We start from the raw sequence: 57,671 nt of genomic DNA, 5'->3' as shown, positions 1-57,671 counted from the left end.
ATTTAAAATTGCGGTATAGCCCATGGCCTCGATTCCAGTGCGGACTTGTTTTCTTTGATATACCTTACCCGCTTCGTTGGTTTCTTGTAATACGAATAGAAAGGTGTCGCTGCCTTCATGGACTATGGATCCGGAGGGCACCGACCACACAGAATCCTGATTCACCACAATATAGCTGTTAATATACATCCCCGGAAGAAAGGAATCGTCTTCGGCATCAATATGCCCGTGTACCTGGACAAAACGTGCTTTAGGATCAATGGTGCTTCCTATTCGGTAAACATATCCCCGAAATAGTTGCTCCTTATAATCCGGAAGGGTAAAAATCATCGGCTGACCTTCTTTTACCTTTGGAATATCCTGTTCCAAAACCCTCATCTCCACATGCAGGTGATCACTGTTTATCACTTCCATCATCACCTCATGCGGTGCACTATGCTGTCCCACATTGGTTTGCAACGCAGAAATTTTACCTGAAATAGGGCTTTTGACAAGAACTTTCGACTGAATGGAGCCTTGTTCGAGGGAAGCTATATTGGTACCCATCAATTCCAAATTGTTCTGCAGGGCGGATAACTTTGCGCGGGAGACCTGATATTTCGCCTGTGCTTCTTCAAATTCTTTTTGGGAAGAAATATTATCCTGGCGTAGCGTTTTTTTTCGTTCAAAGTCACTTTCAAGAGAGGCAAGATTGCTTCGTGTTTCCAGATATTCCTGCTGCATGGACACAAATTCGGGGCTGGAAGCCGTGATCACTACCTGCCCCTTCGCTACCGGATCCCCTACGATAACGTGTATTTTTTCCACGAACACGGTGGTAAAGGAATTAATGCTGGCCTTGTGCTGGGGCGGTGAATCGATAAATCCGGGTGCTTTAACCAAATCGGTAAGAGGTTGTTTAATAAATATTCCCCTGCGAATACCGGTAATGACTTCCTGTTCTTTGCTTAGCTGAACGGTGGTGCGGGGCTCTGATGATCCACTATGATCTTCATGTTCCACGGCTAAGGGTGCGTCTCTATTGCAGGCCAGTTGCCCGCTAACAATTAAAAATGAGAGGAATAGGTTACGGATTTTCATGGCGGGGTAAAGAGTTTATTACAGACATTCTTGCCGCGGCAAGGTCAAAATTGTTTTGCAATGCCAAGGACCCAACCACTTCCGGATTTGTCGGATTTTCTTGGGCCTGACTTGTAAAAGATATTACTGTCACCAAAACCAGAAAAATGGCAGCTTTGCGAAAGCGAAAGCCATGAAATTTCCGTGATTTGACTACAAAATATACCACCGGTAAAACGATCAAGGTAAGAAAAAACGCAGTGATCAACCCCCCGATTACTACCGTGGCTATTGGCCGCTGTACTTCGGCGCCCGCTGATGTGGACAAGGCCATGGGGATAAAACCCAGGATATCCGTGGAGGCGGTCAAAAGAACCGGCCTCAGGCGGTTTTTACACCCCATCAGGATTCGTTTGCGGATATCGCTTTCCCCACTATTTTCCAAGTCATTGAGGTAGCTGATCAGCACAATGCCGTTGAGAACGGCAATTCCAAACAATGCGATAAACCCAATCCCTGCAGAAATACTAAATGGCATGCCTCTAATCCAGAGGGCCACAATTCCTCCGATAACTGCCAAAGGAATGGTTAGAAAAACCATCATCGTTTCTGAAATAGAATGGAATGTAAAGTAGAGCATAATGGCAATTAACAACAAGGCCAGAGGGACTACCTTGATGAGACGGTCCCGGGCCTGATTTAGATTTTCAAACTGGCCCCCATAAGCAATAGAATAGCCCGTTGGTAAATCCAACCGTGATTCCAGCAATGCCCTTACATCTTTAACAATGGATTCCACATCCCTTTCGCCTGCATTTAGGCTTAAAACGATTCGTCTTTTGGTATCGTCTCTTGAAATCTGTGCCGGACCTGACTGAAAGCTGATATCTGCCACTTGTTTTAACATGATTTTTTCTCCGTTTTCCAGAGGAAGGCTCAGTTCGTTTACTACCTCAGTACTGACTGTTACCCTGTCCAACCGTAGTGCCAAGTCAAACCTGCGCTCGTTTTCAAAAATTGTACCCACGCTACTGCCTGCAAAGGCCGTACGGATCACCTGATTAACATCCGCAATGCTTAGTCCAAAAAGGGCCATTTTTTCCCGGTTGTATTGAATGGAAATCTGGGGCAGGCCTACCAATTGTTCCACTTTGATATTATCGATTCCTTCCACGTTCCTGATAATGGATGCTGCTTCCAAGCCATACCGATACAGAGTTTCCAGATCTTCCCCAAAGATCTTGATGGCCAAGTCGGATTGCACACCGGTAAGCAGTTCATTAAACCGCATTTCTATGGGTTGGGTAAATTGATAGGTAATCCCCGGTAATACCGATAGTTCCTGAGTCATCAATGTGGCCAGTTCTACTTTGGAGTTCGCCCTTGACCAATCCCCGGGTTCTTTTAGCTTGATAATGATATCCGACATCTCCATGGACATCGGGTCTGTAGGTATCTCTGCAGCGCCTATTCTACTGACCACCTGCTCCACCTCATCGGGGAATTTCTTGAGCAGGATCGATTCGATTTTTGTGGTAATTTCAATGGTTTGTGTCAAGGAGGTGCCAGGTTTTAATACCGGCTGTATTACGTAGTCGCCCTCATCCAGTGTAGGCAAAAATTCGCCCCCCAGGCGGGAAAAAATAAAAAGACTGAGACCAAAACCGATCAATGCGGTGATCAAAACCAGTTTGTAATGATTCAACGCTAGTACTAACACCGGTTCATACCAACCGTGTACCTTGCGGATAATTTTGGCGGATAGTGTTGCTTGCTCATTTTCCGAAGGGCGAATAAATAACGCCGCCATCACTGGCACGTAAGTCAGACAGAGAATCATAGCACCGCCCAATATGAACATAAAGGTCAGGGCCATTGGCCGAAACATCTTTCCTTCCACGCCGGTAAAGCTTAGAATGGGGATAAAAACAATTAGAATAATGATCTGACCGAATATGGCTGCGTTCATCATCCTATTGGAACTATCGATAACCAGCTTGTCTACCGCTTCTTTTTGTAAATTTCCTTTCAGTCCGGGAAACTTTTTACCCATTTGATATAGAACATACTCCACTATCACTACTGCGCCGTCAATCAGAATCCCGAAATCGATGGCGCCCATACTCAGCAGATTGGCATCCACTCGAAATAGACTCATCAAAGAAATGCCAAAAAGCAGGGAAAGCGGAATGACGGAAGCAACTAACAATCCGCTGCGAAAATTCCCCATCAGGATAACCAGAATGAATATAACCAGCAAGGCCCCTAAGATGAGATTTTCCTGAACGGTGGAGGTGGTTTTGTCAATGAGAACCGCCCGATCCAAAAAGCCATTGATGTACACACCTTCCGGAAGGGTTTTTTCTATTTCAGAAATTCGTTCTTGGACGTTTTTTATGACGGCGTAGGAGTTTTCGCCTTTCAGCATCATGACTTGCCCCAGTACTTTCTCTCCTTGTCCATTTCCAGTAATGGCACCAAACCGGGTGGCAAAGCCAAACCGTACTTCTGCCAGGTCTGCAATAGTGAGGGGCACACCGCCACGGTTGGTTACCACAATTTTTCGGATATCCTCCAACGACTGGATCATTCCCTCTCCCCGGATAAAGTAGTTGGTTTGGTTTTTTTCCAGGTAAGCACCGCCGGCATTTTCATTATTGTCCTCCAAGGCCTTTAAGACTTCCAAAAGGGATATATCCATGCTCCGAAGCCTTTCTGGTTGCAAGGCTACTTCGTATTGCTTTAGATAGCCTCCCCAGGTATTGATTTCCACCACACCTTTGATACCTGTCAACTGCCTTTTTATCAACCAGTCCTGTATCTCTCTCAGGTCCATTACCGAATAGCGGTCTTCGTAGCCCGGTCGGGTCTCCAGGGTGTATTGGTAGATTTCACCCAGGCCTGTGGAAATGGGTGCCATTTCGGGACTGCCAAAATGTGCCGGAATATCTTTGCTGGCCTGTGCAAGCTTTTCACCGATCAATTGTCGGGGCAGATAGGTACCCATCCGTTCCTCAAACACCACCGTGATTGTGGACAATCCGTATTTGGAGACCGAACGGATTTCTTCTACCCCGGGCAGATTGGCCACGGACAGTTCTATGGGAAAGGTGATAAATTGTTCAACTTCTTCCGTGGCCAAGTTTCGGGCAACGGTAATGATCTGCACCTGATTGCTGGTGATGTCGGGAACGGATCCGATGGATAGGCGCTGGAAAGAAAAAAGCCCCCAAATGACCAAACCCAATACAGCTAAAAGAACAATAAATTTATTTTTTACACTGAAAGTGATTATCCGGTGAATCATCTACTGCATTGTTTCGTACAATTTAGAAAAAGTTTGGCGGAAATGATGGACTCAGGGCATGATAGATGTCATAGTTTATAGACTATTTCTCCATCTAAATATCATCACGTTTACCTACGTGCGAGGGAAGAGAGTAATTCCACGGTATTCCGGAAAAACATATAAAATCTCAACTTTAGACCCGTGAAAGCTGCCTTTTAAGAGACCTTCAAAGTCAACACAGCCAGAGTAAAACTTTCCAAAGCCTACTGTATGGAATCTTTTGTCCCGCTTCAACGTGTTCTTCGGAGCTGCACTCTGAGGTTTAATGTTGCCAAAGAATCAATTTTTCCTCAAGAGGGACTGATACACCTTCAAATGCTGGTATGATCCGAATGGTATAATCTGTGTGGTTTCTCGATGAATCAACCTCGCCATAATAGCTATATTCTTGATTTTCCGAGTTGTTGACTGATGTGCAGTCCATCATAACCTGAATTGCTTTAGAACCTTCTAAACCATTCGCATATAATTCTACGGAAACATGTTCCGGCCTAATGGCGCTTAAATAAATCTTTATATTGAAAGTATAGTGATCCGCTACCGGTTCAACTAAGAGGTCCCCAAATTTTATGTTTTGCCAATTTTCACGGAGCACCTGTTTCCAGTGAACTATTCTTGATCCTATCTCACCATTTGCAGCAAAGCGTTTTTTGAAAGCTACTGCTGCGGGAAGATAGTATTGTGTAACATATTCAATTAACGTTCTGTTAGTGGAAAACCTGGGAGTAAGCAAGGACATGCTTTTCCTGATTTTGGCTGTCCATTTACGCGGGATTCCCGATTCATCCCTGTTGTAAAATTCCGGAATAATTTCCTTTTCCAGTAAATCGTATAATTGTTCCGCTTCCATATTGTCCCAGCTGGGGTCGTTGCCATGAGATTTACCGTCACCCAAAGCCCATCCCACTTCTGGTTGGTATGCCTCATCCCACCAGCCATCCAGTTCAGAGAGATTTAGACCTCCATTGACCAATACCTTCATCCCACTCGTTCCGGATGCTTCCCACGGCCGTCGGGGAGTGTTTAACCAGACATCCACTCCCTGCACCATCTGACCTGCCAAGTACATGTCATAATCAGGTATAAAAATCACCTGAGACCTAATATCATGCCTTCTGCTAAACAATACCCATTCCTTAATCATTGCATGGCCTTCGGAATCCCCGGGGTGGGCTTTTCCCGCTATCACAATTTGTACGGGTTTTAAGGGATTCTTTAATATCCGAAGTAGCCGTTCCTGGTTGTAGAGTAACAAAGTTGGCCTTTTATAGGAAGCAAAACGTCGGGCAAATCCCAAGGTCAGGGTATGTGGATCAAAAAGGTGGTTTGCATAAGCTACTTCCTCAGCTGAAGTGCCTGTAGCAGCTAATGTTACGGGTAATCGCTTTCTGATAAATTCAACAAAAACCTTTCGGGATGCGGTCCGCATCTCCCATAGCTGCTCATCGGAAACACACTGTATATGCTCATCCAACATTTCTGTCGTACCCATCCAGCGGGATTTTCCACAAGCTTGAGTCCACAATTCATCTGCGGCTTCAGAATCCCAACTTCGCATGTGCACTCCGTTAGTCACATGTCTCACGGGTACTGCTTCATTTGGCCAGCGGGGGAAAAGCGGCTGAAACAACTCACGGCTCACTTGGCCATGCAATTTACTGACTCCGTTTACCGCCCCAGAGCCGTTAATTGCCAGGTAAGCCATGTTAAAAGGTTCCGATGAGTCCTGCGGATTTAATCTTCCGAGAGCGAGAAGTTCGTATAAGGAAATGCCCAGCTCCCGTTCGGCATAAGCACCTAAATAATGTTCGATCAGGTGGGGAGAAAAACGGTCGAATCCCGCCGGTACTCCAGTATGCGTGGTAAAAAGGTTGCCGGCTCTGCTAACAGCCAAGGCCGCTTCAAACGCCAAGCCGGTTTGCCGCATTACATGGCGGGCACGTGCCAACAGCACGAAAGCGGAATGGCCTTCGTTCAGATGACAAACTTCAGGTTCAATATTCAATTCTTTTAATAACCGCCATCCTCCTATTCCCAGAACTATTTCCTGCTGAAGGCGCAGTTCATTGCCCCCCCCGTACAACTCACTGGTTATCCCCCTGTGCGCTGGATAATTAGCCACATCATTGCTGTCCAAAAGAAAAAGTCTGACCTGACCAACCTGAACCTCCCAGGTTCGTAACCAAACCGTGTGGCCTGGAAATTCCACCTTTAGGCGCAACCATTCTCCGTTTGGTTTTCGAAGGGGAAGAATGGGAAGTTGTCCCGGGTCATTATGAATGTAAACTTCCCGCTGTGCCCCTTCCCGGTCAATGATTTGACGAAAATATCCCCGTTGATACAACAACCCTATAGCAACTACCGGAATACCAAGATCATTGGCCGCTTTGAGCTGATCCCCTGCAACATTACCCAAGCCGCCGGAATAAATCGGAAGTGCTTCACTTAACATAAATTCCATGCTGAAATACGCCACGTTTTGCAATGGGCTATCTGCATGGTTTTGCTGAAACCAATAATTTCCTGAAGTCTGTTGCTTGGATTTTAAATCATCAATCTTATCCAGGATTGCCTGGTCCGCCAGAAACAGCTTAAGAGTATTAAAAGACACGGTTTTCAAAACGACCCATGGATTATGGGTTTCCTCCCAAAGACGCCGGTCCAGTTTTTCCCAAATTTCATCGGCTGAATGATCCCAGTACCAGCTTAAATCCAGAGCCAGTTCTATCAAAAAATTCAAACCGGCCAGATTCGTTCCTGAAAACCGGGTTAATAGGGTTTCGATTTCAATTTTTTTATTCATAATTGCAGCTTTTAAAGTATCAAAAACCGATGATCAATTACCTGCCTTTGTGCTGATTAATTTTAATCCAGTTTAATGAATTTGCCACAAAAATTAATCAAATATTTAAGGTAAACCAAATCTAATAAGAAAAAAAAAACAAACTCTATAGCTTTGGTAAGATGGAATGAACGGATTTTAAAAAAAAAAGGAAAAAACCATCCTACCACTGAGATAGCTCCTTATACACCCTGTGAATAGGCAACCCCATAACCGTATAAAAAGAACCTTCGATTTTTTCTATGGCCACATATCCGATCCATTCCTGAATACCGTAACCGCCCGCCTTGTCAAAAGGGTGGTAGGTTTCTATATAATATGCTATCTCGGAAGGAGATAAGGCGTTGAAATACACCCATGCGGCATCTTCAATAAGCACTTGTTTGTGCTGATCCATCATATATACCGCAGTAATTACCTTATGTTTTTTTCCCGATAAAAGAGATAGCATGGAGTAAGCTTCTTCTGCTGTAGCTGGCTTGTTCAAAAGATGGTTATCGGCCACGACTACCGTATCCGCAGTTATCACTAGTTCGTCCGGTGCCAAGGTTGGGAGGAAGGCCAGCCCCTTCTTCTTTGCCAGGTATCCAGCCACGGAACTATGAGGCAGATCTGAAGGGAAATCTTCCGCTACCTCTTGGGTGCGTATCGAAAAGGGAATGTCAAGTACTTTAAGCAGTTCGCTCCTCCGTGGGGATTGAGAGCCCAAGATTATTTTTTTATGGGGTTTATCTGCTTGGTAAATGGGGTTTTCAGCCATGAGTTATCCTGTTTTTCCAAGGGGAGCGGTTTCTTTCTTCTGTATTGGATCCGGGAGCGGGACCGTTTTGCTGATTATCCGCTATCCAGGTCCCAACGAAGGCTGCCATTGCCTTTTTCTCAACAGGAGTGAAGTCTGGTTCCAAATTTTCATGTAAAAAATAGTTGTCCACAAATTTGGTAGTAAAGGCGGCGGATCTAAATTCTGGGTGCCCCATCACAAATTTACAGAAAGACAGGGTATTTTTGACTCCCGTGATTTGGTACTCTCCTATGGCCCGGATCATTCGACGAATGGCTTTCTCCCTAGATTCATCATGGACTATGAGCTTGGAAATCATCGGGTCATAAAATACCGGAATTTCCATTCCTTCCTCAAAACCGTCATCCACCCGTATGCCAGGTCCCATGGGCGGGCGATATCTTTTCAAGATACCGGTATCAGGAAGAAAATTGTTTTCCGGATCCTCTGCGTATACCCGTATTTCGATGGCATGCCCCTGAATCCGAAGGTCAGCCTGGGTGAAAGATAAGGGTTTGCCTTCCGCAATAAGCAGTTGCTCTCTCACAAGATCTTTTCCGGTGATCAGTTCGGTGACTGGATGCTCTACCTGCAGACGGGTATTCATTTCAAGAAAATAAAAATTCATGGCTTCATCTACAATGAATTCTACCGTTCCAGCCCCGTAGTAATCGCAGGCTTTAGCCACCTTTATCGCGGCTTCCCCCATTTTTTGGCGGACTTCCTGAGTCAGGGTACCAGAGGGAGCTTCCTCCACCACCTTCTGATGTCGACGCTGGATCGAGCATTCCCTTTCAAATAAATGAACGATATGGCCGTGTTGATCACCCAGAATTTGGATTTCGATGTGTTTGGGAGAGGAAATATACTTTTCAATAAATACGGAGGGGTCTCCAAAAGCCGATTGGGCTTCACTTACCGCCCGCTTCATCTGCTCCTCAAAGTCATCCCCATTTTCTACTATACGCATTCCTTTTCCACCACCACCTGCACTGGCTTTGATAAGTATGGGATAGCCAATCTCCAATGCAATCTCCTTTGCTTTGTTAATATCGGAGATGGATTCCTCGGTGCCTGGTACCAGCGGTATGTCATAGCGGGATACGGCTTGTTTGGCTTTAAGCTTGTCTCCCATGGTGGCGATTGCTTTTGGCGATGGGCCAACGAAAATGATTCCCGCATCTGCTACTTTTTGTGCAAAAGACGCATTTTCCGACAGAAAGCCGTATCCCGGATGAATGGCGTCTACCTGAAGATCCAAGGCTACTTGAATGATCCGGTCCATTTGAAGGTAGGATTGGTTTGATGGCGGAGGTCCTATGCAGATGGCTTCATCGGCCAAGCGGACAAAGGGTGCTTTTCTATCCGCCTCACTGTAGATGGCCACTGTACGGATACCCATTTCACGCGCTGATCGGATAATTCGCTGGCTAATTTCTCCTCTATTGGCTATTAAAAGTTTTTGAATTTGCATGAATGCGATTTTCGTTGAATACTGTTCCCGAATTAAAATACAGAATAGAAATACCTCCTTACGAAGTAAGGGAAATTTGCTGAACAAATGAAAGAATACGTGAAATGTAGCCGATTTTTTGCGTGCAAAGGTTATTTGTATTAGTTTTGAGGGTTAAATTTCCATCAGAATTGAATGGATGTTTTGTTATACAAAAACGTTTAGTAGCATTGGACATATTTGAAAAATTACAAGCTAACTTAGGTCCTCTAGGTAAGCATTCTGGAATATCTGAAGGTTATTTCGCATTCCCCAAGTTGGAGGGAGATATTGCTCCCAGAATGAAATTTATGGGAAAGGAAGTTCTAACCTGGAGTTTAAACAATTACCTTGGCCTGGCCAATCATCCGGAGGTCCGAAAAGCGGATGCCGAAGCCGCAGCCAGATGGGGGGCGGCGTATCCCATGGGTGCCCGTATTATGTCCGGTCAGACAGATTTACATGAGCAGCTTGAGAGTGAATTGGCGGAGTTCGTCGGCAAGGAAAAATCATATCTGCTGAATTACGGCTATCAGGGTATCATGAGCGTGATCGATTCTCTGGTGGACCGCAAGGATGTGGTCGTCTATGACGCGGAATGTCATGCATGTATCATTGATGCGTTGAGGATGCACTTGGGCAAACGGTTTGTCTACCATCATAACGATATGGAGAGCCTCGAAAAGCAGCTTCAACGTGCGGAAAGGCTAACCGGGGAAAGCGGCGGCGGAATATTGGTCATTACTGAAGGTGTGTTTGGAATGACCGGCAATATGGGCAACCTCAAAGGCATAGTAAAGTTGAAGGAAAAATATTCCTTTCGGATTCTGGTAGATGATGCCCATGGTTTTGGAACAATGGGTAGGACAGGAGCTGGGAGTGCGGAGGAACAGGATGTCCAGCAAGAAGTGGATCTGTATTTCTCCACATTTGCCAAGTCAATGGCGGGTATAGGCGCATTCATTGCTGGTGATGAAAATGTAATTCTGTATTTGAAGTATAATATGCGTTCACAGATTTTTGCCAAATCACTACCCATGATCTATGTGGAAGGTGGACTAAAACGTCTGGATATGCTCCGAACAATGCCGGAACTAAAGCAAAATCTTTGGCATATAGTGAATGCGCTTCAGAATGGACTGCGGGAAAAAGGCTTTAATATAGGTACTACCACCTCCCCGGTAACTCCGGTGGTACTTAATGGCACCGTCGGGGAAGCAGCTACGATGAGCAAAGACTTGAGAGAAACATATGGTATTTTCTGTTCTGTCGTTATTTATCCAGTGGTCCCTAAGGGAATGATCATATTAAGGTTGATTCCTACCGTATCACATACCTTGGAAGATGTGAAAGAAACAATATCGGCCTTTGAGGCTATCAAGGATAAACTGGTGAGCGGATTCTACAAAAACACCGATTTAGCCACCGCTTTTGGGGAATAGCGGGACTTTGGCCTTAAATTTGATAAATTCAATTCAATAATCTATATCTATCAAAATCAATCTTATCATCAACTTTAATTATTTTTATTATGAACAGATTTAGTGAAATCAATGATTTAGTAACTTCCTTAGAGGGGGATTTTGAAAAATTCTACGAAAAAGGAAATCAAGCTGCCGGAACACGTATAAGAAAAGGTATGCAGGATTTGAAAAATCTAGCCCAAGATATCAGAAAGGAAGTTCAGGATATCAAAAATGCTGAAGGAAATTAATACACAAAAGGGGTAGCAGATTGACTACCCCTTTTTTTTGTGTTGGAATGTATTTTTTGACCCTGATTTGCAATTCCAACATTGGCTTTTTACTATAGATGTATGTATTGGGCCTTTATTTTTTTACCGTAAAATATCTCGGTTTTATTTTCAAAATCAAATACCTCGTCCGTGGTAAAAAATGAGAGCTTTGCGTTTTTCCCACAGACATCATCTATTTCGGGATGCCGATGCAGGTAATCAACGAGTTTTTCGGATACCAACTCCCCCTGAGACAAGACCGTCACGTTATTCGGAACATATGCTTGAATGACAGAAAGCAAAATGGGAAAATGTGTACAGGCAAGTACAATTGTATCTATTTCGGGGGATAAAGCCAGTAATTCCCGAATATCCCGTTCTACAATAAAGTGGGTGCCTTTGCTGTCAATTTCATTATTTTCTACCAAAGGAACCCACAGCGGACAAGCGTGCTGAAAAACTTCAATGTTAGGGAAAAATTTTCCGATTTCAATTTTATACGATTCCGACAGAACTGTGCCTTCGGTTGCAAGAATGCCTACCTTTTTCGTGCGGGTGTACCGGTCTATGGATTCCGTGGTGGGACGTATCACACCAAGAACTCTTTTCCCTTCAGGCAAGTCGAATTCCTGAATATTTTTCAAAGCTTTTGCAGATGCGGTGTTACAGGCGATAATTACCAGGTTGCATCCCAATTCAAAAAGCTTTAAAACACATTCCCTAGTAAACTCATATACGGCCTGAAAGGACCGGATGCCATAGGGAACCCGCGCATTGTCTCCCAAATAGATAAAGTCGTAGTTGGGGAGTTTTTTTTGTATTTCCTTAAAAACGGTAAGTCCCCCATACCCTGAATCAAATATACCTATCGGTCCCGTCATATTGTTGTACAAGAATTTGGTTGATTTAAACGTTTTGTCTAAGTTGACAATTACTGTTTTCAGCAAATGATGCTCATCAGCAGCATTTGCTTGTTTTTTTCGAGGACGATGAGTTAATAATCGGTCAAATTAGAGAGCAATTTGATTTCCTTTTGATCCAGACTCCGTTGATAAAGTCTTAAATCTGACATCTTTCCCTTAAAATGAGAATTGGCTCCAAATCCGATTCTTAACGGAACCCGGGCATTCAAATCAAAAGCCCCGCCCTCAAACGAATCAGATTGGGCAACTTTTTCACCATTTATATATAGAGCCAATTGGTTTTCTGATTTTACAGCGGTAATGTGTTGCCAACCGTTTTTTAAAGGTGTTGGGCTTAATACATTACGTCCAAGTTCAAATCCATAAATTTTCCCAGAAGGGAGGGTACTGCAATACAATTTGCCATTATTTTCAGCCATTGTCCACGCCCTTCTATAGGTAACATCAGGCGTATGGTCCAATCGTGTTAATTTTTCCCATATGGTATCTCCTTTATAGGCATAGACTTCGGCAAGTGGTAAAGTCCCTGCTAATAACCTTCCGTTGTGAACCAACATTCCCATGACTTCAAGTTCCGAACCAAGCCTGCCCACATCCTTCCAATTATCGATGCCATCAAATCGATAAACCCGACCGCTGGGCCAAGTCCCAACATACAATTGCCCATAATAAACCGCAAATGAATAAGTTTGGGTATTTTCACCAAGGTGCCCGCAATCTGTCCAGGATTGACCATCATATCGGTATACGTTTCCGCCATCATAACTTGTAGCATAAATATACCCATCGTAAACTCCCAGTGCAACAACTCTTTTCCCATCTGGGGTGCCACAATCCACCCATTTGTTTTCCTGCCCAAGCCTAAAAAATCCAGCCGGGTGATAAAGAGAGCTGGCATATAGGGTGTTTTTATAAGTAATTAGACCTCCGATTGCTTCTGTATTGGGTAATTCACCATTATCAATCCATTTCTTGTTTTTTCCATACCTCAGAATCCTGCCTCCTTTTGTCAAGTTTTCCGATTCTGGAAGAGCAGAGCCTCCAAACCTGTATTTACCGGTACCAGCATATAATTCATTGTTGAAAACAGCTAATGCCATAACACTGTTTGAGCCATCCGGCGAACCGCAATCAACCCAACGGCCCAAGCTATCCAGTCGAAAAACATTTCCGGATTTATCTTTATCCGGGTGTGATAGACCTGCATAAAGCGACCCCTCAAAGCTAGTCATGGAAAAGGCACCGAGTGTACTGTCGGGACTTCCATAATCCTTCCAATCTGATGTTTTATTAGCATTGACGCCAAAGTGGACCTGATTATAGTTTGCAAGACTTGTGGTGACTGCATTTGTCTTAATACTCAGGTGAAACCCATTCTGGTTTAGTGAATCGTATTGACTCAGTAGGTCTCCTGGAATCCCAGTTCCGTCATCTTGGAGCTTTACCCAAAGTGAAACGGAAAAATCCCCCCTTCCCAATTCGGGAGATTGGTCTATTGGGACCTCCAACCATGCCCCTTTTCCAGAAAATTCAGCTGCATCATTTCTTCCCCTCGGACCAGGAACATTAAAATTGATATCACCCCGAACAATGGCGTGCTGGTCCTTGCCGGAAACATCGTCAGCATTATCTTTCAATTCCCAATGACCCAATAATCCTTCCTGTAAATCAACAGGTTGTTTTTCGTTACAAGCACAGGTCAACAAAGCGATGAACACAATCTTGGAGATTACAGAATAATAATCAAGCATGGTTTTTTTTTCTATATGAAACATCAAATATCGGTTAATTATTAAACAAATTAATATGCTTATGTTGGCAAACAATATTAATCAGGGTGGAATACAAGTTAATATTAATGATTTTTATCAATTATTGATGTAAAACATTTTGATCTTGTGGAATATAATTTTATTTTTATGGTAACGTACACGTAAATTACAACGTCAAGCCCGAAATGACTTTTAATCAATTAATCTTCTAACTTTCTTCATCATGAAACAAAATTACAAATTACAGAACAACCTTATGGAAAGGTTGGTAGGATTCTGGAATTGGAGACAACAGGTAAGCCCTCCAAACGCTGTGATTCTTACCTTTTTGGCAATGGTCCTCTCTTGGCTTCCGGGTAATTTTGCCGCTGCCCAGCAAGGGACGCAAATAAGCGGACAGGTATTTGATATTTCTTCCAGAGAGAGCATGCCAGGGGTAAATATTTTAATAAAGGGTACTTCTATCGGAACGGTTACAGACATCGACGGTTCCTACTCGATCAGGGTCCCAAGCGCAGATTCCGAATTGGTGTTTTCCTTTGTTGGTTATTTGACGCAATCCGTAACGGTAGGAAACCAAACGACTCTCAATGTGGAGCTTGTTGCAGATCAGGCGCAGTTGGAAGAAGTAGTGGTAGTCGGATATGGAACAGTGAAGAAAAGCGACCTTACCGGATCAGTGGTTAGAGTGGACCCTCAATCATTTAAAAACCAAAGCAATGTACAGCTTACCGACATGCTTGCGGGAACTGTTGCGGGATTCAATGCCAATCAAGGGACCTCAGCCGCAGGTGGAAGTTCTCTGGAGGTAAGGGGACCCACTTCATTAAGCGCAGGTACCGAACCACTGGTGGTCCTTGATGGCGTGATTTTCAACGGAAGCCTTCGGGATATCAATCCCAATGATATTGAATCCGTGGATATACTCAAAGATGCCAGTTCTGCTGCCGTATTCGGAGCGCGGGCTGCATCTGGTGTTATACTGGTGACCACTACAAGGGGTAAGACAGGGAAACCTTCCATTAATTTCACCACCAAATTAGGCGTAGCAGGTCCCACAAATGATAACTATGCTGTACGTGGTCCACAAGGCTACCTAGACTTTAGAAGGGATTTTTTTAGAACTTTGGGTCAGTCCCAGCCGGATTATCACTGGTTTAATCCCGAGGAATTGCCTGAAGGAATTACCCTGGAACAGTGGAGGGCCTCTACTAACAATCCCAATCCTGATGATAGCCAAGAATGGCTATCTAGGTTAAACTTTTTTCCTGATGAAGTTAACGCCTATCTGGCCGGTGAGACCGTCAATTGGAGGGATGAGGTCATGAAACCAGGGATTAGACAGGAATATGACCTGAGCATTGGCGGAGGTACAGAAAAGATGAAATATTATTGGTCAGTGGGTTACCTTGACAACGAGGGGATCATTGTCGGAGACAAATTCTCTACCATCCGTTCCAGAGTCAATTTGGATTTCGAGGTGACTGATTATTTGAAAGTGGGTATTAATTCACAGTTCTCTTCCAGGGATGAAAGTGTGGTTCAGGCCAATTTGGGAGGGATGTATTCGACAAGTCCTTATGCCCAAAAGTACGAAGAGGATGGTTCCATAAAATGGTTCCCTCATGGGTATATCGGGGGACAAAATCCATTGATCAATTACTTGGGACAGGACCGGTTTCATAAAAGAAACAACTTTTTCAATACGTTATTTGCGGAGTTCAAACTGCCATTTGACATCACTTTCCGGTCATCTTACCAACCGCGTATTGAAAGTGTTCGGGATTATAACTATTGGTCACCGGAGACCATTACCGGTGGGCAAACGTATGCAGGAGGGAGGGCCACCAGGTTTGAATCCAACACGTATGAATGGATGGTGGATAACCTGTTAAAATGGAACAAAGAATTCGGAATCCATAGGTTTGATGTCACCTTTTTGTACAACCTGGAAAAAAACAGGATCTATAGTTCCAGCATGGCAAACCAAACTTTTCTTCCCAGCTCGGTTTTGGGCTACCACGGGATGCAATTTGGAGGGGATCCGACGATTAGCACAGACGATATTACCTACTCCGGAGATGGTTTAATGGGAAGATTAAACTACACCCTGATGGACAAATATCTGTTTACAGGATCTGTTCGAAGGGATGGTTTCAGTGCATTTGGAAGAGAAAATCCCAGAGCCATATTTCCTGCCCTGGCTTTTGCCTGGCAGATTTCCGATGAAGGGTTTTACAATTCAAGTGTGATTGATCAGCTTAAAATGAGAATGTCGTGGGGAGTTAACGGAAACAGGGATATCGGTCCTTACTCCTCATACGCTCAAATGGGAAGCAACCAATATTTCAACGGTTCTCAGGTTCAAATGGGGATATTCACATCCACACTTTCCAATCCAGGACTTTCCTGGGAGGAAACAGAATCCTATAACCTCGGTTTTGATATCGGGATATTGGCCAACCGTATCAACCTGACTTTGGATTATTATGACATGAGTACGGTGAACCTTTTGGTGGACCGATCCCTGCCCAGGGTCACGGGATTTGAGAATGTGACTTCCAATATCGGAGAATTGGCCAACAGAGGTTTTGAGGCTACATTAGGAGCGGTTGCTGTTAACAATACTAATTTTAGTTGGAGAACCAATATCAATTATTCCATGAACCGGAATGAAATCATATCCTTATTTGGTGATACCGGTGAATATACCCTTCAGGGCCAGACTCTCTCCGGAGAAATCCCTGATTTTGAAAATGAATGGTTTATCGGTCAGCCCATAGATGTGGTGTGGGATTATGATATTCTGGGTACCTGGCAAGTGGAAGAGGCCCAGGAAGCGGCTGAATATAATCTTGACCCTGGCGACATCAAAGCGGCCGATGTGGATGGCAACGGAGTATATGAAGCCTTACAAGATAAAAAATTCATTGGATTTAGCCAGCCGAGGCACCGGATAGGATTCCGAAATGACATCACTTTTTTAAGGAACTTTACGGCTTCTATCTTTATCCGGGCTGACCTTGGCCACTTGAGGTCCTTTCCTCCATCTGTAGCCGGCTGGTCTACCTTTGATAGAATAAATACAGCCAATTATCCCTACTGGACACCTGACAACAGGACCAATGATTACCCTAGATTAAGTGTAAATGATTCTCCTTTTGGTGGTGGCGTCATGCCTTATAAATCTTCTTCTTTTGTAAGGATCCAGGATCTTTCCCTGTCTTATAATGTGCCAAGCGCCATCGCCCAAAGATACAATATGCAAAATGTAAGGATCTTCGGATCAGTCAGAAACTTGTACACCTTTTCCAGTTGGCCAGGTTGGGATCCTGAATCCGGACTTACGCCTATGCCAAGAATTGTAACTGTAGGTTTCAGTTTATCACTATAAAATTTGCCTAAAAGATGAAACGATATATAAAATTAGCATTTGTTTTACCCCTGCTGTTTTTGGTGATGGCAGCCTGTAATGAGGATTTCTTGGAGCCAAAACCATTGTCCTTCTTTACCACCGAAAATGTATTTGTGGACCGGGCAGGTTATGAGGCGGTTTTGGTGACCATGAGGAAAGATCTTACCCGCGAACAAACGGCACAGAAGAACTTCATGGCCCATCAGTGGGCAGCCTCAGAAGCAGGTGTACCGTGGCTTCAAATGGATTTTACAACCCTGACCCCCAACTCGGATCGATACCAACAATTTGTCGTCCAAATCAATGACATCTTTGAAATGGTGAAAAATGCCAATGTGGTCATCACCAGAATAGATGACCTGGAGTGGAACAGTCAGGATGACCGCAATGTAATATTGGCTGAGGCGTATTGGCACCGGTCATATTGGTACTATAGACTGATCGGGAATTATGGGGATTTGCCATTTTTAAAGGAAGAGGTGCGTGGCGTACGACTGGATTTTCAAAGTCATAGCAGGTGGGCCATTTTGGACCAAATTCAGTCGGATATGGAGTTTGCGGTACAACATATGCCCGTATCTGCGTCACCTGGAATTCCCACTAAAGGTGCGGGAGATCACCTATTGTCCAAAATCTACCTGGCCAATATGGAATTTGACAAAGCCATTGAAGCGGCTACGAGGGTGATTGACGGTCCTTATGCCCTGATGACTGACAGGTTTGGGGTAGAAGCAGGTGACCCGGCCAAAAATGTGATCTGGGATCTTCACCGCCATGCCAACAAAAACAGCGGTCAGAACAGGGAGACCATCTTGGCCTTTGTAGACAGATGGGAAGCCCCACCAACGGCAAGGACCCCAGGTTTATTTACTATGAGAGTTTATCATAGTGCCTTTTACCAAGCCATGTTTAAAGACAAAGACGGTATCCGCGGTACAATAGACAGAGGTCCCATGTACGATTCCTTGGGACGTGGAAACCCTGATGTGGCTTTAAGCGATTGGCACAGTTATACCATTTGGGAAACGGGAAATTTTGATTATACGAATACACCTGATTTGAGAAGGGCCGACATCAACTGGATTGACAGAGAGGAAGTGTATTATAACAACCCAGCCTCCTCCCAATATAGGGAACCTATTGATCCGGCGAACACAGACATTCCTTCCGAATTCTGGGCCAGGTTATTTCCTATGCCGTTTTATAAAACCTATTCTCCAAATGCTCCGGATCAAACCAGCATTCCAATGGGTAGCAATGGTGACTGGTATATTTACAGACTTGCCGAAACGTATCTTATCCGGGCAGAAGCCCATTTTTGGAAAAATGACCTGGCCAGTGCTGCTATGGATCTTAATACCGTAAGGGAAAGGGCCAATGCGCCTACCATAAGCCCAGGGGATGTCACCATTGACTTTATTTTCGACGAAAGGGCAAGGGAGTTGTTTGCAGAGGAGCCTCGCCAGAATGAACTGAACAGGGTATCCTACATTATGGCCGCAAGGAACGAAGGAGGATATAGTCTGGAAACCCTTCATGAAAAAAACTTTTTTTATGACAGGGTTAGAAACCTGAACAATTTCTATGACAGATCGGATGAAATCATCCTTCTAGGCCAAAGACCAAGGATCATGCCTCACCATTATCAATGGCCCATAGATGATGATATGGTCAATTCCAACACTCTGGGAAGGATCAATCAGAACAAAGGATACACCGGCTCTGCTAATAATATTCCTCCTTTGGAAGTGGTGGAATAAATGCCAACAGTGTCTGATTAATATCCCCTCGACTGCCTCTGATCCAAAATGATTAATGGCAGTTGAGGGGTTTTGATATCCGTATCAAATAACCTCAAACATCCTTACTTCCTTATTTTGTAACCAAAATCCATCTTGAGATTGAAAAAGACAAAACCAGGAGCCATCAAAAGACGAAAATTTATCAGTTCAGTTACGACAGGAACTCTAGGACTGGTTTCAGTCCCTGTATTTTCATTTGATAAATTGCGGGGAAAATCGGAAAACAAAGCGGTAGAAGTGCCTCCTCCCAAGCAAGCTGGTTCAGGATGGCAAATAGGAATTGGCAAAGCTAGTATCTCGCCACAAAATGGAGTCTGGCTGGCCGGATATGGCAAGAAGCGGGTGGCTTATGGGAAAATCCATGATCTATGGGCTAAGGTAATCGCCTTAAAAGACACGAACGGGCAACGGGTGGTCATGGTCACCACCGACCATATGGGCATGTCCAAAACCATTTATGAAAGACTTTTTAGTACCCTACAGCAGCGGTTCAAATTAGACCGGTCCCAATTCATGCTAACTTTTTCCCACAATCACTGTGGGCCATGTCTGGAAGATGATTTGGTGGACTACTATCCCAGCGATCAACAGCAAAAGCATTTGGTGACCGAATATACGGCTTGGATGGAAGCACAAATTATTGCGGCGGTTGATGAGGCATTGGGGAGTTGGCAAAGCTGTGAATTGCTTCAGGGGGAAGGCAAATGTACATTTGCTGTAAACCGCAGGGACAATAAGGAGGCAGAAGTCCCGGAGATGTTGGCGAATGGCGTTTCCTTAAAAGGTGCGGTAGACCACTATGTCCCTGTTTTGGCGGCAAAAGCTCCTGGAGGCCATTATCTTGCCCTTTTATTTGGCTATGCCTGTCATCCAACCACCCTTGATTTTAATACCTGGTGTGGGGATTATCCGGGATTTGCCCAGATCAATTTGGAAAGTAACCATCCGGGTACTGCGGCCATGTTTTTTAATGCCTGTGGGGGCGACCAGAATCCGCTGCCCAGGAGGAAATTGGAACTGTGCGAAAAGTACGGTAAAATGCTTTCCGATGCGGTGGAAGAGGTTCTGGAAAGTAAAATGGAACCCATTTCGCCCCAGTTGACTCCAGCATTCAGCTTTGTCGATTTGGAATATGAGGAAATGATTTCAATGGAAAAATTGACCCCTATCGCCAATGGTAACCGGCCCTTGCAGGCAAGGTGGGCGAACCGCATGATCGGTAAAATCAAGGCCGGAGAAACCTTTTCCAACACGTATCCATTCCCTGTACAGGCCTGGAAAATGGGCAATGAGCTGTTGTTTATCGGTATGGGAGGGGAAGCGGTGGTAGACTATTCCCTGCGCTTTAAAAAGGAATTTTCTCCCACAACCTGGGTTTGCGGTTATGCCAATTATATGGCGGCCTATATCCCTTCCAGACGGGTATGGGAAGAAGGCGGCTATGAAGGTGGACCCCATTTGGATGAATATGGTCACCCAGCTTGGAAATGGAAGGGAGATATCGAAGACCGCATTGCAGGAGCCGTCCAAAAAGTAGTCGGTGAAACCGAAAAAAAATACGGCTAATTAATAAACCCTATCTGACAATTTATTCCTTTTCAGCCCAAAAAACTCTGATCATGAAAACAATCCCATCTTTAATTTCTATTTGGCTTATGCTGGCCATCGGTCTGTTTGGATCCAACCACACGGCCTTTTCGAGACAGGTTCATTCAAGCTGGAGGGCGGGTGTCGCAAAAGTGGACATTACTCCTCAGGAATCCATATGGATGGCGGGATATGCTTCCAGGGACCATCCCTCTGAAGGAGTGAGACACGCCATATGGGCCAAAGCCCTTGTTTTGGAAGATGCTGTAGGTAATTTGGCTGTATTGGTGACTACAGATCTTGTAGGGATTCGGCAAGAACTTTCCCTTCGGATCCGTGATCGGCTGAAGCACCAGTTTGGTTTATCCAGGGACCAGGTGATTCTAAACAGTTCACATACCCATACCGGTCCTGAAACCGATTATGCAAGGTATCAATTCCAGTTGGATGAAGTCCAATTGGGGAAAATTAAAAAATATGCTGAAAACCTGGAAAATAAAATTGTGGAATTGGTTGGTAATGCCATGGAATCGCTGAAACCGGTTTATCTGTATTCTGAAAATGGTGTGACTCGTTTTCAAGTGAATCGAAGAAATAATAAAGAAGCGACATTAGTTCATCACAATGAGTTGAACGGACCAAATGACTATGCTGTGCCGGTGATAAAGGTAGCGGATCAAAAGGGAGAAATGATGGCGTTGGTATTTGGGTATGCTTGTCACCCTACGGTGTTGGCGGACTATCAAATTTCTGGTGACTATGCGGGATTCGCCCAGCTGGAACTTGAAAAGCTTTATCCGGGCACCACCGCCCTGTTTTTTCAGGGAGCAGGTGCTGACCAGAATCCATTACCCAGGCGATCTGTCCCCTTGGCCATTCAGTATGGTAAAGCATTGGCCGCTTCGGTCGAAAGGGTGCTCACGGAGGACATGAAGCCGTTGACAGGTAATTTGTCCACCGCATATGCTGAAATTGACCTTACTTTTGCCAATCCTACTCCTAACAGGGAAGAATTATTGGAAATTACGGGTTCGTCCTCAGGGTATCCGGAATACCTGAAACAAAATGCCAACGTATTGATGTCCAAACTGGACAAAGGCGAATCCCTGATTACTTCCTACCCTTATCCAGTGCAGGCTTGGAAATTGGGGGATCAGGCGATTTTTGCTTTTGGAGGCGAATTATTGATTGGTTATTCCATTGCACTTAAAAATATTTTTGGTCCGGATATATTTGTCATGGGATATTCCAATGATGTAATGGCTTATATTCCAACTAGTACCGTATTGGAGGAAGGGGGGTATGAAGGGACCCGCTCTCCAATTTTTACCACCCCTTGGGCATCCAACATTGAAGAAAGGATTATTGCTGAAGCGGTGAAATTGGCAGAAAAGGTGGGGATCCGATCGCAGGAAGCCCCAGTAACGGATCAATAAACCTGTTCAAAAAAGACGGGCTATAATTAAGAAGATACCAAGAAATGATTGATATGCCCAATTGCCGAAGGTTAGGACCAAGGCGTATGGTTTGGTAAAACCGTGTGACTTGGGGAAAAAAGGAATAGGGGCCAAAATACGGAAGCCCTGTTAAAAATTGGGATTCATGCCGGTGATCTGGTGGAATCTTAATCGACTTAAATTGATGGAATTTAAATCCAATTATTTAGAGAATTTAGTATATTGGTTATTAAAACTATATTTATAAATAAGGATTATGACACAAGCAATGACCAGAAGAAAATTTTTTTCAAATGCGGCAGTGTCCGCATCCGGACTCGTCGTAGGTGCTAATTTAGTTGGTTTTTCCAGTAAGGAAGAACACGTGAAGGCGGAAAATGATTTAATGGCTGAGGTATTGAAATACCGGAAAATTGATTCCCATGCCCATGTGTATTTTACAGAAGACAGCCCTGAAATACAAATTGATTTTGCTGATCGGCTGGGCATCAATAAACTTGTTATCTCCCGCCCCATGGCACCGGGAAGCAGGGGCTTACCGGAAGAATTCAAACAATGTAACGACCTGATCATTGATATCGTTTCGAGATTTCCCGACCGGTTTATTGGACAGCCGACCATAAATCCCACCTATCCAAAAGCATCCATGGATGAGATTGATCGTTGTTTGGATCATGGAATGGTAGGTTTAAAACTATATAACCACGTCAAATTAAGTGACCCTCTATTTTATCCTGTTATCGAAAAATTCATAGACCTTAAAATGATCATTTTGATGCATATGGGAATAGGTAAATCCAGGGTGGTGTTCGATGCAAGGGAACCGGAAAATGTATCTACTCCCGAGGATTTTGTAATTACGGCAGAACGCTATCCTGAAGCCATGTTTCAATTGGCTCATTTAGGTGGGGGCGGGGATTGGTTAGATGCCTGCAAAGCAGTTAAACCTTATCCCAATGTATATGTGGACGTATCCGGAAGCAATAATGAAGCAGACATGATATCTTTCGCCATGGAGCAGTTGGGGGAAGACCGGTTATTTTTCGGATGCGACAATAGTTTTTTTCAGGGGGTAGGCCATGTGTTGGCAGCAAATCTGAACGAGACTCAGCGAAAGAAGCTATTTTTTGAAAATTACAATACTATTTTAAGAAAATCAGGTAATAATGTGGATTGACAGCAATACTTACGTAGGACATTGGCCTTTTCGCCAGGTAAAGAATAATTCTTGTAAAGCTTTATTGGCTAGAATGGATGAATTTGGAGTCGAGGCCTCCTTGGTTACCAATTTCAATGGGATTTTTTATAAAGACACCCAGGCTGCCAATCGGGAACTTTACGATGAAATCAATTCAAACAGCAAGTTTAAGAATAGATTATTGCCTTTTGGCGTGATTAATCCGGTTTATTCAGGTTGGAAAGAAGATCTGAAAATTTGCAGTTCAAATTTAGGAATGAAAGGGATCCGCATATTTCCTAAATACCATCGGTATGAATTGGATAATCCAAACTGTATAGAATTGGTAAAAAGGGCGAGGGATATGGGTCTGCCTATTGGGCTTACGTTGAGAATGGTGGATAGCCGGCCCAGTTCCTGGCTGGATATTAGTCATGAATGGACCCTTAGTGACACCCTGCCGATTATCAAGGCGGTACCTGACGCCCAATTTATGATCCTAAATATTGCCAATAGTACCCAATTGGCAGAGGATGACCTTTCTATGTTTAAAAAATCTAATATCTTTATGGATACTTCCGGGAGGAATATTATTGACTTGGGAGCATTGTTGACGTCCTTCGGAAAAGATAAATTCGGGTTTGGGACACATTCACCCCTTTTGGATTACCGTACCGGTGCCTTAAGGATTGCTTCCCTCCGGGATGATGAAGCTGACCCTACAACTCGGGAAGATTTACAGGCCGGTAATATCAAAAGGTTTCTAAACCTTTAAAAAAGGATAAACACTTTAATTACCTTCTATTTTGATGGTAAGCTATTAGATTCAACATAAATCGATATCAATGACCGAAAAGCCTGAAAACAGAAGAGAATTTTTAAAGCAGACTGGGCTTTGTGGTATCGGTATGTATTTGGGAACACCCCTGGTTTTCAAGGCATCTGCTCATGTCCAGCATTCAACTCATCCTGATCCCTTATTGGATTGGACCGATTGGGAAAAATACCGGACTACGGTAAGTCATCCCTGTTTGACCATTAAACAGGAGCATTTGGATTTTGCCAAAGAAAACATCGAAAAGTACGACTGGGCAAAAGCTCATTTTAACCGAATCCATGACATCATCCAAAATCATGTAGGGCGGATTACCCCTGAATTTTTGGAAATGATGATAGAAGAAACCACCCCGGGAGATCCACTTTGGACGCCTTGTCCTTCCTGCAGGGATAAGGGTAAACCGGTTCATCCCCATGGCTTATGGCATTGGGATGTTGCCTCACCCCAACAACTGGAATGCACTGAATGTGGTGTGATTTTCCCAAACAATCAATACCCGGAAGACATTGTCTTAACAACCAAATGGGGGAAATCCCAACGCATAGCATTCTATGGTGGTGAACCTTTTGTGATTTTTGGGTATAAAGAAGGGAGACCCAGTTTCAGTGCAAATATCCGGTCGAGGAAGGTACAATGGATAACAGGTCTTAGCAGGACATTGGCTGAGGGATTCCAGCTAACCGGAAATCTTGAATATGCGGAAGCCAGCCGCATGATTTTGCTTCGCCTGGCCAATTGCTATCCCAATTGGCTGGTGCATGTGGGTTATGGTGAATACGCAGATATGGATCCAAAAATTGCGGCCATGAACATCAATAACCTTCCCAGCCCAGAATTATGTCCTCCTCCCAATGAACCCGATTACCGTCTTTGGACTGGATATTGGAGTGCGGGAAGGGCAAGTGGCGTTGGTTTGGAATCTGATTTTGTCAGGAAAGTTGCCGCTGCCTACGACCTGACCTGTACAGCCAAGTATGCAGATGGTACCCCCCTGTATGCTGAAAAGGAAAAATTAATTATTGAAAGGGATTTGTTATTGGAAAGCACTGTTTTGTTGGTAGGTGACAAAGCTTTAAACAATAAATCTGTAAGTAACCGGACTGCAGCGGCTTTGGTGGGGATGTGTGTCGGACATCCGGGTTTGGTCAGGTTCGGGCTGGAAGGTTTCCAACTGACAGTAGATGGCTGGTATTTGCCAGATGGCACCACCAGTGAATCACCTTTTTATGGTCTGATGACATTGGGAGGAATTTGGGACATGGCCCAGGCAGCACAAGGCTATTCTGACCCCCTCCCTTACAGGGATGAAGGGGGAAGCCGGATGGAGAACCTTAACCTTTACCATGGAACCAATTATCAACTGGTTTGGGAGGCATTTTTTAATGGTTTGCAGGGTGATTTGGCTTATCCCCCGTATGCAGATTCATTTCGGAATACCCGACTTGATGTGGCCTATGTGGAGTTGATGGTAGCCAATTATCCAGTCAAAAGTTCATACCTGGCCCTTTTAAAAGAAATATGTGGCCAACAACTTTCCCTACATAGCGGTTCTTCCGCATTCAATAGTGAATTCAATGATTCATCCGTTGATCCGGTACTCACCCTGCCCTATGATCTCACCAAGCCCAATGGAGCTTCCTCATTTTCCCTTTATTACAGAAAACCGGGTCTTGAAAACATGGCTGCTGAGGAACTGAATTTACCTGACTGGTGTCCCGCCCATCTTAGGATCGGCCATTTGCGTACCGGTACTCATGGTAGAGAGAGTTTATTGTTGTTGAGTGCCAGCCATTGGGGAATTCACCATGAAAATGACAGTCTCAATCTTTATTACTGGAAAAAGGGTGAAGAGGTGCTTTCTGATCTAGGTTATTTGTGGGATCACCCATTAAAATCCAACAATATCAGGGCCTTGGCTCATAACACTGTCCTAGTGAATGAGCAAAATCAGATCAGCAAGGGAAGAGGCGGTGAAGTGATCCATTTTAAAACGTTTGAAAATTCAAAGGTAATGGAGATGATTTCTTCTGCCTATGCAGAAACAAGCGTTTATAAACGTACATCCGTTTTGATTGACCATGGTAATGGTAAGAATTATGTTGTAGATTTCTTTCGGGTCGAAGGTGGAGAAATTCAGGATTATGTCTTTCATACCTCCGGAGAAATTCAGGAAATGAAAGGGATCATGCCAACACCTGAGGAGGGAAAATCCCTTTATGATTTTTCTGATGTCAGAACAGCAAATGGAAATGGGGTATGGCATCTCAAATGGAAAACCGGCGAACAAATTACCGCAGCGGCCTGGTCGGTAGGCCATCAGGAAGAAACGGTGTTTTTAGCAACAGGTTGGGGTCAAAGGGACTGGAAAAACGAGGATATTGGTGCCACTATTCCCTACATTGTGAGAAGGAGAAAGGGAAATGGCTTGAAGACTTTTATTTCGGTTTTTGAGGGATATGAAGGAACTGAACCATTTGTCCGGAATGTGAGGGTAATAAATGACTCGGGGATCATTGTTATTGATACCCTACTTGGAAGGGATTATGTAATGTCAATGAATGATTCCGGAATATTAAAAATTGAAACCCCTGATGGGATCAAAAGTATAAAGGGCCATTTTGCAGCTGCATCGGTTCAAAAAGATAAACTGGTCTGGTCGGAATCCTTTTCTTCCGGATAGGATGAATCTGAAAAAAATAGTAGTGGCATAGGTGCTTAAAATCTTTACATATATAAAAAATACAGATATGATTCATCAACCCGACCGACGGAAATTCCTGAGTACGTTGTCTCTTGCTGGAGCAAGTGTTACCCTGGCAGGGTCAACTTTTGCCTATATCCAGAACAAGGTAAATAAGCCAGCCATTCTTGGAGGGCCCAAAGCACATCCGGACCAGTTTCCCGCCTGGCCTGTTAGCGGAAAAAGAGAAGAAAATGGGTTGGCGGAAATTTTGCAAAGCAAAAAATGGGGCCGTTTAAACGGGAATACGGTAGCCGAATTCGAAAATAAATACAAAGAAATGACAGGTGCCAAACACTGTTTGGGGGTATCCAGCGGCACAAGTGCGCTATATACTTCTTTGGGCGTGTTGGACATCGGACCAGGGGATGAAGTCATTATTCCTGTGTACACCTTCATTGCCACTTACAACGTTGTCGTTTTAAATTATGCTCTACCAAGATTTGTGGATATCGATTTGGAGAGTTTTCAAATCGATGCCAGTAAAATTGAGGGCTCCATTAACCGAAATACAAAATTAATCCTTCCGGTGCATATTGGAGGGTCGCCAGCCGATATGGATGCGATAATGGAAGTGTCCGGAAAACACCATATCCCAGTCTTAGAGGATGCCTGCCAGGCCCATTTGGCCGAATGGAAAGGAAAAAAAGTAGGGACGATTGGATTTGCTGGTGCGTTCAGTTTTCAATCGAGCAAAAACCTCAATTCAGGTGAAGGGGGGGCAATCATCACCAATGATGAAATGTTTGCCAAGGATGCCTTCAATTTCCACAATCAGAGCAGGGGAAATGATGATGAAAACAGCACTTATAGTTCCACAAGGGGTACGAACCTCAGGATGACAGAATTTCAGGGGAGTTTATTGGTTTCCCAAATGAGCAGGTTGGAGGATCAGGCGGACCTTCGGTCGAAGAATGCGCAGTACCTTTCAGGTCTTTTAAGCGAGATACCTGGTATATACCCTGCCAAATTATACCCGGGTGTCACAAAAAGTTCTTATCATCTCTACATGTTCCGGTATGATAAAAACGAATTTGCTGAAATGCCACGATCCAGATTTTTAGAAGCGTTATCCGCGGAAGGGGTCCCCTGTTCGGGAGGTTACGGGATGATGAACAAGGAGAATTATGTTCAGAATTTGGCAAAAAACAGGCATTATTTGAATTTATACGGAAAAGAAACCATGCAGGAATGGTTAGAAAGCAGCAGCTGTCCCCAAAACGACCAACTTTGTGAGCAAGCCGTTTGGTTTGGTCAATCCATGTTGCTGGGAACAAAGAAAGACATGGACCAGATTGCGGAAGCCATATTCAAAATCAGGACCCATGCAGGAGACCTGGTAAAATCTTAATCGACTTAATCGGATGAAATTGAGCATGACGAGAACGTCACACAGTGGGATGATTATCGTAGCGAGATTCCATCCCGATACTCGGGACAAGTTATGACCTATGAAAATCAAATTATAAACAGATGAAATCGAGCATGACGCAGGCGACGCACGGAGGGATGATTATAATTGCGAGATTCCATGTGGCCATTAAAAAAAAATTATAAACACATGAAATTTAAATATCAAGGTTTATTGAGCGGGTTATTGGGGTGGATGATTTTATTGGGAAATTTCTCAGGTCCGGTTTGGGGCCAGGATACCAATCAAACGGAACCTCAAATGGATGTCGGGGTGAGCACCATAGACATTACCCCAGAAAGCCCCATCCGCTTGGCGGGATATGGTGCCAGGAATAAAAATCCTTCGGAGGGGATACTCCATCGGTTGAATGCCAAGTCCCTTGCATTTGGCCGGGATGACCAGGGACCGTCCATTCTGATTACGGTAGATTTGGTGGGGATCCCTGCCATAATTACTAAAAATGTAACCGAAAGAATTGAAGAAAAAACCGGGATTGCAGCTTCCAACCTGGTGATTTGTGCTTCCCATACGCATGGTGGTCCCGAAGTGGGCAATCTGCTCAACATTCTTCAATACAGGGGGGCTTCTTTTAGTGATTCCTTGCTCCGGTTAGATGAATTGTTGGAAATTTCCAGGTATACTGATCGATTAACTGATCAACTGGTGGAAGTGGCTCTTGCCTCCCTAGAAGAAAGGGCTCCGGCTTTAGTGTCCTGGGGACAGGGAAACATGGGATTTGCAAAGAACAGACGAACGGCCGGAGGCCCGGTTGACCAATCCTTTCCCTTAATGAAAATAACGGACCCAACCGGTAAATTAAAAGCCGTTTTGGTGAATTATGCCTGCCATGGCACCACCTTGGAAGGGTCGGTAAATCAAATTCATGGTGATTGGATGGGAGAGGCTCAACTTATGATTGAGTCGAATCATCCCGGAACGGTTGCCATGGTGGCGATTGGCTGTGGAGCGGATGCCAACCCGCATCCACGGGGCAAAATAAAGCATATGCGTATGCATGCCCAGGAGGTGATGGAAAACGTTGACCAACTGCTTTCGTCGAAACTACAACCGATCACCCAACCACCGGTCGGAAAGATTAAATGGATCAAGCTGCCATTTAACCATATTCCTTCAGTATCTGAGCTAATTGTCCAAACAGAGGATAATACAGTTAAGGGTTATTATGCCCGTTTGGCTTTGGATCGAATTGCCAGGGGGCAGGAAATTCCCCGGGAACTTTCTTATCCTGTCCAAACCTGGACTTTTGGGAATGAAATGGCCATGGTTAACCTCGCGGGGGAAGTGGTGGTGGATTATTCCCTGCGCTTAAAAAAAGAAATTGGTGCTGAAAAACTCTGGATAAATGCTTATGCCAATGACGTGCCCTGTTATATCGCTTCCTGCAGGGTCATCAGAGAAGGAGGGTATGAAGCAGAATCGAGTATGTACTATTATGACAAACCATCTCCTTTTGTCGAGGAAGTCGAAGATTTAATCATAGGTACGGTACATGAACTTCTTCCGGCCTCTTTTTAGGTAACAAGGTTGCTTGGGCAGGTAAGCGAAGTAACTGCCATTGCTAACCTTTCCGGATGGGATGAATGCCTATTTTGAAGAAGATGTAATTTTAGAATAACCGGTAGGGTAGGATTCCATTGCCTTTACCCAACCACTAAATTTAATCTATGAAACCGAATCAATCTCCCCTTTGTGCTTGGAAGTCTTCAGCCACCTGCACTTTCTTTTTATTATTTTCCGCACTATTCAGCCCAAATCATGGCCAAACGCAGGGGCAATTTCCATTTTCCGCTAATTCTTTGGAAAAACAGTTTGATTTGCCCAATGAGATGATGAAAGGGATATCGGATTTTCTCGACCTTGAGCTCCAGAAGGCTGAGCAACAAAGGGAGGATTTTCAGCAAATAGATTTCAGCAACCCTTCTGCATTTAATATTTCTATAGCCCCTAAAAGGGAGGCTTTGTCCAAAATTCTGGGCTTGGAGGGACCGCGTTCCGACCCGGAAATGGAAATTATTGGGGATGGTCATCTGGGGCAGTTTTCTGTGGAGCAAGCAAACCTTGTGATAAGTGCCGTCAGATGGAAGGTATTGGATGGGGATTTTAAAGACTTTTATGCGGAGGGCCTGTTGCTTCAGCCACGAAAAGAGGTAAGGGCAAGGATGGTATTTATTCCGGATGCTGATGACCTACCTGAAATTTCAGCGGGCTTATTGGAAAGGGAAAATGCCTCCTTTGGATCGGCCAGGCAGTTGGCGGAGTCAGGAATACAGGTGCTTATACCGGTATTGGTAAGCCGGGAGGATACCTTTTCAGGCAGCCAGATTTTGAATAAATTCACCAACCAACCCCATAGGGAATGGATTTATCGCCAGGGGTTCATTCTTGGCAGGCATGTAATCGGTTATGAACTTCAGAAGATATTTGCAGCTATTGACTGGTTTGAAGCGATGAATCGGCAGGAAGGTAAAGCATTAAAAATTGGAGTCGCCGGCCATGGAGAAGGCGGTTTGTTATCTCTTTATGCATCTGCCCTTGATACCAGAATTTCATCCACCCTAGTCAGTGGCTATTTTAATGAAAGATCCAATATTTGGAAGGAACCGATCTACAGAAATGTATTTGGCCTGTTAAAAGAATTCGGGGATGCGGAACTGGCCGCCATGTCATGGCCCCGAAGACTGATCATCGACTATTCCCTATATCCAGATGTATCTGGTCCTCCAGAACCTTCTGATGGACGGAATGGTGCTGCTCCTGGAAAATTAACCGTCCCGGAGGTTTCCGGGGTGAAGTCGGAATGGGACCGTGCCGAAAAACTTTTACCACAAGGGAAAAGTCACCTTAGCTGGTATGAAGGAAGGAATTCCTTATCAAAAAATGCCTTGAAGGAGTTGGTCAAAGAATTGGGAATAACATTTTCAGAAGATCTGGGTGATAAATCAATTGGGGAGGTCCCTGTGTCGTGGCCTGAAGCAGACAAAAGACAACAGCGTACGGTGAAAGACATGGAATTTCATTTGCAGCAATTGATTTCAAAAAGTGAACAGATCAGGGACAAGTATTTTTGGGAAACCGTAAATGGGGATGCCAAAGGAGTGGTTTCAGCAAAGGATGAACATAGGGAAAGGCTTTGGCAGTTGCTCGGCCGATTGCCGGATCCGGATCTCCCCGTAAACACGATGGCCAGGAAATATGCCGAATCGGAGAAGTGGACCGGATATGAGGTAAAACTGGATGTTTGGCCTGGAATCTATGCATGGGGGATTTTATTGATTCCAAAAAACCGGAGGAGTGGAGAACAATATCCGGCAGTGGTTTGCCAACATGGCCTGGAGGGACTTCCCGAAGATGTGGTGACCAGGGATGAAGATTCCAGGGCCTTTGCCCCCTACCAGGGATTTGCAGCAGAATTAGCGGATCGGGGATATGTGGTATTTGCCCCGCACAACCTATACTGGGGAGGAGATGATTTCAGGGTATTGCAAAGAAAAGCCAATCCCCTGGGACTTTCCCTTTTTTCTATCATCACCGGCCAACATCAGCGAATTGTGGAATGGTTGGGGCAGCAATCTTTTGTGGACGCCCAACGGATCGGGTTTTATGGCTTATCCTATGGAGGTAAAGCGGCCATGAGAATCCCTGCCCTGGTGGAGGGATATGCCCTTTCTATTTGTTCCGGCGATTTTAACGAATGGGTACGCAAAGTGAGCAGTACGGATCATGCGGCTTACAACAGTTATCCATTTACCGGAGAATATGAAATTCCGGAATGGGACCTGGCCAATACCTATAACTATGCAGAAATGGCGGCCCTTATAGCCCCCCGTCCCTTCATGGTGGAACGTGGTCATCGAGACGGAGTGGGTACGGATAAGTGGGTGGCTTATGAATATGCCAAAGTACGACTTCATTATACAATTATTGGCAAGATCGAAGCTACTGAGATAGAATATTTTGATAAGGGACATACCATCAACGGGGAGGGTAGTTTTAAATTTTTGGACAGGCACCTAAAAAATCCATAAAATATGAACGCTACGGTAAGGATTTAGGTATCAATCCGGCACTTTATATGGCTAGGGTAATACACAATGATTTGGTAATAGCTCAAGCATCAGCTTGGCATTGGTGGCTGGCAATTTCTCCCTATAACTATAAGGATGGGCTGGTATATATTTCCAAATCAGAAACCGACGGCGTTATAGAAGAAACCAAGATGCTTTGGATCTTGGAAATTATAGCCGTTTTATTCCCCTCGGATACCAGCGGAATTTCGCAACGCTGAATAATCAGACCACCCAAGATCAACATTTGCTCGTTTCGGCATTTCAGGATCCTAATTCCTCAAATATACCTGATGCATGTTTGTAATAGAAAAGAGATAAATGGAACCACGAGGAGGACACAAAGGCATAAAGTTTTTTTTAAAAAATCTCCGTGTCCCCTATGTGGTTCTCATTTTTACCGCAAAAGGCGCAAAGGAGGCGCAGAGGCCGCTAAGGATACCAAAAAATCTATGTGAACTATGTGGTTAAAAAATGACCACATATGAGGACACAAAGTGCACAGATTTTTTTTAAAAAATTCTCTGTGTCCTCTATGTTACCTCTGTGTTCTCAGTGGTTCAATTTAAAAATTGTTTTTAAAGGAACTTATTTGGAGTTTATTTAAGTGAAATGTAGTAATCGTTGAGTTGGGATCATTTGGTTGTATTTGGTATTGAGCAAAAGCCTAATTCGGAGTCATTATTTCCCGATGTCAACACTAACCATCCAATTGATACCAAACTGATCCGTCAACATACCAAAATAGGAATTCCAGAAAGTATTTTCCATTGGCATGGACTGCTTGCCATTTTTGGAAAGTCCCGCATAGAGTCTATCAGCTTCTTCTTTTGTATCCGTATGGATTGAAATGGAAAAGTTGTCTCCAACGGTTGCTTTTTCATAATGCTCACTGGTATCACTTCCCATTAGCGCAGTTTCCTTGCTAATGGGAAGCGTCACGTGCATGATTTTGTCATTATCTGTCTCTGACATCTTATAGCCCTCTTGGGAAGGCATATCTCCAAACGTACTTATAAACGAAAATTCGCCTCCAAAGACAGAGCGGTAAAATTCAAAAGCTTCCCGGCAATTGCCATTGAAAGTAAGGTAGGTGTTGATTGTAGTCATGTGATTAGGTTTATGTTGGAAATAACCGTATTAAAAATAAATTTAATCTTTTCTCGGGAAAAGTGGAATTGTCAAAAGGCAAAAAAATGAAATGCCTGTACTAAATGTCTATTTGAATGTATCCGATGGCATGTCAAAATCTATTATGAATGCTAAAAAAATAGTAGTATTTTGGATGTTTAAATTGTCTAATATAACTCAACAGAATTAATGCATAAATCTTCACCTTTTATACTGCTGATAATTGCTTTCTACTTCATACAATGTGCCGGACCCGCTGAAAAGGAAGACTTGAGCAATGAATTGAATGATTGGCTTGATGTCCAATATGAAGAATTGCTCCTCCAAAGCCCGCTGCAATTAACCGTACAGGGACGCAAGGAGTTATACGATCAATTGGATGACCTAAGTGAGGAAGCTGAGAACAAAAGGTTGGCCTGGCTGGAAAATAGTGTGAATGAAATGCAGGACAAGTTTACCAAAGATCAGCTTAATCCGGAAGCTCAGAATTCATTCGCACTTTGGAAATACCAATATGAAATGGCTAAAGAGGAGGAATCGTTCAGGCAATACCCCTATGTTTTTCACCAGATGGGAGGGACACATACTGGGCTTCCAAATATGTTGATCAATTACCACAAAGTAGAAGACCCTTCAGTTATGGAAGCTCTGATTGCCCGGATAGGTGAAACGGGAAGGGCTATCCGTCAGATGCTTGAGCGGGCAAAAAAACAGGCAAATGCGGGCATAAGACCACCACGGTTTGCCTATGAGATAGTCATTCCCCAGGCAAAATCCCTGATTCAGGGAAAGCCATTTGATACGGGAGAAAAAGGGTCGCCTCTATGGAATGATGGAATGGCTAAGATTGACAGCCTAAAAGCTGCTGGAAAAATTGACGATTCCAAAGCGGCTGACTTCAGAGATGCTGTTGAACAAGCCTTAACTGAAAAATTCAAACCTGCCTACGATGAATTAGTTGCCTGGCTAGAATCCGAATTGCCGCAGTTGGAGGTAAGTCCGACTGGAGTTAGCCGGCATCCGGATGGATTGGCCTTTTATCAGCACAAGTTAAAGGCTTCTACCACCACCAACCTGACCTCAGAGGAAATCCATCAGATTGGTCTCGCCGAAGTAGACCGGATTAAAAATGAAATGCTGGCCATCAAAGAACAGGTTGGGTTTGAAGGAAGCTTGGAAGAGTTCTTCCAGTTTGTCAATACAGATGAGCAGTTTTTTTATCCCAATACGGACGAAGGTAGACAAGCCTATTTGGATGATTCTAAGGCTTTTCTTGATGCTATTACCAAACAGCTTCCCAATTATTTCGGCATACTGCCAAAGGCGGATTTACAGGTAAAGCGGGTGGAAGCATTCCGGGAGCAGGATGGAGCACCGCAGCATTATTCCAAGGGAACTCCGGACGGCTCCAGGAAGGGAACTTATTATGCCCACCTCTCTGATATGCGGGCGATGCCAAAGTCGACCATGGAGGGAGTTGCCTATCATGAAGGTAACCCCGGTCACCACATGCAGATTTCAATTGCCCAGGAATTGACTGATATCCCCAAGTTCCGCACGCAGATGGGGTTTAATGCCTATGTGGAGGGCTGGGCTCTTTATTCAGAGATACTTGCGAAGGAAATGGGAGGATATCAAAACCCATATTATGATTTTGGCAGGTTGGTCAATGAAATCTGGAGGGCAATCCGCCTTGTGGTGGATTCAGGATTACATGCCAAAGGCTGGACCGAAGCTGACGCTATTGAATATTTTACCGCCAACTCTTCCATATCCCAAGGGGCCATTAAGGCCGAGGTGCGCCGCTATATGGTTATTCCGGGACAGGCAACCGGTTATAAAATCGGCATGCTTAAGATTCAAGAACTCCGTACTATGGCCGAAAATGAATTGGGAGATCAGTTTGACATTCGTTCGTTCCACGACACGTTGCTTAACGGCGGGGCTATGCCCTTGGAAATTCTGGAAGCAAAAGTAAAACGTTGGATAGCTGAGGTGAAAGGATAAAAGTGTGATGATTTACTTGTTAGATTGCCATTTCATTTTTTAAATATCAAATTGGATTGCTCACGCCTTCAACGAAATACATGTCTACTTCGCCTTTGTTTTTGGCTTGGATTTTCCCCCTATAAGTGGCATTAAATTTGTCTTTGACAAGCTCATAGGTAACTCCCGAAATATTGATTTTTCCGGGTTCGCTACTGCTCTCCATGCGGGCGGCAAGGTTTACAGTATCTCCCCAAATGTCATAGGCAAACTTCCTTAAACCTACGATTCCCGCTACCACATTACCAGTATGTACACCAATTCGGACCTCAAAAATCGGTTTGTTAAGTGAGGCATTTTTCTTTTTGTGTTCTTCTATGAAGTCTCTAATTTCCAAAGCCGCATAGATGACATCAGTGGGATGGGTATTATTTGTGACAGGAAGACCGCCGACAGCCATGTAAGCATCGCCGATAGTCTTTATCTTTTCGATGCCATGTCGTTGGATAATCCGGTCAAATTGCTTGAAGCAATAGTCAATTTCGGCAACAAGTTCATCTGCATCCAGCCTTTCAGCGATCATCGAAAAACCTTTGAAATCAGTGAATAAAACACTGACGCTTTCATATTTTTTGGCCTGGGCTGTTCCTTTTTCCTTGAGCTCCTTGGCTATATCATAGGGTAAAATATTCAACAGCAGTTCGTCTGATTTTTCCTTTTCAATCTGAAGATCTAAGGTCCTTTCATTTACTTTGAATTCAAGATTAGCATTGTATTCCTCTAACCTTTTTTCATTGAGCCTTAGGTTTTCTTCCACAGATTTTCGGACTTCTACTTCTTGGATCAGCTCGGCATTAAGTTGGATGGTTTTGTCTAGAAGCATGGCATTTTGGAGTGCGATCGCAGTCTGCGTAGCCATTACCTGTAGTATTTCGATTCTTTCCTGCGTAAAAGCACCCGTCAACAATTTGTTTTCCAGATAGAGATAGGCAAAATCGACCCCGGCATGTTTCAAAGGTAGGCAAACGACGGATTTGATTTCATTCCTCATTATGTAATCGTCGTTGGAGAAAGGCGTTTTATGGCTCGCATCTTCCAAAACGAGTGTCTCCCCTGTTCTCATCACATAATTGACAACCGAATGGCTAATATCAATAAACTCATTATAAGGAATATACTGCATCACGTTGATCTCATTTCTGGAAACATCGACAGATGCCTTGATGACTTTAATGCCATTTTCAAAAGTTACCAAAAATGCTCTTTCCGCCCCTGCATTTTCCACAACTAGATTCATAAGGCCAGTAAGAATCTTTTCCAGAACAATCTCTCCTGAAATTAAGTTGATGGTTTTTAATATAGTTTCCAGATCAAGGCTATTCATGTTTTCCCGAATTTCCTCAGCGGATATTAAGCCAGCATATCGTTCTTTCATCTGGAGCAATTTCGCCTTTGCACCCCATTTAGCGTAAGTTTTGTATGCGTTTGTCATATAGAACTGCGCCGCCTCGGGCTGGCTTTGGGACGTGAAAAATACTGCTGCACGTTCCCAGATGATTGCTTCATCCTGAACGTATTTATGTATCCTTGCAAATCGGATTGCGTATGTATATGCTTTTGTTGCCTCATCGAATTGATTCAACAGTGAATGGTATTCTGCATTCATCAGCTCATATCGGTGACGGTAATTAACATCGGAATACTTCAACAAGCTTTTTATCAAGCGAATATTCTTCCTACAGATTTTAAGCAATTGTTTTTGTTCCCAGGATGATTTACTTGCAAAAATGGGTGTAATACATAGATTTTCATAAAAGTAAAAGAGCATCTCAGTAACTGAACCTTTGACAGGAATCAGGTATTCCTTTTCTTTTAGGCTAAATTCCCAAGCCTTTTCATGCTCATTGAATATAATTGCAAGCAATTTTTTCTGCGCATAAAGGTTGTGATAATACAGGCCAAATGCAGGTTCATTTGGGAAATCAATCTTTGTTTCATCAAATATTTCACCTTGTAATAGATCAAAGTTATTTACACCTTCTACAAGTCCCACGACTGATTGCCTAAAAAGCTCAATCCTTTTGATTTGCATAATCTGATTCAACGGTGCCACCTGCATACTCAGCAACTCACCCCTCTTTAAAACCTTATCAATAGGCTCGCCGCCATAAAGGTTCCAATAGATAATTAGCTGACCAATAATGGATGTAAACTCGAAGTCACCTGTTTCAAGTCCTTTCTTCAATGATTCTTCCAGATCAGGAATGGTATCAGCAAGACGCAGTAGCCAATGGGAAATAAACATGACATATACTTGCTTTAGCGAAACGAACTGGTCGTCATAGTTGAGTATCTCACCAAGTTTGTTTCCCAGTTGGCCCATTTTGAGCCCTTTTTCCATCTTGCCCATAAAGGCGATGTTGATATAACCAAAGACGACAAATGCAAACGGTGATTTTGGCCCCAAGCCATATTTCAATGTTAATCGTATTAGTTTAAACATGATCAGAGGAACCATGTTTGGCTCTATGAAATAAGCGGCCAAAGACATATGGTGCATGATGGACATACTTAAAATCAACTCTTCGTTGACAATTCTCGGAAGATTTTCTATTTTTTCATTTGTATAAAATGCCAATCGTCCACTGATTTTAAGGTACCCCACCAGCACATCAATCTGTGAAGGGTGGCGTTTCATATTGATATTGTAAGTTTGTAGGGCTTCGAGGCCGATATCAATTACTTTTTTTTGGTCATTACGGACATTGGCATTTTGAATCTTTAATTCGGCTAGTTTAAGTTTGTCAAGGGTAGCCGTTACAAGGGTATCCAAAAGGTTGGTGAGTTCATCAAAGCGAGCCTGCAGATTACACTGGTTTGCGGCGATGGCTGTTAGAAAATATAGGTTACAGATGAAATTCAAGTCCTTTGGCGCCGACCCATTTGGTAAAAATTGAAGCGCGTTTTCAAAATATTGTAAGGCCAGCTTATACGCGGTGGAACTTTGCGACCTTTGCCCAGCGAGTATATTAAGCTCACAGAGTTTGAGGGATTCTTCAGGGTCTGTCACAAGGTTTTTTGAAAAATTAAATTGATTGACTATATCAAAAATGTGTTCCCTAAGATCTTTCTCAGGGGTGTTTTCCAGCAAGAGTCTCCCTATGGTGAGGTGAAACTCGCTTTTTTCATTTTCCCCGTTCAGGGAATAGATCGCCTGCTGTACGCGGTCATGTACAAAATAAATATAGCCGTCACTGCTTTCAATGATTAAGTCCAGATCAAGGGCAGGCTTTAAATCCTGATAAGCTGTAGACTTCCCGACTTTCTTGATGATGGAAAGGGTACCCAAATCAAATTTATTTCCTACACAGGAAGCAAGTTTGAGCAACTCGATAGCCTCAACGGGAAGTTTATATATGATCTGAAGAAAAAGATTTACGATATCTCCCTCTACGTTATAGCCCATGATCTTCTCTGCATCCCATTTCCAACTGGAATCGGCTTTATCAAAAACTAACATTTCATTGGTATATATTGCCTTCAAAAATTGAGTGATGAATAGGGGGTTTCCACCCGATTTTTTAGCGACAATTTCCACTAATTCATCAAAGGGACGCCTTGATTTTCCAAGCGTGTCAGTAACCAACCTAAAAATATCTTCATATTTTAGATTATCCAAAAAAATTTCCTCAGGCTGTACACCCAGTTCTTCGATTTCCATTTTGAATTGAAGAAACATATGGCCGGTAGTAATTTCATTATCCCTGTAGGCACCGATTATCAAAATATTTTTTAAATCCTTATTAGTCAGTATTTCTCTTATCAAGTTGAGAGAAGAATGATCACTCCATTGAAGGTCATCAATAAAAATAACAACCGGTTTTCCGGAATCGGAAAGTACCTGAAAGAAATTACTAATCGCATAGTTGAATCTCAATTGAGCTTCCACGCCATTCAAAAGAGGCAATTTGGGCTCATTCTCAAGTAACTTGTCAAGCCCGGGTATAATGTCATATAGCACCCTTCCGATAGGATGGAGAAAACGGTGAAGTTCAGTCTTCCAATAGGCAAGATCTTGTTCATTCAATAACAATATCTGATCTACCAGCTTGCTCAAAGCCTGCGAAAACGCAAAATAGGGCACGTCAGTTTTTAGCTGATCAAACTTACCTGAAATGAAAAAGCCGCCCTGTTGGATTACTGGTCGGTAAAGCTGCTCCACAAGCACAGATTTCCCCGAACCTGAGTTTCCAAAGACAAGCAGGAGAATCTTTTCCAATTCCAGGGTCCGCTCGAATGTTTCGTGTAATTTCTTAAGGTGTGGGTCTCGTCCATACAATTGATCCGAAAACCTCAATACTCCGGATGAATCATTTGTGCCAAGTTCAAAGTTTTCTACTTCCCCAAGTCGCTTTAGTTCATTTGAGATATAGTCCAAATCAAACAAAACCCCTTCCGCAGAATGATACCTGTTTTGAATATCTTTCTCGAGCATTTTCATAATTAGATTGGAGATCGGCTTTGAACAGTCAGCGATTTCATTTGGGCTCTTTGGCGATAAGGCTATATGGGCATGTATTTTGGCAGAGCCCTCTTTGTATTCGAACGGGAGCTGATCTGTAAACAACCAATAGAATACGACGCCCAAGGAATAAATATCGGTGTAATATCCAATGTCGGCACTAATTCTTCCGGTTTGTTCAGGTGCTATAAAATCATGGTCCGCTTCTGAAAAAATCAATCTGTGCTGAAGCGCTATTCTTTTCTGTATCCGAGTTGCCAATCCAAGGCTGATGAAATAGACGGTGCCCGTTTCTTCTTCGATAAGAATATGATGTGGATTGAGGTTGAGGTGAACAAGTTGTTGCTGATGGACTTCTGACAGCCTTTTTAGGATAGAAATACAAAGTTCAATTTTTTCGTTAGTTGGAAGCAGCGATGCTTTATGTTCCTTCAAGTTGAATCCATTAATAAATTGCAGGGTGAGGTTAATTTCACTGTTGTTGTTTTCACTTGCCACTACTTTGCGAAAGCCATCAATGGACTCTCCTGCTAAGGAGGCCTCATTTAATGTTTTTGACATGGCAATTTGGGAAAGGGAGGAAATTGAAGCTGTTTTTATTATTTGGTTATGTTCAATAACCGATTCTGATTTTACAATCGAGTGAATTTTATTCGCGTACAAAACGTGCCCTTCCATTACAAAACAGTATTTGGGGTTTCTTCAACCTATTTCATTCTTAACCTGTACCGAAGAAAGCTTTAATTTGGGGATCAAGCTGCTTTTTGTTAAATATAATACATTTTTTAATATTCAAACTACATATTAATATTTTGTTTTGTAGAAACTTTACCTTATTTTTATTTTCTTTCAGTTCTTATTCCTGATAATTAATTAGGTCACCCAAAACCCCAACTTTATGTCAATGACATTAACCCAAAAAAAAATAGGACACGAATATGTTGATGCCGATGAAGATAACATCGCTGCCAAAATGGTAGATGAATTTGAGGCACAGGTGACGAGGTTGTACAAGGATAAAAAAATGCTCCGTCAGGTACATACCAAAATGCATGGCTGTGTTAAAGCAACATTTGCCGTGGAAAAGGGTTTGCCGGAGGAATTGAGAGAAGGTGTTTTCAAAAAGTCAAAAAATTATCATGCGTGGGTCCGTTTTTCGAACGGGAATACAAAACCTCAAAAAGATAGAAAAAAGGATATACGCGGAGTCGCTATCAAACTTATGGGAGTCACAGGTGAAAAAATCCTGAATGACAAACATTCATTGGAATCGCAGGATTTTTTGCTGATGAGCAGCGAAACTTTTTTTGCAAAATCAATTGGAGAGTTAAGCAAATTGTTGTCAGCAGTGACGGCTAAAAGTAAATTGAAAAAACTTTTTTATTTTTTGAATCCAATGCACCTGCCCACATTGATGAGGGTCAATAAAAGTATGATAGCTTGTGACAATCCGTTAAACATCCCTTACTGGAGTACCCAACCCTATCAATTTGGAAATATAAAAAATTCCGTAAAATACCATCTCAGACCTTCTCCAGAAAACGCTATTATAGTTGAGAATACAACTGATTATAATTATCTTAAATATAACATGGCGCAAACCCTCAATGACAATGAAGCCAAATTCGACTTTTATGTCCAGTTTCAGACTGACGCCGAGGCAATGCCAATAGAGGATCCCACAGTTGCGTGGACTTCGCAATTCGTTAAGTTGGCCACCCTTACCATCCACGCACAGGTTTTTGATTCTAATGCACAGATGGAATTTGGAGACAACCTTTCTTTCAATCCCTGGCATTCGCTTCCCGAACACCGTCCCTTAGGTAGCTTCAACAGGGTAAGAAAAAGAATCTATGAGACGATGTCTAAATTCAGGCATGACGAAAACAAACTTGCCGTTACTGAACCCATGGACAGCCCAGATTTCTTGCGGGATATTCTTATTCCTAAGCGAAAGACAGCTATTGATCAACAAGTGCCTTCCAAAAAAATCCTTCAGACGTCCGCTGAGGTAATCGTAAACTGCGACAAAGAAAAGGCCTATAAATATGTATCCAGCGTCAAGGAATTGCCCAATTGGCTGATGAAAACCGGGCCTATATATGGTATTATCAATGTCACTACCTTAAGGGGAAATTGGGAGAAAGTTGGTGATAACAGGTTGGTTAAAAGAGGAGATTCTGCCACACTGGTAGAGGAATTGATTACAGTTTCTCACTACGCACATTATGCCTATCAGACAACGGAATTCAGCGACATATTCAAGCATCTCACCAACAAAACCTACGGTCAAATGTGGTTTGATACAGTGAACGACCAAACAAGGCTACGTTGGGTATATACCTTTACTTACAGAAGTATCTTTGCTAAGTTATTCCTGATGATTTTCATCCCGCTTTTTTTGAAAAAATACCTCCAAAATGGGTTAAATAATGCGAAAGCTTATTTGGAGGATTGAAGTTTCTTTTTCTTAAATTGTGGACAGAAACCTTAAAACAGTGATAGAAGGAAAGAAGAAGTAATCGCCTCCTTTAACGGTTATCACCTGCGGTAAATCGCTAATAGTCCGACTTACAGGGAGGTCTTGTACAGTAAAATTTTGCTCCTCCCCGGCTGTCGTTTTTTCCTTTACTCCAATGATGGGGTCGGGATCGTTATAGAGTTCTTTGGTTTTCGGCAAGTTGGCCCAAGTATATTGAAGAAATTCAAATTGACGGCTGATGTCAGCATTGAAACAACAAAAAAGCAATCCAACCTCACCGTTTGGGACGTTGTTGACGGGTGATCCTTCAAAGATTTCCCCATACAGTCGAGCACGGCGGATTATCCTATGCTGATTACTCAGTTTGAGAGATTCCTTACGGCCATGGTCATCAACACTGTCTCTCGGATTCGTCCTTCTAAGGTGAGAACCAAAAGGGCATTTGAGTCCATCCTTGTCAAATTTTGCATAGCCGAAATCATTGATGTCACTAATGACTCCAGGGTCTTTATCAGGGAAAAGGGTTATTGGAGCCCCGCTTTGCCACCTTCCAATGACTTTAGCGGCAAGTTTGAGGCTTTCGGCGACATTTATACTGTGGTCCTCATTTTTTGTTTTCTCATTCATAAATGACCAAAAAGTTTTCACATTCTGCTCCAATTGCCTCATGACCATAAGTGACCCATTTCGACCGATATCTTTTAGCCCACTCCCTTCTGCATCGGGTGGAAGAAGATTCAGATTCCCCTGTTCGGCTCTGATCAGAGGTGTGTCCGGATATACACCGAAATCATTTTTGTACCCGAAAATAAACTCCCCTGCCTTGATGACATCATCCTTAGGGCCTACCCTTCCCGAACCTTCAATAATAGGCTGGGATATGCCATCCCGAAACCCAAAATGCTCTTTGTTTTCAGGTTGGGTTTGACCATCTATGAAAAGTATCTCTTCTAAGCCGTTTCCAGCAAAGTGGGCTTTCAGTAATTCATAATAATTTATGCAGACAATTTTATCTTTTTCAATATCATCATCCCCTTCTTTATCATTCCCAAAAACCATCAAACAAAGATGTATTGGCTTATTGAACGGGCCTCCCCACCTCCAATTTTCAGGCGCACTGTTTCCAAGATCACCAAGTAGCCTAGTTCTGTGTGGAGAAACCATTCCCTGTCTGAATTCACGGGAAAATGAGCCCAAATTGTCTGTTTTCAACCCAAGTTTTTCAAGACCACTATAGGTAAAAGCTATATTCAAATGGGTGCTGGAAATTTGATCTTTCTTGGGGATATGCTCAGCGGTGGTCATTGTCTTCCAAGATTTGGCCAGCCAATTTTTTGTTGCTTCGGCATCAGTTATCTGCAAATACACAAAACGCGAGTACATCATATGCGCATAGCCTCGGATCAGATAACCTTGAATATCATTAAGTTCTAGTGTTGTCATAAGGATTTTCTAAATAAGTTTGAGGAATTTGGCTGCCTGTCGCTCCGAAAGTGATTTCATAAGCTGTACACGAATCTTAGTATTGTTGTTGATGTTTTTGATGGAAAGGTGAGGATAGGCGGAGTACCAGACGTTGGTAACAAGCTCCGAGTTGCGACTCCAGGCGAGAAAATGCTCTTCATCGTAGGCTCCACCAGTCAAAAGGAAATTGGTTTTAGGAAAGACCTTTGTATTCGAGAAAATCCCTGTCAATCCCCAACCACTATTATCAATAAAATCTCCAAGATATTGTTGCCAGCTTCCATCAAAGTTGCTAAAAAACAACACCCTGCTATTTTCTTCAAACATGACCCATTTTGCGAAGTGGATGGTGGGTATTCCCATCAGTTTACCTTTGACAAAGACAAATTTGATTAAACTCTTTGAAAGGGAAAACATTGCTTTAATTGTAAAGAGACGGAATTTCCCTTCTTTCATATCCACGAGCTGGGTGAATTGGTTCTGGCTAGTAAAATCCTCGTATTTTTCCAATTCCGTCATAAATTTATCATTCAGTTGGCTCCTTTTTCGAATAAAGTTTTCATCTTTTCTTTCATAGAAAATATGTAGAACCAACACCCAAACAATAACTAAGAGCAATAAAACAATTGTTAAGGGCAATAAAACGAGAAGAACAATTCCAAGAAAAATCAGTCCCAACCAATTGACTGAAGGTATTTTGACTTTTTGATCGAGAAAAGCGAAATTTCCGTTCGAAGACACCTCATTTTTGATAGTTTGGTGAATCGCTTGGGCGGACAGGTTTCCCCAAGTTGTTGAATCAAGGTATTTTCTAATAAAATCTCTCAGGTTACTTTCATCTTTGATTTGACGCACTGTTCTCCCAGGGGCTCCAATATAGACCGCAGCGTCTTTGATGACATTATTGGTCAGGAAAGCTGTCCGGGAATCAGGGGTTCTTTTTTCAAGTATGGGGAAATTTTCACAATAAGCATATACCTTATCAAGAAGCTCGGCAGAATCAGTGCATAATTTTCTAAGAAGATCTGTTTCCTTTCCGTCATAATCCACAACAAAAAGTAATTTCGGTGTGCGCTCTACAGGGTCATTGATCCAAGATTTACCATGGTCAATGACCACCCATCTCGCAAAATGAATGATATTTAATTCCTCAAATAGGGGAGGCTTTCCCATAGCAAGACCTTCATTGATTCCTGCAAGAAGATCCAACAGTTCATCAACCTTATTCTTGATAATTGGGACAAGGATAGTGGTAGAATTTTGGCCCATAAATTACAATTTAGTTTATTTCTTTATTTTTTTTTGCAAAAATTCCTTGGTGCATTTGTTGCCTGACTCGATCAGCAATTCCATATCTGATTGTGATAAGTTGAAATTCGTAGCCGAAATACCCAATCCATCAATTCGGATGGAGCGGTTTCCTTCGGCTGTTTGAAATCCTATATCGATATTCTGAACATTTAAAAGGGTTTCAAACAATTGTTTCAAGTATGTTAAAGGCTGCGAAAATCTGAGATTGACTGTTTTGTTGATTTTTTTGTCATGTAAGTAAAATCCAATTGCTTCCTCGCACATGTAATCCGGTGCAGGGGCAAAACGCTCGTTGTCAAAGAATCCCAAAGGATAATTAAAGGCTATACCTCCATCAACATAGACATGGTCAGTTGGGTTAGCCCCGGTGAATTGCCATGCTTTGAAAAATAAAGGGATTGACATAGATGCCCTAATAGCTTCAGCCACGACTACATTTGGTGTTTTGAAAGAGGAAAATTCCTGAATGGTATTTTCGTTAAGGTCACAGGCAAAGACAAATAAATCCTTACATCCCGCATCCTCCATTTGTTTGAAAGTGACACCTGTAGGTAGGTTTTTCGGAGATTGGTCAAGGTAGCTGTGTATAAACTCCAGAATATAGTCTCCTGAATAGATTCCATACCTCTTAAAAATTCTTAGTGGGTTCCAACCGGTTTTGAATTTCTTCAAATCAAAATGGTGTTTAAGAAGGTTCTCGATTTCATCAACACCATATCCCGCACATATCATCCCGGCCAATAAAGAACCGACGGATGTACCCGCAACCCTTTCGATGCTGGAAAGTAGTCCAGCATGATCTAATTCCCGCAGGGCACCGACATAAGCAATTCCCTTTACCCCGCCGCCTTTCAGCGCTAGATTTTTGATAGCCATCGGTAGTTGCTTAAAGAATTTAGTGATGAACTCAAATTAGCCTAAAATTAGTTGAGATAAATATAACCAATTATTTCTTTGGTTTCTGATTATTTTATCAAGTATTTCTTTGCTAAAGGATGATAATAAGAACTGAAATCCGGTTATGTTTACGAGTTGATACTTGACAATGTAATAAGCCATTGTGGAAGGCCGCTTGACCACAGCTTAATATGCTTTACCTTCAATAATTTAATTTTTGAATAAAATGACAGCAGAATTCCAATTTCGTAATAGCAGAAAATTGGTACAGTAAAAGAGAAGATTCATGTATTAATGTTTTTTTCTTATTTAAGATGCCATATCCTCATTATATAAATTTCTTAAATTTTTCATAGTTGATGTAGCTGTGTTAAATTAAATTATCAAAAAGAAAATTTTTTAAGTTTAGTTAATCTCAATTGTTTTTTTACGAAGGTAAGTATTGGAATTATATAAAAAAGTACCAGAATTTCCTAAGAAGACAAATTAAATTTGGTGGAATAAATAAAACAGTTTCGTAGTGAACATGGGATATTATTTTATTTATTCCTTCAAAGTTTAAAACCATAGTTTATTAGACAGCTTGTATGGAACAAATGTCATTCAAGAAAAAATGTAATTGAATCTATTGACGGATGATAAAGCCCTAAATGGCATTAAATTCTTCCGGATGAAAATTAAAATTAATAAAAATTCAGTGGAAGAAATTACCAGGTCACAATTCTTAAATTTTAAACACAAGATTATGGAAAAAACATTTTACAAGAGAAACGGTAGGATGACGGTTTATCTGCTTTTTGTGATAATAAGTCAGTTTTATGGGTCGACACCTCTTATAGGCAATGGAAATTCTCCATTTGTAAAAACCAAGGCACAATTGTCAATCTCTGAACTGGGATTCCGGCATGAGACGGGTATATATGCAGAAGAATTTATGGTTGAGATATCCGGTAAGGTGATTTCTTCCTCCGATGAATTAGGAATTCCAGGGGTGAATATCCTGATCAAGGGTTCCTCTGTCGGTACGGTTACAGATTCAGATGGAACATACAGTATAAGTGTACCCAATGACAATGGGGTCTTGATATTTTCTTCCATCGGCTTTCTTACACAGGAAGTGTCGGTAAACGGTAGATCCATCATTGACGTGATATTGGAAGAAGATCTTCAAAGTTTGGATGAGGTAGTTATTGTTGGTTATGGCACCCAGAGAAAAGCCAATCTTACTGGTTCTGTAAGCTCAATTGGATCCGAGCAATTGAGCAAACGAACACCATCCCAAGCTTCCCAATTATTACAGGGGGTGGCCAGTGGTGTTACGGCCACCCAAACCTCAGGAGAACCTGGAAACAATACAGCCTCATTGAATATCAGGGGAATGGGCACTTTTAGTGGTGCCGGAAATAGTCCTTTGGTAATTGTGGATGGGGTTCCCAGTGATATCAATTCAATCAATCCCAATGATATTGAAAGTATATCCGTTTTAAAAGATGCTGCTTCTGCAGCTATTTATGGATCAAGGGCTGCAAATGGAGTTATTCTTATCCAGACCAAAGATGGGAAACGTGGGGAAATGCAAATCAATTATGAAATGTATGTGGGTAAACAATTCGCTACCGAGTTGCCGGATTATGTGGATTCCTGGATCTATGCGGAAATGAAAAATGAGGCCAGGTTGAACATGGGTCAGAATCCCGAATTCACCCAGGCTGAAATTGATAAATTCCGATCTGGAGAGGACCCTGATAATTTCCCCAATAAGCATCATCTTAGGGATTTGTTTAATTCCGGAGATGGACTTCAAAATAAACATAATTTGACCTTTAAAGGGGGTGGTGCGGATACGAGGTATTTGTTTTCGCTAGGCTATCTTAAACAAAATGGAATTATTGAGCAAAATGAATTTGACCGGTATGATATCCGTTTGAACGTCAACAGTAATTTAAGGGAAAATGTAAGATTAGGGGCTAGGCTTTCCGGATATGAATCCATTAGGAACCGACCAGCAGGCATAACCACCAACGGTGCTCGGGTGGAGGACATTACGGGGGTCATCCAGGCCGCCAACTCCTACAATGCCACCGTTCCAGGTAGAAGGTCTGATGGAACTTTCGGAACGTTTATGGGACATCCCGTTGCTGAGGGACATTTGGCAAGTGGGTCCTTCAGTGAGGCCAGAAATACCAATATAAGCAGTATTATTTCTTTGGAATGGGACATAATCGAATCCCTGAAATTATCCAGCCGATTCAGTTACCGATGGGTTTATTCCAAAAGCCGACTTTTCGGAGCAGAGTTTGTTGCCGATGAAAATTGGTCATTTGGTCCCAGCCAGGCAGATGTCCGTACTTTTAACAGTAGGAATTTATTGAATGACCTTGTTTTGGATTATGATAAAACATTTGGAGATCATTATGTGCATGCTTTGGCAGGTATGTCCAGAGAGTCTTACGATGATGAATCACTGTCAGGATTCAGGGATAATTTCCCCAGCAACAACCTTCATTATTTAAGTGCGGCTTCGCCCCAGAATGATAGGAATTCCGAAGAAGGCAGTACTTGGAAAATCCTTTCTTATTTTGGCAGGATCAATTATTCCTATAAAGGAAAGTACCTGGCAGAAGGTAACCTTCGGTCCGATGGGTCTTCCAGGTTTGCCGAAGGCAATAGGTTTGGGGTTTTCCCTTCTGTTTCTGCGGCATGGAACATTTCTGAGGAAGATTTCTTTCAAATTCCTTGGATGGAACATTTCAAGGTTCGGGGTTCACTTGGAAAACTAGGCAACCAACAGATCGGAACCTACCCTTACCAGAATGTACTTACACTGGGGTCCATTTATGTCACAGGAGAGGATGAAAGATTTTATCCGGGAATACAATTAACCAACCTTCCATTTCATGGGATTACCTGGGAAACGACCCGGATTTCTAATGTCGGAATCGACCTTTCCCTTTTTCAGGGGAAATTGAATTTTTCAGGAGACTATTATTACAAACTGACGGATAACATTCTATATAATTTATCGGTTTCGAACGTTTTGGGAATGACAGTGGGAGAACAAAATGCGGGAGAGGTAGAAAATAGAGGAATTGAATTTGAGTTGGGCCACAAAAATCAAATGGGCAGACTCTCTTATAGCATTTTCTCCAATTTTTCCATCAATCATAATAAAGTGCTTAGCCTTGCTGGGGTGGATCGGGACATCAGCAAAGGACTCTTTGTTGGAGAATCCATGCAGTCTATTTTTGGATATAGGACAGATGGCCTTTTCCTAAATGAGGAAGACATTGCCAATTATCCCACCCAAAATTATTTAGCAAAGCCTGGTTTTCCAAGGTTTATGGATTTGAGCGGTCCCAATGGGGAACCTGACGGAAGGATAAATGCCGCAGATGACCGGACGATCATCGGAAATCTGTTCCCCAAATATTCTTTTGGAATGGGACTGACCGTTGATTATCAGTCCTTTGATTTTTTTCTACAATTGCAGGGTCAGGCAGGACTTCAGAAATTGATTGGTGGGAAGCAATTGGCCTTTAACAACAACGGAAATATTCAACAATGGCACATTGATAACAGATGGACTGAAGATAATCCAGACCGGGATGCTGAATATCCAAGATTGGAAATGGCCCTTCATGAACCCCCATGGGATACAGTTTTGGATTATTGGACCAGGGATGCCAGTTTTCTTAGAGTAAAAAATATCCAACTTGGATATACCTTTTTGCCGGAAATACTGAGTCGGACCTTCATTGACCATTTTAGGATATTTGTGAGTGGTGAGAATATTACATCGTTTGATCATTATTATCCCGGCTGGGATCCCGAGATGACTACAACCGGAGGTCAGAACCCTAGTTATTATCCCATTACTGGATTGTGGAGCCTGGGAGTCAATGTTCAATTCTAAATGATAACGAAATGATGATGATGTCAAATAATAAAGCAAAAATCAATTATTTACGGATAGTTTTCTTTTTTATGGTTTTTTTGCCTGCATGCAACGAAGACTTCTTGGTAGAAAATCCAAAAACTGCCATCAGTGAAGCTATTTTCTGGAAGAACGCACAGGAGGCACACCAAGCATTAATGGGATGCTATAGTGTTTATTATGACAGATGGGGAGAGCGCTTGGGGAATTATGACAAATCGATGATATGGATGTCTTCATGGGCTGGATACTCCAGTTGGAGGGACTTTGGTTGGGCAAGGGAGCGTCAGATTACGCCAACACATGGAACCATAAATACCTTGTGGCAAAAATCTTACCGACAAATTGCCCGTGCCAATTATTTTCTTGAAAATATAGACCGGGTTGAAATGGATGAAACCGAGAAAGCGGCCATGAAGGGGGAAGTCCAATTTCTCAGAGCATTTACTTATTTTTGGTTATTTCAATTATGGGAAAATATCCCCTTGGTAAAAAACACACTCACGTTTGACGAAGCCAATAACGTAACTCAGGCACCCAAGGAAGAACTTGTGGAATTTATTTTGGCAGAGTTAACCCAAGCAGCGGAACGGATGCATGTAAGACAGGCCCCTTCAGCCATGGGAAGAGCGGAAAAAGGTTCAGCATTGGCGATGAAAGGCAGGCTTTTAATGGCCGAAAACAGATGGTCCGAAGCAGCAGGGACCTATGAGGAAATAATGGGTATGGGCCGTTATGTCATCGATCCCCGGTATAAAGAACTCTTCCAGGACGATGGAGAAAATAATGACGAAGTAATTTTCGCCAATCAATATATGGAAAATGAAATGGGAGAATCTATGTCCCAACACACCATAAAAAGTTCCATCTATGGGGGATTTAATGCCTGTAATGTATTCCAACATGTATTGGACAAATTTCCCATGAATGATGGTGTGCCCATCGAAAACTCCGCCCTTTATGATCCGGAAAATCCCTTTGAAAACAGAGATCCAAGATTATATGCCACCATTCTTATTACCGGGTATTCGGAAGTTTTTGGAGTGGTATTTACCGGTGATCCGGCATCAATAGCAAGAACAGGTCAGACCGGTCCCAATATTTCAGGATATATCCTGCAAAAGTTCTGGGATCGGGATTATGAAGGAAATAGCCAATTTTATGGAGGGGATTACCCTCAAATCCGCTATGCAGAAGTACTTCTGAGCAGATTGGAGGCTGAATTGGAAGCGGGTAATTCCATCGATCAAAGTTTACTAGACAATACCATTAACCAGGTAAGGCAAAGGCAAGCCGTGGATATGCCTCCGGTGACAGAAATGGACCCGGCCGCTTTAAGAGACATTGTAAGAAGAGAACGGGCGGTAGAGTTGGCTTTCGAAGGGGGAATTGAATATTTCGACCTGAAAAGATGGGGTACTTTACAGGAAGAAGTGAGCCAAGAGTTATATGGTATGAAAATAACGGATGATCCGGAAAATTATGTGGGCCAGTATGCCATAAATGAAAATGGACACCTGGTATTAGGAAGGTTGGTTTTCAATGAATTCAATGCATTATGGCCCATTCCATTGAATGAGCTGGATGTCAACGAAAATTTCGTTCAGAACCCAGGTTATAATTAAATTAATATGGATAGTGTTTGTCAAACGACTTAATAAAATAATACTTATAGGGTTGCCAGACTACTTATAGTAGTCTGGCAACCGTTTATCAAATTTATCAGCTTTAATGCCATTAGCACCACCACCATTTATAGGCAGAATGGGTATTTAAAATTAATTTAAATACTTGTTAAACCCATCTTTCAACAAATGTCCTGAACTCTTAGTTTTGGTTATGACATTTTATCAAAATTAATCTTGATGATGATTCTAAAAACAATTAACTTTTCAATTTGTATAATCATTTTGTTGGGTGTATTAGCCTGCAACGAAAATTCCACTACTGAAATAAGGGATTTGGCTGCCAATGAGGAGGTGGCCAAATTTATGGAAAATTATGAAGGGAGGGGGGTCCTCACTGATCCCAATTCAGAACCTACACCACCTGATGAGGTCGTCAAGCGATTTACCTTTCCCAATGACCTGTCCTTGGATCTTATACTGTCAGAACCACAAATTTCCCAGCCCCTTCAAATCAGTTTTGACCATAAAGGAAGGTTGTGGGTAGTTCAATACCAACAATACCCCTATCCTAAAGGATTGAAAATCACTGATATAGATAACCATACACGGGTAAAATTTGACCAAACCCCAAAAGCTCCGCCAGAAGGAGTGAAAGGCGCCGACCGGATTACGTTTTTTGAGGATACCAATGGGGATGGAACCTATGATAAACGGACAGATGCCATTACCGGATTGAATATTGCTACCGGAGTAGAATTGGGAAGAAATCAGATATGGGTTTTGAATCCACCCTATTTACTAGCTTATCCGGATCATGAAGGGGATGGGCTGCCCGATGGAGACCCCAAAGTTCATCTGGAAGGATTTGGTCTAGAAGATACCCATGCCGTGGCCAATAGTTTGAGGTGGGGCCCTGATGGCTGGCTGTATGGTGCCCAGGGAAGCACGACCACTGCCAATATCAGTTCAGAGGTTTCGAAGAATATTTCTTTTTTAGGTCAGGCTATATGGAGGTATCACCCATCTTCCAGAGTTTTTGAGATTTTTGCAGAAGGGGGAGGGAATAATGCCTTTAATGTTGAATTTGACAGAAAAGGAAGAATTTTCTCAGGTACCAATGGCTATGATCGTGGGCCGTATTACAAACAGGGGGGCTATTATATTAAAAGTTGGGGAAAACACGGACCCCTGACCAATCCTTATGCTTTTGGCTATCTTCCCAATATGCCTTTGGAAGGGGAGAAAAAGAGGTTTACCCATTCACTGATCAAATACGAGGGAGGAGCTTTACCCGGGAAATACAACGATTTAATGTTTGCCATCAATCCACTTCATAATTTTGTTCAGCTCACTAAATTTGAACAGAGAGGTTCATCATTTACAAATGTAGATGAAGAAATTGTTTTGGAAACCGATGACAAATGGTTTCGGCCTGTTGACATAAAGCTGGGGCCTGATGGAGGAATTTATATTTCTGATTGGTATGACAGCAGGTTGTCCCATGTGGATCCTCGGGATACCTGGCATAAATCGAGTGGCAGGATTTACAGATTGGGCCCTAATACGGAAAAAGCCCCCCTTCCGGATTTTGATCTCAGCACGTATTCCACATCGGATCTGGTGGATTTGCTGTCTCACCAGAACAAATGGTTTCGGCAACAGGCCTTAAGGCAATTCGGTGACCGAAAGGACCCCAATGCCTTGCCGCTATTGGTCAATTTGCTTGACAGGGGCAGTGGACAGGAAGCATTGGAAGCCTTGTGGGCGATCAATCTCAGCCAAGGGATCTCAGATGAAATAGGAACCAAGGGGCTAAATCATGCTGATCCTTTTGTGCGGATGTGGACCGTAAGATTATTGGGAGACGAGAAGAAAGTAAGCCCTGCCATGGCACAGGCCCTTCAGCAATTGGCCAGAAATGAAATGCATCCGGAAGTTCAGGCTCAACTTGCCGCTACGGCAAAAAGGCTTCCTTCCCAAGTAACGTATAAGATAATTGAAAACCTTCTGGCCCAACAAAAAGATGCCAGTGATCCTGATATTCCACTTTTGGTTTGGTGGGCACTGGAAGATAAGGTGACCACAGATCGTGAGGGAATTTTGGATGTATTGGAACCGGTGAATTTGTGGAGCCATCCCATTATGGAAGAAGTGGTATTACATCGGCTGATGCAAAGATATATCATGGAGGGGGGAGAAGAAAATTTCAATACCAGTACAGCACTGCTGGAATTGGCCCCATCCCCGAAACATGCCAAAATCCTTCTTGATGGGCTTCAGGAGGGATTGCTGGGTAGGGAAATGGTAGAACTTCCCGGGAAACTGTTAGATGCATTAGAAATACATCGCAATGAATTGGGAGAAGCACCCTTGACCTTGGCCCTCAGGAGGAGAGAAGAAAAAGCATTGGCGGAGGCAATAAATATCATTTCAGATGCCGAAAAAGATGTCGGTTTGAGACTTTCCTATATACAGGTTTTGGGGGAGATCAACCAACCAAAGGTGGTTCCTGATTTAATGAATCTGGTAAAAAGTGGGCAATCTTCGGCGATTATAAAACAAGCGGCACTCCATGCTTTACAGGCTTATGATCAGAAAGAAATCGGTGAGCAAATGGCAAAATCCTATCCGGCATTCAGGGACAATTCCTATGTGAGAGAAGCAGGTATTTCCCTTTTTGCCAGTAGGAAATCCTGGGCAATGGATTTTTTTAGGGAAATTGAGGAAACAAAAACCATTTCCAAGAATGACCTTCCCTACCACTATTCACAGCGGTTTAGGTTACTTCAGGATCCTGAAATCGATAAAATTACCGATAGAATTTGGCCCGAAACCAAATTGTTAAGCGCCTCAGAAAAAACGGATAGGATCAATTCATATGGAAATGTAATCCGCTCTGGAGAAGGAAACCTAGAAAAAGGAAGATCAATTTATCTAAGCCATTGTGGATCCTGTCACCACCTAAATGGTGAAGGGGGACTTTTGGGTCCTGAACTTACTGGTTATGAAAGAAGTAATCCAGAATATTTATTGTTGCATGTGGTGGACCCACATGCAGATATTCGCGAAGGGTATGAAGTACAGCGCATACTTACCACCGATGGCCGTACTTTGGAAGGGAGAATTAAAACCCAGGGTGGTGGCACCATCACCATCGAGCCACCTCTTGGCGGGAAGGCAACCACGTTGTCTGAAGAAAGAATAGAAAATATGGAAATGCAGCAGACTTCGTTTATGCCTGAAAGGATACTGGAGGGGCTAACAGACCAGGAAATCCGTGATCTTTTTGCCTACCTGATGAAATAAAATTAATCCCTTAACCTTGTTAAAATTCATGAATCACTTTACCAAAAGAAGAAAATTCCTGACAGTGGCTTCAACAACGATGGCCTCCGTAGGCCTGACTTATGGCGTTTTTGGATCAAATAGGAAGCATCAAAAGCTCGAAGATTTTTGGGAAAATAACAATGTGAAGAATTTCGGAGCTAAAGGAGACGGGCAGAACGATGACACGAAGGCCATACAACGTGCCCTAATTGAAGGAAAAAACGTTTTGTTTTTTCCAAAAGGTCAATATAAAATTTCGGAGACCATTGAAATAAATTTGGATCAATTAGGGTATAGTAGTCTCAGGGGAGATGGTACGGCCCAGATCATCATGACTGGTTCAGGTCCCGCTTTTAAAATTAAAGGAACCCATTTCAAATCAGCAGACCCGCAGAATTTTGACCAAGGTGTTTGGACCTCCGAGAGAATGCCTTTGGTAGAAGGCATATCTATAGAAGGACAACATGAAAAGGCTGTGGGAATTGAAGCGGTTGGGACCATGCAGTTGACCATAAGCAGGGTACAGATAAGGAAAGCCCTTCATGCGATACACTTGACTGGAAATAACCGGAACTTGATCATTTCAGATTGCCATTTTTACGAAAATCATGGCATCGGAATATTCTATGATGAGGTCAATCTCCACCAATCTAATATCACATCTTGCCATATTAGTTACAATGATGGTGGTGGCATTGTAACCAAAGGAGGTAACATCAGGAATATCCACATTATAGGCTGTGACCTGGAAAGCAACATGGGAAAAGATAACCCTCCCGGAGCCAATGTTTTAATAGATTGCTCGGACAGTGCAGCGGGTACGGCCGAGGTGGCTATTACCGGATGTACTATCCAACATAACCGTAACGCACCCCACTCAGCCAATATCCGGATTTTGGGCACGAGTAAGGTGCCCGGTACCAATTCAAAGCAGCCATGGGGCAATGTGACCATCACGGGTAATGTTTTGAGTGATGTCATGGTCAATATTGATTTACAACAGTGTAGAGGTGTGGTGATTACAGGCAATACCATTTGGCAGGGTTATGAACATGCTTTGGTAATGGATGGATGTAGCAATGTACTGGTAGGGGCCAATTTGTTTGACAGTAACCCCAACTATACGCCCGACAGGACGGCATCCAATAGCCTATTGGTTCAAAATTGTGAAGACTGTACCTTCACCGGAGTACAGGTTTATGGGGTGAAGGATCTTGCAGGAATAACTATCCGCAATTCTAAAAGGATGAATATTGGAAATTGCACCATTTTGGACTGCGACAATATAGGATTGTCATTGGAAAATGTTTCTAACAGTCGGGTGTCCGGATGTTTGATCATCAATGAAAAGGCGGGTGACGCCTTTATTCCTGTGAAAAAATCAGGGGGTGAAGGAAATGTAATTTTAGAATAACCGGGAGGGAGGTTTCCATTGCCTTTACCCAACCACTAAATTTAATCTATGAAACCGAATCAATCTCCCCTTTGTGCTTGGAAGTCTTCAGCCACCTGCACTTTCTTTTTATTATTTTCCGCACTATTCAGCCCAAATCATGGCCAAACGCAGGGGCAATTTCCATTTTCCGCTAATTCTTTGGAAAAACAGTTTGATTTGCCCAATGAGATGATGAAAGGGATATCGGATTTTCTCGACCTTGAGCTCCAGAAGGCTGAGCAACAAAGGGAGGATTTTCAGCAAATAGATTTCAGCAACCCTTCTGCATTTAATATTTCTATAGCCCCTAAAAGGGAGGCTTTGTCCAAAATTCTGGGCTTGGAGGGACCGCGTTCCGACCCGGAAATGGAAATTATTGGGGATGGTCATCTGGGGCAGTTTTCTGTGGAGCAAGCAAACCTTGTGATAAGTGCCGTCAGATGGAAGGTATTGGATGGGGATTTTAAAGACTTTTATGCGGAGGGCCTGTTGCTTCAGCCACGAAAAGAGGTAAGGGCAAGGATGGTATTTATTCCGGATGCTGATGACCTACCTGAAATTTCAGCGGGCTTATTGGAAAGGGAAAATGCCTCCTTTGGATCGGCCAGGCAGTTGGCGGAGTCAGGAATACAGGTGCTTATACCGGTATTGGTAAGCCGGGAGGATACCTTTTCAGGCAGCCAGATTTTGAATAAATTCACCAACCAACCCCATAGGGAATGGATTTATCGCCAGGGGTTCATTCTTGGCAGGCATGTAATCGGTTATGAACTTCAGAAGATATTTGCAGCTATTGACTGGTTTGAAGCGATGAATCGGCAGGAAGGTAAAGCATTAAAAATTGGAGTCGCCGGCCATGGAGAAGGCGGTTTGTTATCTCTTTATGCATCTGCCCTTGATACCAGAATTTCATCCACCCTAGTCAGTGGCTATTTTAATGAAAGATCCAATATTTGGAAGGAACCGATCTACAGAAATGTATTTGGCCTGTTAAAAGAATTCGGGGATGCGGAACTGGCCGCCATGTCATGGCCCCGAAGACTGATCATCGACTATTCCCTATATCCAGATGTATCTGGTCCTCCA

General features: G+C 42.9%; 32 protein-coding genes (2 of these 32 running past the window's edge). 20 read left to right on the top strand and 12 right to left on the bottom strand.

The window, feature by feature from the left end; translation table 11 throughout:
- The 5 genes from FQ608_RS03815 to FQ608_RS03795 form a co-directional block, all read right to left on the bottom strand.
- Positions 1-1,080, bottom strand: partial view of an efflux RND transporter periplasmic adaptor subunit gene (locus tag FQ608_RS03815; protein WP_158856476.1) — the 5' portion only. The gene continues 93 nt to the left of window position 1, outside the view; 1,080 of the gene's 1,173 nt are visible here — the first part of the coding sequence; the start codon lies at positions 1,078-1,080; its stop codon lies off the left edge, out of view.
- Entirely contained in the window at positions 1,067-4,366 is a 3,300-nt protein-coding gene (locus tag FQ608_RS03810; protein WP_158856475.1) for an efflux RND transporter permease subunit, read from the bottom strand. The genes FQ608_RS03815 and FQ608_RS03810 overlap by 14 nt, the downstream gene beginning before the upstream one ends.
- 304 nt (positions 4,367-4,670) lie before the next feature.
- Positions 4,671-7,211, bottom strand: a complete 2,541-nt coding sequence (gene glgP / locus FQ608_RS03805; RefSeq protein ID WP_158856474.1) for an alpha-glucan family phosphorylase — start codon at positions 7,209-7,211, stop codon at positions 4,671-4,673.
- A 202-nt stretch (positions 7,212-7,413) separates the two neighbouring features.
- Complete coding sequence (locus tag FQ608_RS03800; RefSeq protein ID WP_158856473.1) at positions 7,414-8,010, bottom strand: Maf family nucleotide pyrophosphatase; 597 nt, start codon at positions 8,008-8,010, stop codon at positions 7,414-7,416.
- Positions 8,003-9,505, bottom strand: coding sequence for an acetyl-CoA carboxylase biotin carboxylase subunit (locus tag FQ608_RS03795; RefSeq protein ID WP_158856472.1), 1,503 nt, complete (start codon positions 9,503-9,505; stop codon positions 8,003-8,005). The genes FQ608_RS03800 and FQ608_RS03795 overlap by 8 nt, the downstream gene beginning before the upstream one ends.
- A 209-nt stretch (positions 9,506-9,714) precedes the next feature.
- Here FQ608_RS03795 and FQ608_RS03790 point away from each other — a divergent pair, with 209 nt between their 5' ends.
- Together FQ608_RS03790 and FQ608_RS03785 are read left to right on the top strand one after the other, a co-directional pair.
- On the top strand, positions 9,715-10,965 hold the full coding sequence (locus FQ608_RS03790) for an aminotransferase class I/II-fold pyridoxal phosphate-dependent enzyme (protein ID WP_158856471.1): 1,251 nt from the start codon (positions 9,715-9,717) through the stop codon (positions 10,963-10,965).
- Between the two features lie 89 nt (positions 10,966-11,054).
- Complete coding sequence (locus FQ608_RS03785) at positions 11,055-11,237, top strand: histone H1 (protein ID WP_158856470.1); 183 nt, start codon at positions 11,055-11,057, stop codon at positions 11,235-11,237.
- A 92-nt stretch (positions 11,238-11,329) separates the two neighbouring features.
- Here the strand turns inward: FQ608_RS03785 and murI are convergent, their stop codons facing one another.
- Positions 11,330-12,139, bottom strand: a complete 810-nt coding sequence (gene murI, locus FQ608_RS03780) for a glutamate racemase (protein WP_158856469.1) — start codon at positions 12,137-12,139, stop codon at positions 11,330-11,332.
- A gap of 113 nt (positions 12,140-12,252) precedes the next feature.
- On the bottom strand, positions 12,253-13,956 hold the full coding sequence (locus tag FQ608_RS03775; RefSeq protein ID WP_158856468.1) for a LamG domain-containing protein: 1,704 nt from the start codon (positions 13,954-13,956) through the stop codon (positions 12,253-12,255).
- A gap of 220 nt (positions 13,957-14,176) precedes the next feature.
- Here FQ608_RS03775 and FQ608_RS03770 point away from each other — a divergent pair, with 220 nt between their 5' ends.
- The 11 genes from FQ608_RS03770 to FQ608_RS27395 all read left to right on the top strand — a co-directional run bounded on the left by FQ608_RS03770 (position 14,177) and on the right by FQ608_RS27395 (position 32,689).
- A complete protein-coding gene (locus FQ608_RS03770; RefSeq protein ID WP_234364053.1) occupies positions 14,177-17,347 on the top strand; it encodes a SusC/RagA family TonB-linked outer membrane protein in 3,171 nt (1,056 codons plus the stop codon).
- Between the two features lie 14 nt (positions 17,348-17,361).
- Positions 17,362-19,128 (top strand): RagB/SusD family nutrient uptake outer membrane protein, encoded by a 1,767-nt coding sequence (locus tag FQ608_RS03765; protein WP_158856467.1) that lies wholly within the window; start codon positions 17,362-17,364, stop codon positions 19,126-19,128.
- A gap of 141 nt (positions 19,129-19,269) precedes the next feature.
- Positions 19,270-20,736, top strand: a complete 1,467-nt coding sequence (locus tag FQ608_RS03760) for a neutral/alkaline non-lysosomal ceramidase N-terminal domain-containing protein (RefSeq protein ID WP_158856466.1) — start codon at positions 19,270-19,272, stop codon at positions 20,734-20,736.
- A 53-nt stretch (positions 20,737-20,789) separates the two neighbouring features.
- On the top strand, positions 20,790-22,193 hold the full coding sequence (locus tag FQ608_RS03755) for a neutral/alkaline non-lysosomal ceramidase N-terminal domain-containing protein (protein ID WP_158856465.1): 1,404 nt from the start codon (positions 20,790-20,792) through the stop codon (positions 22,191-22,193).
- Between the two features lie 277 nt (positions 22,194-22,470).
- Positions 22,471-23,391: an amidohydrolase family protein gene (locus tag FQ608_RS03750; RefSeq protein ID WP_234364052.1), complete on the top strand. Its 921-nt coding sequence runs from the start codon at positions 22,471-22,473 to the stop codon at positions 23,389-23,391.
- Positions 23,381-24,166 carry an amidohydrolase family protein gene (locus FQ608_RS03745; RefSeq protein WP_158856464.1) on the top strand — a complete coding sequence of 262 codons (786 nt, stop codon included), beginning with the start codon at positions 23,381-23,383 and terminating at the stop codon, positions 24,164-24,166. Before FQ608_RS03750 ends, FQ608_RS03745 begins: the two co-directional genes overlap by 11 nt.
- A 70-nt stretch (positions 24,167-24,236) precedes the next feature.
- A complete protein-coding gene (locus FQ608_RS03740) occupies positions 24,237-26,909 on the top strand; it encodes a heparinase II/III family protein (protein WP_158856463.1) in 2,673 nt (890 codons plus the stop codon).
- A gap of 67 nt (positions 26,910-26,976) precedes the next feature.
- The gene (locus FQ608_RS03735) at positions 26,977-28,320 is read left to right on the top strand and encodes a DegT/DnrJ/EryC1/StrS family aminotransferase (protein WP_158856462.1); all 1,344 of its coding nucleotides are present in this window, start codon (positions 26,977-26,979) and stop codon (positions 28,318-28,320) included.
- 210 nt (positions 28,321-28,530) lie between these two features.
- Positions 28,531-29,919 (top strand): neutral/alkaline non-lysosomal ceramidase N-terminal domain-containing protein, encoded by a 1,389-nt coding sequence (locus tag FQ608_RS03730; RefSeq protein ID WP_199856298.1) that lies wholly within the window; start codon positions 28,531-28,533, stop codon positions 29,917-29,919.
- 149 nt (positions 29,920-30,068) lie between these two features.
- A complete protein-coding gene (locus FQ608_RS03725; protein ID WP_158856451.1) occupies positions 30,069-32,429 on the top strand; it encodes an alpha/beta hydrolase family protein in 2,361 nt (786 codons plus the stop codon).
- A 47-nt stretch (positions 32,430-32,476) separates the two neighbouring features.
- Positions 32,477-32,689 (top strand): glycoside hydrolase, encoded by a 213-nt coding sequence (locus FQ608_RS27395; protein WP_317168887.1) that lies wholly within the window; start codon positions 32,477-32,479, stop codon positions 32,687-32,689.
- 460 nt (positions 32,690-33,149) lie between these two features.
- On the opposite strand, the gene FQ608_RS03715 is transcribed toward FQ608_RS27395, so the two are convergent.
- Positions 33,150-33,578 carry a VOC family protein gene (locus tag FQ608_RS03715; protein WP_158856461.1) on the bottom strand — a complete coding sequence of 143 codons (429 nt, stop codon included), beginning with the start codon at positions 33,576-33,578 and terminating at the stop codon, positions 33,150-33,152.
- Positions 33,579-33,788: 210 nt separating this feature from the next.
- Between FQ608_RS03715 and FQ608_RS03710 the strand changes: the two genes are divergently transcribed.
- A complete protein-coding gene (locus tag FQ608_RS03710) occupies positions 33,789-35,606 on the top strand; it encodes a DUF885 domain-containing protein (protein ID WP_158856460.1) in 1,818 nt (605 codons plus the stop codon).
- Positions 35,607-35,652: 46 nt separating this feature from the next.
- Here FQ608_RS03710 and FQ608_RS03705 read toward each other — a convergent pair whose 3' ends face one another.
- A complete protein-coding gene (locus FQ608_RS03705; RefSeq protein ID WP_158856459.1) occupies positions 35,653-40,668 on the bottom strand; it encodes an adenylate/guanylate cyclase domain-containing protein in 5,016 nt (1,671 codons plus the stop codon).
- A gap of 337 nt (positions 40,669-41,005) precedes the next feature.
- On the opposite strand from FQ608_RS03705, the gene FQ608_RS03700 reads away from it, so the two are divergent.
- A complete protein-coding gene (locus tag FQ608_RS03700) occupies positions 41,006-42,565 on the top strand; it encodes an SRPBCC family protein (protein ID WP_158856458.1) in 1,560 nt (519 codons plus the stop codon).
- A gap of 12 nt (positions 42,566-42,577) precedes the next feature.
- On the opposite strand, the gene FQ608_RS03695 is transcribed toward FQ608_RS03700, so the two are convergent.
- From FQ608_RS03695 to FQ608_RS03685, 3 genes are read right to left on the bottom strand one after another with little or no spacing between them, the layout of a single operon-like run.
- Complete coding sequence (locus FQ608_RS03695) at positions 42,578-44,032, bottom strand: Dyp-type peroxidase (RefSeq protein ID WP_158856457.1); 1,455 nt, start codon at positions 44,030-44,032, stop codon at positions 42,578-42,580.
- Between the two features lie 9 nt (positions 44,033-44,041).
- Positions 44,042-45,322 carry a hypothetical protein gene (locus FQ608_RS03690; protein WP_158856456.1) on the bottom strand — a complete coding sequence of 427 codons (1,281 nt, stop codon included), beginning with the start codon at positions 45,320-45,322 and terminating at the stop codon, positions 44,042-44,044.
- Positions 45,323-45,337: 15 nt separating this feature from the next.
- Positions 45,338-46,240 carry a patatin-like phospholipase family protein gene (locus FQ608_RS03685; RefSeq protein ID WP_158856455.1) on the bottom strand — a complete coding sequence of 301 codons (903 nt, stop codon included), beginning with the start codon at positions 46,238-46,240 and terminating at the stop codon, positions 45,338-45,340.
- Positions 46,241-47,006: 766 nt separating this feature from the next.
- Between FQ608_RS03685 and FQ608_RS03680 the strand changes: the two genes are divergently transcribed.
- From FQ608_RS03680 to FQ608_RS03660, 5 genes are all read left to right on the top strand, one after another.
- A complete protein-coding gene (locus FQ608_RS03680) occupies positions 47,007-50,174 on the top strand; it encodes a SusC/RagA family TonB-linked outer membrane protein (RefSeq protein ID WP_158856454.1) in 3,168 nt (1,055 codons plus the stop codon).
- A gap of 11 nt (positions 50,175-50,185) precedes the next feature.
- Entirely contained in the window at positions 50,186-51,820 is a 1,635-nt protein-coding gene (locus tag FQ608_RS03675; RefSeq protein ID WP_158856453.1) for a RagB/SusD family nutrient uptake outer membrane protein, read from the top strand.
- A gap of 240 nt (positions 51,821-52,060) precedes the next feature.
- Positions 52,061-55,129, top strand: coding sequence for a DUF7133 domain-containing protein (locus FQ608_RS03670; protein ID WP_234364051.1), 3,069 nt, complete (start codon positions 52,061-52,063; stop codon positions 55,127-55,129).
- A 28-nt stretch (positions 55,130-55,157) separates the two neighbouring features.
- Positions 55,158-56,564 carry a right-handed parallel beta-helix repeat-containing protein gene (locus FQ608_RS03665; protein ID WP_158856452.1) on the top strand — a complete coding sequence of 469 codons (1,407 nt, stop codon included), beginning with the start codon at positions 55,158-55,160 and terminating at the stop codon, positions 56,562-56,564.
- Positions 56,565-56,612: 48 nt separating this feature from the next.
- Positions 56,613-57,671 carry the start of an alpha/beta hydrolase family protein gene (locus FQ608_RS03660; protein WP_158856451.1) on the top strand. It continues 1,302 nt past the right edge of the window, so only the first 1,059 of its 2,361 coding nucleotides appear in the window; its start codon is at positions 56,613-56,615; its stop codon lies beyond the right edge, outside the window.

The sequence above is a fragment of the Lunatibacter salilacus genome (genome assembly GCF_009797935.1).
Lineage (GTDB): Bacteria > Bacteroidota > Bacteroidia > Cytophagales > Cyclobacteriaceae > Lunatibacter > Lunatibacter salilacus.
This window is presented reverse-complemented; position numbering and strand designations above follow the sequence as displayed.

What these genes read in the sequence shown, in the direction of transcription:
- FQ608_RS03730 (WP_199856298.1), top strand. Translation starts at nt 28,531, where the DNA reads ATGAAATTTAAATATCAAGGTTTATTGAGCGGGTTATTGGGGTGGATG.
- FQ608_RS03800 (WP_158856473.1), bottom strand. Translation starts at nt 8,010, where the DNA reads ATGGCTGAAAACCCCATTTACCAAGCAGATAAACCCCATAAAAAAATA.
- FQ608_RS03685 (WP_158856455.1), bottom strand. Translation starts at nt 46,240, where the DNA reads ATGGCTATCAAAAATCTAGCGCTGAAAGGCGGCGGGGTAAAGGGAATT.
- FQ608_RS03755 (WP_158856465.1), top strand. Translation starts at nt 20,790, where the DNA reads ATGAAAACAATCCCATCTTTAATTTCTATTTGGCTTATGCTGGCCATC.
- FQ608_RS03690 (WP_158856456.1), bottom strand. Translation starts at nt 45,322, where the DNA reads ATGGGCCAAAATTCTACCACTATCCTTGTCCCAATTATCAAGAATAAG.
- FQ608_RS03700 (WP_158856458.1), top strand. Translation starts at nt 41,006, where the DNA reads ATGTCAATGACATTAACCCAAAAAAAAATAGGACACGAATATGTTGAT.
- FQ608_RS03705 (WP_158856459.1), bottom strand. Translation starts at nt 40,668, where the DNA reads ATGTCAAAAACATTAAATGAGGCCTCCTTAGCAGGAGAGTCCATTGAT.
- FQ608_RS03740 (WP_158856463.1), top strand. Translation starts at nt 24,237, where the DNA reads ATGACCGAAAAGCCTGAAAACAGAAGAGAATTTTTAAAGCAGACTGGG.
- glgP (WP_158856474.1), bottom strand. Translation starts at nt 7,211, where the DNA reads ATGAATAAAAAAATTGAAATCGAAACCCTATTAACCCGGTTTTCAGGA.
- FQ608_RS03675 (WP_158856453.1), top strand. Translation starts at nt 50,186, where the DNA reads ATGATGATGATGTCAAATAATAAAGCAAAAATCAATTATTTACGGATA.
- FQ608_RS03745 (WP_158856464.1), top strand. Translation starts at nt 23,381, where the DNA reads ATGTGGATTGACAGCAATACTTACGTAGGACATTGGCCTTTTCGCCAG.
- FQ608_RS03735 (WP_158856462.1), top strand. Translation starts at nt 26,977, where the DNA reads ATGATTCATCAACCCGACCGACGGAAATTCCTGAGTACGTTGTCTCTT.
- FQ608_RS03775 (WP_158856468.1), bottom strand. Translation starts at nt 13,956, where the DNA reads ATGTTTCATATAGAAAAAAAAACCATGCTTGATTATTATTCTGTAATC.
- FQ608_RS03810 (WP_158856475.1), bottom strand. Translation starts at nt 4,366, where the DNA reads ATGATTCACCGGATAATCACTTTCAGTGTAAAAAATAAATTTATTGTT.
- murI (WP_158856469.1), bottom strand. Translation starts at nt 12,139, where the DNA reads ATGACGGGACCGATAGGTATATTTGATTCAGGGTATGGGGGACTTACC.
- FQ608_RS03715 (WP_158856461.1), bottom strand. Translation starts at nt 33,578, where the DNA reads ATGACTACAATCAACACCTACCTTACTTTCAATGGCAATTGCCGGGAA.
- FQ608_RS03670 (WP_234364051.1), top strand. Translation starts at nt 52,061, where the DNA reads ATGATGATTCTAAAAACAATTAACTTTTCAATTTGTATAATCATTTTG.
- FQ608_RS03695 (WP_158856457.1), bottom strand. Translation starts at nt 44,032, where the DNA reads ATGACAACACTAGAACTTAATGATATTCAAGGTTATCTGATCCGAGGC.
- FQ608_RS03770 (WP_234364053.1), top strand. Translation starts at nt 14,177, where the DNA reads ATGAAACAAAATTACAAATTACAGAACAACCTTATGGAAAGGTTGGTA.
- FQ608_RS03665 (WP_158856452.1), top strand. Translation starts at nt 55,158, where the DNA reads ATGAATCACTTTACCAAAAGAAGAAAATTCCTGACAGTGGCTTCAACA.
- FQ608_RS03710 (WP_158856460.1), top strand. Translation starts at nt 33,789, where the DNA reads ATGCATAAATCTTCACCTTTTATACTGCTGATAATTGCTTTCTACTTC.
- FQ608_RS03725 (WP_158856451.1), top strand. Translation starts at nt 30,069, where the DNA reads ATGAAACCGAATCAATCTCCCCTTTGTGCTTGGAAGTCTTCAGCCACC.
- FQ608_RS03750 (WP_234364052.1), top strand. Translation starts at nt 22,471, where the DNA reads ATGACACAAGCAATGACCAGAAGAAAATTTTTTTCAAATGCGGCAGTG.
- FQ608_RS03765 (WP_158856467.1), top strand. Translation starts at nt 17,362, where the DNA reads ATGAAACGATATATAAAATTAGCATTTGTTTTACCCCTGCTGTTTTTG.
- FQ608_RS03795 (WP_158856472.1), bottom strand. Translation starts at nt 9,505, where the DNA reads ATGCAAATTCAAAAACTTTTAATAGCCAATAGAGGAGAAATTAGCCAG.
- FQ608_RS03680 (WP_158856454.1), top strand. Translation starts at nt 47,007, where the DNA reads ATGGAAAAAACATTTTACAAGAGAAACGGTAGGATGACGGTTTATCTG.
- FQ608_RS03785 (WP_158856470.1), top strand. Translation starts at nt 11,055, where the DNA reads ATGAACAGATTTAGTGAAATCAATGATTTAGTAACTTCCTTAGAGGGG.
- FQ608_RS27395 (WP_317168887.1), top strand. Translation starts at nt 32,477, where the DNA reads ATGGCTAGGGTAATACACAATGATTTGGTAATAGCTCAAGCATCAGCT.